Here is a 55800-nt window from a genome sequence, read left to right as displayed (position 1 = left end):
AGCTGATCTTCTATCGCGAAGAAGCGCCCGCTGACCTCGACCTCAGCCAGGAGGAGATGTCCAGCCTCACCCTGCCGGAGAACAATCCGACCCGGGCGACCCGCTGCACCAATCTCCAGCGCCTGATCCAGGACAATCACGGCGAGCGGCTGGCTACGGGCTGCCTGACCCCGGCCTATGTCGATGGCCGCTACATCGGCTCGTTCGGTTCCTCCATCGAGCTGACCGGCTTCTTCCTCAATGCGATCCGCAACACCTTGCCGGGCGCGTCCAATCTCGTGGTCACGAGCAAGGGCGAGTTGATCGCCTATCCGGGCTTCGAGACCCCCGGCCGCGCCTCCGAAGACACCATCGCCGGCTACGAGCGCCGGCTCGGGGTCAAAGCGCTGGTCAAGGCGATCCGCGCCGAGGGCAAGGACCAAGGGGTCATCCACAATCCGACGCGCGACGAGATCGTCGCCTATGGCCGCCTGGCCGGCCCAGACTGGTATCTGCTGCTGACCTATCCGAAGTCGGCGGTCACCTGGTCGGCGATGCGCTCGGCGTCCTGGGTGCTGTTGCTGGGCGTCATTGCCGCGGTGGCGCAGATGCTGCTGCTCGTGGCGCTGGCGCGCCGGACCATCGTCCAGCCGCTTCGCCGGCTGGCCGCCTCCTGCGAGCCCGAGGCCTTCGGTGAGCACGAGCGCCCGGATGTGACCGAGGTCGAGGCGCGCAATGACGAGATCGGGGTGCTGGCCAAGGCGTTGCGCAACGAGCGCGTCAAGGTCGACGAGGTCTTGGCCTCGCTCGAGGACAGGGTGCATGAGCGGACCGCCCAACTGGAGCGCGCCAACGCCGAGAAGTCACGCTTTCTGGCCAATATGAGCCATGAACTGCGCACGCCTCTGAATGGCGTCATCGCCATCTCCGAGACCCTGGCGCATGAGCAGACCACGCCGAAGAGCCGTGAACTGGCCGAGCTGATCGTCTCCTCCGGGCGTCTGCTGGAGCAGGTGCTGACCGACATCCTCGACTTCTCGAAGATCGAGGCCGGGGAGATCGTTCTGGCCCGCGAGCCGTTCTCGATGCGCAACATCGTCGGCCGGATCGCCGAACTGCACCGCGCCTCGGCCGAGGCCAAGGGCCTTACCGTCGCCTGGAGCCTTGATCCGGAGGTCGACCGTCGTTTCGTCGGCGATCAGGTTCGCCTGACGCAGGTGTTGTCGAATCTGCTCTCCAACGCTGTGAAGTTCACGGAAGCGGGCTCGGTGTCGCTGCGCGTGGAAGACCAGGGCGGCGCAGTGCGGTTCGTGGTCGCTGACACGGGCATCGGCTTCGGCGACGACGTGAAAGCCCGCCTGTTCCGCCGGTTCGAGCAGGCGGACGCCTCCATTCGCCGCCGCTTTGGCGGCACGGGCCTTGGCCTCGCCATCAGCCGCTCGCTGGTCGAGCTGATGGGCGGCGAGATCGGCGTGGAGTCGCAAGAGGGGGTCGGTTCCAGCTTCGCCTTCACCCTGCCGCTGGAGCACGCCGAGGGCGAGGCCGTGGTTGTGGCGGCCGCTTCCACCGAGAGCTTCGACCTCTGCGGCCTGCGGGTGCTGCTGGCCGAGGACCATCCGACCAACCAGAAGGTCGTGCAGCTGATCCTGGAATCGGTCGGCGTGGAGCCGCTGATCGTCGAGAACGGCGCCCTGGCGCTGGCCGCCCTGCGCGCCGAACGCTTCGATGTCGTGTTGATGGACATGCAGATGCCGGAGCTCGACGGCCTGTCGGCCACCTCGATGCTCCGGGAGTACGAGGCCGACCGCGGACTGCCGCGAACCCCGGTGATCATGCTGACCGCCAACGCCCTCGACGAGCATATGCGGGCCAGCGCAGAGGTCGGCGCCGACCTTCACCTTTCCAAACCGATCCGCGCCGTCGCCCTGATCGAGGCGATCGTGGCGGCGACCAGTGGCGAACTTCAGCCCGAGAACACCGCTTCGGCGGCCAGCGCGGTCAGCACCCGGTAGTCGCCGGGCGCCAGATCGTCTGGCAGGATCAGGCCGCCGATCCGATCGCGGTGTAGGGCGGTGACGTGATTGCCGACCGCGGCGAACATCCGCCGAACCTGGTGATAGCGGCCTTCCTCGATCAACAGGCGCGCGCGCTTCTCGCCCAGCGGCTCCAGAACGGCGGGCAACAGCGGCTTTTCCTCGCCTTCCAGCATCAGCGTCCCGGCGGCGAACACCGCGCCTTCCTCGCCATTCAGCGGGCGATCCAGCTCGGCGATGTAGCTCTTCTGGACGTGACGCCTGGGCGAGATCACGCGGTGCAGGAAGTCGCCGTCGTCAGTGATCAGCAGCAGGCCCGAGGTTTCCTTATCCAACCTGCCGACGCTTGAAAGGACCGGATCACGCACCCGCCAGCGCGGCGGCAGCAGATCGTAGATCCGCTCGCCGGTCTCCTTGTGCGAGCAGACGACGCCAAGCGGCTTATGCAGCATCACGATCATCGGCGGCGGCGGATCGACCGGCTTGCCCATCACCAGCATCCGCTGCGGCAGGTCGGGCCCGATTGCGATGCGCGCACCCGCGTCGGTGAGCGCCACGCCGTCGAGGACGATCTGGCGGGCCGCGACCAGCCCATGCATCTCCTTGCGGCTGCCATAGCCGAGATTGGCCAGCAGGCGGTCGAGCCGCATGGTCGGCGTCTTGCTCATCGGCGAGCCTCGTAGATCTTGAAACCGCCGCCTTCGGCGATCGGGCGCACCGCCTTGAAGCTCTCGCCCAGGACAGTCTCGTAGGGCAGGTGGCGATTGGCCGTCAGCCACAGGCTACCGCCGGGTCGCAGCGCCGCGGCGGCCGCGCGGATGAACGCCTGGCCGAGCGCGCGGTCCTCCTGTCCACCGTCATGGAAGGGCGGGTTCATGACGATGAAGTGGAGTCCGCTTAGGGCCTTGGCGGCGTCGCGAACATCGGCCCACTCGAAGCGGACCCGTTCGTCGATGACATTGTGCCGGGCGCAATCGACCGCACGGCGATCGAGGTCGATCAGGGCCAGGCTCGCAACGGCGGGCGAGGTGAGGACGCCGCGCGCCAGCCAGCCGACTCCGCAGCCGAAGTCCGCGCCGGAACCGGCCAGCTGCGGCATGTTCGCCATCAACAGTTCGCTGCCAGGGTCCAGGCGATCCCAGCTGAACACGCCTGGCTGCGACCACAGGCCCAGCGGTAGAATGCGCGGCGCGCCTTCAGCCAGGGCGTCGGCCAGATCCAACGCGTTGGCGGGCCGCTCGACCTCGCAGATCCGGTGATGGCGGCGCGAGGTCTCGGCGACGTCGCAGCCGAGGCCTTGCAGGGTCTTCTTCAGCCGCAGGCCGCCGCGATCCTTGGGGGCCGCCGCCGCCAGGGTCCCGCCGGGTTTCAGCACCCGCAGCGCCTGGGCGAGCAGGTAGCGCGCTTCGATGGCCCCGCCCGGGACGAGCAGGACGATCTCGTCCAAGGAACCATCGGCCATGGCGGCGAAGTCCTCAGAACCGGGGATTAGCGGCGAAACCTGGCGCGCGCCCTTCGGCGTCTCGATGACGTCGGGCGGCGGGTTTCCATAGACGGCGGTGTTCAATTGCAGGTCCGGGACGATTCTGGGGTCGCTATGTGTAGGCGATCATGCGCCCCAGCGCCGCGACGATCAGCCAAAGCGCGATCGAGCCTGCCGCCATCAGGCGTCCGATGAGCGGCAAGTCCCAGTTTCGCAACTGGCGGCCCCATAGCACGCGGAACGCCAAGGCGTTAGCGAGGGCCAGGACGATCAGCAGCAACTTCCACTGAAAGACTGGCGACCGGACCAGGCTGGCCGCATCGGCGGCGAACAGGGTCAGCCCGCTGGGAACCATCAGCGCAAGTCCGGCGATGGCGATCGGGGTGAGCGCGCGGGCCAAATGGTCGCCGGATATGCGTCGCCAGACGCCAGCCAAACGCAGGTCCAGCACGCCAATGGCTCCGACCAGCATGACCAGTCCGAGCAGATTGGCGACCGGATAGGCGTATGACGAGCCGCGCGCCCAGGCTCCGAACGGCGAGGCCTGCAGCACCTGGGCGAGGTAGACGACCCCCTCCAACGCCTAGCGCAGTTCGACAACGACGCCGTTGACCGTGACGCGCTCGATCCGCATCTCCGGCGCGCCGTCTTTGCGGGGATAACCCTCGAGCGTCACGGGTTTGCCTGTGGTGAGCATCGGTTGGGTGAGGCCGCGGGCTTCCATCCGCGCTGTTGGGGCCAGGACCACATCCCAGACCTTGCCTTGATAGCGAACCTTGGCCGCCCCGTGTGGATTGCCCCATGTCGCGTTGGTCAGCGGCGCAGTGATCTTGATGGTCTTGTCCGCGTCATACGAACTCCACCCATGATGGGCGAGGGCCGCCGACGGGAGCACCAGCGGGACCGCGACGGCGAGCGCGACGAGATATTTGAGCATGAGGGCCTCCAGGGCGAACCCTGGCAGAACGCCGCTGCGCTGAACTTCGTCGCATCGCAGTCGTTTTCGGCTGCGGCGTAAAGCCATCGCGCGTACCGTCGGCTTGCCGTTCGGCCCATAATGGGCCTAGTCGTTCGCGGTCCGGGGCGATCGCGCCTGTTTCGCACCACATTCCTGTGGAACTCGTCCGTCCCTGATTGTGGAATCGCGGGCGGTCGCGGCAGGGACGTACGAGGAGTTTTCAAAGCATGTCAGTGACACCCCCGAACGGAACGCGAGCAGGCGTTATGCAGCTGAAGCCGCGGATCGTGGTCTTTGGGGTGGGCGGCGCTGGCGTCAACGCCGTGAACAACATGATCGAGTCGGGCCTCGAGGGCGTCGACTTCGTGGTGGCCAACACCGACGCCCAGCAATTGTCGCTGTCGCTAGCCAGCCAGCGGATCCAGCTCGGGGTGCGCGTCACCCAGGGACTGGGCGCCGGCGCCAATCCCAATGCCGGCCTCAGCGCGGCTGAAGAGTCGGCCGAGGAAATCATCCACTACCTCGACGGTGCGGACATGGTGTTCATCACCGCGGGCATGGGTGGCGGCACTGGGACCGGCGCAGCGCCGTTCGTGGCCCGATGCGCGCGCGAGCGCGGCATCCTGACGGTGGGTGTTGTGTCCAAGCCGTTCCGCTTCGAGGGACGCCACCGCATGCGCCTGGCCGAGGCCGGCCTGCAGGAGCTGCAGCAGTACGTCGACACCTCGATCATCGTGCCGAACCAGAACCTGTTCCGCGTCGCCACCGAACAGACCACCTTCGCCGACGCCTTCGGCATGGCCGACCAGGTGCTGCATTCGGGCGTGCGCTCGATCACCGACCTGATGGTGCTGCCGGGTCTGATCAACCTCGACTTCGCCGACGTGCTGAGCGTCATGGGCGGCATGGGCAACGCCATGATGGGCACGGGCGAGGGCGTGGGCAGCGATCGCGCCGCGGTCGCCGCGCACAACGCCATCCAGAACCCGCTGCTGGACGAGACCTCGCTGGCCGGCGCCAAGGCGGTGCTGATCAACGTCACCGGCGGCACCGACATGACCCTGCTGGAGGTCGACGAGGCCGCCAACGTCATCGCCGATCAGGCCGATCCAGACGCCAACATCATCTTCGGCGCGGCGTTCGATCCTTCCCTGGAAGGCAAGCTGCGCGTGTCCGTGGTGGCCACCGGCATGAATGGCGTCAATGGCGTCAATGGCGTCGAAGCCCCGACCCAAGCGTCCGCCCAACAAACATCGCCGGTGCACGGCGACGCCGGCCAGCCGCAGCAACCCCGGCGCTTCTGGTAGATTTCGCTAGAAGCTGAAGGTCAACCCGAGCAGCGGTCCGGAGAACGAGGCGTCGTAGTTCAGGCGGTCGCCCTCGAACTGGGTCGAGTAGAAGCGGTAGCCGCCGAGAACCTCGAAGTTGTCGTTGAATCGGTAGGTCAGATAGGCCTGCAGTTCATAGAGGTTGTCGGACGAGACGCCAAAGCCGCCGGCCGTGGCTATTCCGTGGACGCCGAAGTGCTCGGTGAAGCGGGCCTTGCCCCGCACGCCGATCACCGGGTCCCACAGGTCCTCTTCGACGGAGCCGCTGATGCCGCGGTTCGCCGCGTTGACGTTCACCTCTGTATCGACGCCGAGGTAATGAGCCCCGCCGAGCAGATCGATGCTGCTTGTTTCGGTCTCGTAGGCCCTCCAATAGCCGACGATCATGCCCTTGGTGCCGGAGATCGTGACCGAACCGTCGATCGCCGGGAGCTGCCCGACGGTGATGTCCTTGTCGCCTTCGATCTCATAGTAGGTGAGGTCGGCGATCCCGCCGAAACGTCCATACCGGACTTCGGCCGACCCAGTGAACGCACCGTCCAGGTTGACGTCATCGAAGCTGACCGATACGTCGCGGTCGAACCGCTCGTTGATATCATTGATATTGCGGGACGCCTTGGCCGTGACATCCCCGCTCGGGAACGCCAGCCAGACATAGGGCGTAATGTGGAACTCCCAATCGTCCTGCGCCGACGCAGGCGTGACAGCCGCCCCGAGTGTCAGGGCCAGTACCGACGCCGCCAATCTGCGCATTTAGAGCTCCTTCCCGGATCAGACTGCATGATGCGGTCAATGAGGAGGAGGCGGCTCCTAGGGAAAACCCTGACGCCGACCTGAGAAAGAACCTACTCCACGGGCTTGAGGCGATAAGCCGCCTCGTCCAGTTCGCCCTCCCAGCGGGCGACCGTCACGGCGGTGGAAAGATCGCTGGTGGCGTTGGTGATGGTCCGCGTCATGTCCAGCAGCCGGTCGAACGGCAGGACGAAACCGACCACCAGCGCGGTCTGTTCCGCGCCCAGGCCGATCACCTGCAGGACCGCCGCCAGCATGAACAGCGAGGCCGACGGGACCGGGGCCGTGCCCAGGGCGACGACCGTCGTGGCCAGGCCGAGCATCACGTACTGGGCGAAGTTCAGCTCCACGCCGAACGCCTGGGCCGACAGGGTCGCCAGGAGGGCCACGTAGAGCGCCGTGCCGTCCATGCTCAGCGTCACCCCAAGCGGCAGGGCCGTAGAGCTGACGGCGTGGCTGACGCCGAGGTTCTTCTCCGCCACCCGCATCGCCACCGGCAAGGTCGCGGCGCTGGAGGAGGTGGAGAAGGCGATCGCCACCGCGTCGGTGATGTCGCGGAAGAACGGCAATACGGGCAATCGCGCGAACAGCCGGATCAGGCCGCCATGGACCAGCAGGGTCTGGATCGCGCAGCCTACGACTAGGGCCGCCGCCAGCTTGGCCACGTGCAGGAACGCCCCAGGCCCCGACGTGCCCATCACCCAGGCGACCAGGGCGAACACGCCGAAGGGCGCTACCTCCATGATGAACCGGACGATCTGCAGCATGACGTCGGCGCCGAGCTGGAACAGCTGGCCCAGCGGCTCGCCGCGCGGGGCGATGGCCAGGATGCCAAGCCCGACCAGGATGCCGAAGAAGATCACCGACTGGATGTCGCCCTCCGCCAGGGCGGCGATCGGGTTGGTCGGGATGATGCTCATCAGGTGCTCGCCGAGGCTCGGCGGGGCCTTGGCGACTTCCTGCGGCGTCGCGCCGGCCAGATCCATGCCGACGCCGGGCTGGAACAGCGTGCCCATGGTCAGCCCAACCGTGACGGCGAAGACTGTGAGGGTCAGGTAGATGGCCAGGGTCTTGACCCCGATAGACCCAAGCCGACGGGGGTCGCCCATCGCTGCGATGCCGGAGACGATGGAGAAGAAGACCAGCGGCGCGACCACCATCCGGATCAACCGGATAAAGACGTCGCCCATCCACTTCAGCTGGACTGCGTTCTCGCCGAGCGCGATCCCGACCGCCGTCCCCAGGGCAAGGGCCAGCAGGATGCGCTTCCACAATGTCACGCCGAACCAATACCGGGCGACGAACCGACCCATTCCGCCGGAGGGGGCCTTGGGCGTCTGCGCTTCCGGGTCGAAGGTCATCAACACATCCTCGTCGGCTGCAAAGGCCGACGATGGCGCGTCCGGCAATCCGCCGCCAGTCTTCCTTGGCGGCGGAGCCTGCGAAGACCGCTAGCGGCGCTTCAAGCGGCAGCCGCTTTCGGAGTCCGTAGCGCGGTCAACAAAGTCGAGCCGCCGGACACGAAGAGGGCGGCTGCGGCGATCAGGTAGGGGCAATCCGGCCGCCCGGCCGCGCCGCAGATCGCGCCGAGCTCGGCGACGCCGCGCGCCGCCAGCCAGGCCAGTTCGGCGCTCACCGCCGCGCTGATGAGCATGGCCGCGCCCGCGGCGGTGACCAGGTCTGATTTCAGTTCGCGCATGATGTCCTCTCCGAGCTGCGGGCCAGCCTGACCGTGGTCCGAGGCCGCCGCCTTGACCGAAATCAATGCCGCAGGCCGCCGGCGGGCGTCTGGTGCCCCATCGCTGTCACCACGACTCGCCTGGGGGACCATGACCACCTTGCCGGCCACAGAGAGCAGGGCGCCGCTTGATGCCGTGCTGCTCTTCGTCCTGATAGGCCTCTGCGCCTTCGGGGCGCTTCTCGCCACCGCCTTTACCGCCGATCCGCTGTTCCGGTTCCACGGCTGGATCTTCCTGGGGGCCTTCATCGCCGCGCTGTCGGTGCTGACGGTCGGGATCAATTCCGGCCGCCTCCGCTCGTCTGACGAGCGCTATGCCGACGGCGTGGTCAGGGCAGGGGTGATCGCCACCATGTTCTGGGCGGTCGTCGGCCTAGCCGCAGGCGTGCTCATCGCCGCCCAACTCTCCTGGCCGACCATCTTCTACTTCCCGGAGGCCGGCTGGCTGAACTTCGGCCGCCTGAGGCCGCTGCACACCTCGGGCGTGATCTTCGCGTTCGGCGGCAACGCCCTGATCGCCACGTCCTTCTATGTGGTCCAGCGGACCTGCCGGGCACGGCTGGCCGGCGGCGTGTGGCCCTGGTTCGTGTTCTGGGGCTACCAGCTGTTCATCGTGCTGGCCGCGACCGGCTACCTGGCCGGCATCACCCAGTCGCGCGAGTACGCCGAGCCGGAGTGGTACGTCGACCTCTGGCTGACCGTCGTCTGGGTCGCCTACCTGCTGGTCTTCCTGGGAACGATCTGGAAGCGCAAGGAACCCCACATCTACGTGGCTAACTGGTTCTACCTGGCCTTCATCGTCACCATCGCGCTGCTGCACATCGTCAACAACCTGGCCGTCCCGGTCGGGGCCTTGAGCAGCCGCAGCTATTCGCTGTTCGCCGGGGTGCAGGACGCCCTGCTGCAGTGGTGGTACGGCCACAACGCCGTCGGCTTCCTCCTCACCGCCGGCTTCCTGGCGATGATGTACTACTTCGTGCCCAAGCGCGCGGAGCGGCCGGTCTATTCGTACCGGCTGTCCATCGTCCACTTCTGGTCGCTGATCTTCATCTACATCTGGGCCGGTCCGCACCACCTGCACTACACGGCGCTGCCGCAGTGGGCCCAGACCTTGGGCATGACCTTCTCGATCATGCTGTGGATGCCGTCCTGGGGCGGGATGATCAACGGCCTGATGACCCTGTCAGGGGCCTGGGACAAGCTGCGCACCGATCCCGTCATCCGCATGATGGCCGTGTCGATCGCCTTCTACGGCATGTCGACCTTCGAAGGCCCGCTGATGTCGATCCGCGAGGTCAACGCGCTCAGCCACTACACCGACTGGACCATTGGCCACGTGCACTCCGGCGCGCTCGGCTGGGTCGGCTTCATCTCGTTCGGCGCGGTCTACTGCCTGGTGCCCTGGCTCTGGAAGAAGGAGCGTCTCTACTCGACCCGGCTGGCCGAGTGGCACTTCTGGATCGCGACCCTGGGGATCCTTCTCTACATCTGCGCGATGTGGGTCTCCGGGATCATGGAAGGCCTGATGTGGCGCGAGTACACGCCCCAAGGCTACCTCGCGAACTCCTTCGTCGAGACCGTCGCGGCCAAGCATATCGAGAACGTCATCCGCACGATCGGGGGTCTCATGTACCTCTCTGGCGCGGTGATCATGTCCTACAACCTGTGGCGCACGATCCGCATGCCCAGCTCGGCGCCCAGCGCCCAGAGCCTGGCCGGTCCCGCCCCCGCGCTCGTCGCGGCCGAGTAAGGCGAGGCCCCGTTCATGTGGAAGCATCACACCAAGCTTGAGAAGCACTCCCTGCCGCTGGTCATCGCGATCCTGATCGTGGTCTCGATCGGCGGCATCGTGGAGATCGCGCCGCTCTTCTATCTGGAGAGCACCATCGAGAAGGTCGAGGGCGTGCGCCCATACACCCCGCTCGAGCTGACCGGCCGCGACATCTATATCCGCGAGGGCTGCTACACCTGCCACTCGCAGATGATCCGACCGCTGCGCGACGAGGTCGAACGCTACGGCCATTACAGCCTGGCGGCCGAGAGCATGTACGACCACCCGTTCCAGTGGGGGTCGAAACGAACCGGTCCCGACCTGGCTCGGGTGGGCGCAAAGTACTCCGACAGCTGGCACAAGGACCACCTGGTCGACCCACGCGCGGTCGTGCCGGAGTCTGTCATGCCGCCCTACGCCTTCCTGGCGCAGAAGGAGCTCGACTACCGGGAGATCAAGGCCAAGCTGGCGGCCATGACCCGGGTGGGCGTGCCGTACACCCAGGAGATGATCGACAGCGCCAAGGACGATCTGGAAACCCAGGCCGATCCGTTCGCTGCGGCGTCCAAGTTCCAGGCCCGCTACGGCGGCAAGGTCGTCCAGCGCGACTTCGACGGCGATCCCGAACGCCTGACCGAAATGGACGCCCTGATCGCCTACCTGCAGATGCTCGGCACGCTGGTCGACTTCAGCAGCTATCAGGCCCAGGCCCCGGAGAACCGCCGATGAGCGAGCTCTCCTACGAGACGGTGGCGCGCTTCGCCCAACAGGGCGGGCTGATCTACTTCGGCGCCATCTTCGCCGCGGGCGTCCTCTACGCCCTGTGGCCACGTAACCGCGAGGCCTTCCAGCGCCTCGCTCATCTTCCCCTGCAAGATCACGAGGATCCCGATGTCGAAGCGTGAGCCCGACGAGGTCACGGGCGTCGAGACCACGGGTCATGAGTGGGACGGCATCCGCGAACTGGACAACCCGCTACCGCGCTGGTGGCTCTACATGTTCTGGGCCGGGATCGCGGTGGCCGCGGTCTATTGGGTGCTGATGCCGGCCTGGCCCGGTGTCTCCAGCTACACCCGCGGCGTGCTTGGCCAGTCCGACCGCGCCGATGTCGCCGTGGCCCTGAACGACCTGAAGTCCGTGCGCGGCGCCCAGGCCGCCCGCCTGCGCCAGGCCAGCCTTGAGCAAATCGAGGCTGATCCCGAACTCCAGGCCCACGCCCAGGCGGTCGGCCAGTCGGTGTTCGGGGACAACTGCGCCACTTGCCACGGCGTGGGCGGGGTAGGGGCCAAGGGCTACGCCAACCTGCGCGACGACGTCTGGCTTTGGGGCGGCTCGCTGACCGACATCCATCGGACCATCGAGTACGGGATCCGTTCGGACCATCCCCAGACCCGGTTCTCTCAGATGCCGGCCTTCGGTCGCGACCAGATGTTGACCGCCGCCGAGGTCTCGGACCTGACCGAATACGTGGTCGCGCTGTCCCGGCGTCCGGCCGACGCCGCCGCTGTCCGTCGAGCCGCGCCGACCTACCAGGCTCAGTGCGTCGCCTGCCACGGCCCGGCGGGCACGGGCGAGGCGTCGAAGGGCGCGCCCAACCTGACTGACCAGGAGTGGCTCTATGGCCCCTCGCGCGCCGATATCCACTCGCAGATCTGGAACGGCCGGAACGGCGTCATGCCCAGCTGGAAGGCCCGCTTCGACCCGGAAACCCTGAAGGCGCTGGCCGTCTACATCCACTCCAACGCTGGGGGTCAATAGCCCCGATGACGGTCGTCATAGACAGGACCCGGGCTCATGCCCCCAAGCCCGAACCGGGTTCCGTCTCGGCCGCTGCTCGGGCTCGCGCGAATGCGGATCCGGGCGGCGGCCTCTACAAGCCGCGCGCACCGATCTACCCGAAGCTGGTCCATGGCCGCTGGCGGGCGATCAAGTGGGCGGTGATGATAGCCACCCTCGGCATCTACTACGTCACGCCCTGGATCCGTTGGGACCGCCCGGGCCTGCTGCCCGATCAGGCGGTGCTGGTCGATTTCGCCGGCCGCCGGTTCTACTTCTTCGACATCCAGCTATGGCCGCAGGAGGTGCATTTCATCACCGGGCTGCTGGTGCTGGCGGCCCTGGCGCTGTTCTTGGTCACAGCGCTGTTCGGCCGCCTGTGGTGCGGCTACGCCTGCCCCCAGACCGTCTGGACCGACCTCTTCATCTATGTCGAGCGAATGTTCGAGGGCGACCGCAACGCTCGCATGCGGATCGACGCCTCGCCCTGGTCGCTGGACAAGGCGTGGCGGAAGATCGGCAAGCACGCGGTTTGGCTGGGCATCTCCTTCGCCACCGGCGGCGCCTGGATTTTCTATTTCCACGACGCGCCGGCCCTCCTGACCAGCTTCTGGGCCGGGCAGGGACCGATGACCGGCTACGTATTCTGCGCGCTGCTGACCTTCACCACCTACGTCTTCGCCGGGACCATGCGCGAGCAGGTCTGCGTCTACATGTGCCCATGGCCCCGCATTCAGGGCGCGATGCTGGACGTCCATTCGCTGCAGGTCACGTACCGCTACGATCGCGGTGAGCCGCGCGGCGCGCACAAGAAGGCGGCCAGCTGGACAGGGCGCGGCGACTGCGTCGACTGCCATCAGTGCGTCACCGCCTGTCCTATGGGCATCGACATCCGCAACGGGCCACAGTTGGAGTGCATCAACTGCGGCCTCTGCATCGACGCTTGCGACGAGATCATGATCAAGGTGGACCGGCCGCAGGGCTTGATCGCCTATGACACCGACGCCGCCGTCGAGGCGCGGGCCGACGGCAAGCCGGCTGTCTATCGACTGATCCGCTCCAGGACCCTGTTCTACGCCGCCGCTCTGGCCATCGTGTCGGCCTTGATGGTCTGGGGCCTGGCGACCCGGCCGAACCTCGACGTGCACGTCCTGCGTGACCGCAACCCGACCTTCGTGCGCCTGCACGATGGCGCTGTCCGTAACGGCTACACCGTTAAGATCGCCAACCGCACCTTCCAGTCTCAGCCGTTCCGCATCGCCTTCGATGGCCCTGCCGGCGCTGTGCTCAAGACCCCGGGTGGAGCGGCCGGCATCGGCGAGATCACCGTCGACGTACCGGCCAACGAGGTTCGCGCCGTCCGGGTGTTCGTCACCCTGCCGCCTGCCGTCCTGGCCCGGGAGAATCTGCCCGCCAGCTTCCGGGTCGCCAGCCCGGTCGGCGAGGCGCTGACCAAGACCACCTTCCTGTCGGGAGCCGCGAATCCAAGATGAGCACCGCTCGGCCCTTCACCATCACCGGCTGGCACGTGCTGGCCGCAGTCGTCGCCTTCTTCGGGGTGGTGGTCGCGGTCGACAGCGCCTTCCTCATCGCCGCCTACCGCAGCCATCCTGGCCAGGTCTCGGTCACGCCCTACGAGGACGGACTGGCCTTCAACCGTGAGGTTGCACGCCGCCGAGCCCAGGTGGCGCTGGGCTGGACAGCCGCCGTCGCACCGTCCGCCGGCGGACTGGTGGTCGAACTCCGCGACTCTGTCGGCGCCCCCGTGAGCGGCCAGCAGCTGAGCGGCCTGCTGCGGCGCCCGGCCACCGAGGCCGGCGAGTTCAGGCTGACGTTCTCCGAGGCCTCGCCTGGGCACTACCTGGCGCGGGTCCGGCCCGCGCCCGGCGCCTGGGACGTCACCGTGCGATCCGACAAGGGAGCGTTCGAAGCCGAACGTCGACTGACATGGCCATGATCTCCCACGACCCGCCGCGGCAGGACTACTCGGCCTTCCTTCGACCGACCAATGACGGCGGGAGGGCCGTGGAACTTCTGGTCAAGGGCGCGCGCTGCGCGGCCTGCCTTTCGAAGATCGAGCGCGAAGTAGCGGGCTTGCCCGGAGTCGCCGCGGCGCGCCTCAACCTCACCACGGGCAAGCTCTCGGTGGCCTACGCCGTCGGCGCGGGCGATACGGCCCTGGTGGTCGAGAAGCTGGAGCGTCTCGGCTATCCGGCCAGCCTCTACGATCCGGGCAAGGCCGCCCAGGCCAGGGACGAGGAGGGCCGGCGTCTGACCATGGCGCTCGGCGTCGCCGCGTTCGGGGCCGGCAACGCCATGATGTTCTCGGTGCCGATCTGGGCCGGGCTGTTTGGTCAGGAGCTCGGACCGGCCACTCGGACGCTCATGATGTGGCTGAGCGCGGTGATCGGCGCGCCGTGCGCGGTCTATGCCGGAATTCCGTTCTTCACCTCGGCCTCGCGTTCGCTTCGCTCGGGCCGAGCGAACATGGACGTGCCGATCTCGATCGGCGTCATCCTGACGTTGGCGATCAGCTTCGTCGAGACTGCGCTGCGCGGGCGGGACGCCTATTTCGACGCCGCGATTTCCCTGCTGTTCCTGTTGCTTATTGGACGCTGGCTCGATCACCGGCTCCGCGCCAGCGCGCGCAGCGCCGCCGCGGACCTGCTGGCGATGCAGGCCCCGGCCGCCGCCGTTCTGGATGAGGACGGCGTCGAGCATCGTCGGCCGATCGGCGACATCGCCCCCGGTGAGCTGCTGCTTGTGCGGCCGGGTGAGCGCATCCCGGTCGACGGCCAGATCGTCGGCGGAGCTTCGGAGCTCGATAACGCCCTGCTGACCGGCGAGACCCGGCCGGCCCCGGTGACGATCGGCGACTGCTGTCAGGCTGGCGCGCTGAACCTGGCCGGACCTCTGCGACTGATCGCTGCCGCGCGTTCGGAAGACTCCGCCGTCGCCGCCATCGCCCGCCTGGTCGAGGCGGGCAGCCAGTCGCGCTCGCGCTATGTGCAATTGGCCGACAAGGCCGCCGCGCTCTATGTCCCCGTGGTCCACACTGCTGCGGCACTGACCTTCGCCGGCGGCTGGATGCTTGGCCTTGGTCCGCGCGAAGCGCTGCTGCGGGCGGTCGCCGTGCTTATCATTACCTGCCCGTGCGCCCTTGGGCTCGCGGCGCCGGCGGTGCAGGTAACCGCCTCGGCGCGGCTGTTTCGGCGCGGGATCCTCGTGAAGTCCGGCGCGGCGCTCGAGCGGCTGGCGGAAGTCGATCACGTGGTCTTCGACAAGACCGGCGTGCTGACCGAGGGGCGCCCGCAACTCATCGACCCGGTACCGGCCGCCATCGCCATGGCCGCTCCGCTGGCCAGGGCCTCGGCGCATCCCCTGGCCAAGGCGGTGGCCAGTCACGCCGGGCCGACTCTGCTGGCCGACGATGTGGTCGAGGTTGCGGGACAGGGCGTCGAGGGGCGCATCAACGGCCGCCGCGCACGGCTCGGCCGAGCAAGCTTCGTCGGCGTCGCCGGGGCGCCGTCCAGCGAGACCGAGCTGTGGTTCGGTATCGAGGGCGACACCAAGATCCGTTTCGTCTTCGCCGATCGGCTGCGCACCGACGCAGCGGAAGTCATCAACGCGCTGCGGGCGAGGGGCGTCGGCATCGAGATCCTGTCCGGCGACATTCCGGCCGCCGTGTCCGCAGCCGCGCTGGAGCTCGGCGTCACCACTTGGCGCGCGGGCCTAACGCCGGCGGAGAAGGCCGCCATCATCGCCGAGCGGACCGCTGCGGGCCGAAAGGTGCTGATGGTCGGCGACGGCCTCAACGACACCGCCGCGCTCGCCAACGCCCACGCGGCGATGGCCCCCGGCGCCGCCCTGGACGCCAGCCAGAACGCCGCCGATCTGGTCTTCTCCGGCGAAAGCCTGAGCGCCGTCGTCACCGCCTTCGATGTCGCCCGTTCGGCGCGCGCCCGAGCCCTGGAGAACTTCTCGTTCGCGGCGCTCTACAACCTTATTGCCGCGCCCGCCGCCATGCTCGGCTTCGTGAACCCGTTCGTCGCCGCCCTGGCCATGTCGGGATCGTCGCTGGCGGTGACCCTCAACGCCCTGCGCACCGGCGTGCGCTGGAGAGCCTGATGGACATCCTGATCTTCCTGGCCCCCGCCTCGGTGGCGCTCGCCCTGGTCGGCCTGGGCGCCTTCTGGTGGACCCTGCGCAGTGGGCAATACGACGACCCGCTTGGCGACGCCTCGCGCATCCTGGTTGAGGACGATCGTCCCGCCGATTGACGGATGTCAGAGCGGGGCGCCCGCGACGCGATCAAGGTGCGTCCATGACCGCACAGACCGATCTCGCCGCCCTCATCGCCAAGTACGATGGCCGCGCGCCGCGCTACACCAGCTATCCTACCGCCGTGCAGTTCACCCCGCAGGTGGGAGAGGAAACCTACCGACATTGGCTGGCCGCGCTGCCGCCGACCGAAGCCGTCTCGGTCTATGTCCACGTGCCGTTCTGTACGCGGCTCTGCTGGTACTGCGGCTGCAACACGCGCGCGGTGAACCGCCACCAGCCGATCGCCGCCTATGTCCGCCGGCTGCTGGAGGAGGTCGAGCTGCTGTCGCCGGCCTTGCCGGGTCAACTGCCGGTCAGCGCGGTCCACTTCGGCGGCGGCACGCCCAACACGTTGTCGATCGAGGAACTCGATCTGCTGTTCGCCGCCCTTGGTCAGACCTTCGACCTGCGTCCCGACCTGGAGTTCGCCACCGAGATCGATCCGCCGCTGCTGACCAAGGAATGGGTCGACGCCGCCGCCCGCCACGGCCTGCGCCGGGCCAGCCTAGGCGTCCAGAACCTGGATCCGCAGGTCCAGGCTGCGGTCGACCGCAAGGGGACCATCGAGGAAGTCGCCCGCTGCATGGGCTGGCTGCGTGACGCGGGCGTCGCCTCGGTCAATCTCGATCTGATGTACGGCCTGCCGCACCAGTCCACGGCCAACACCCTGGCGACAATCGAGGCGATCTTGCCGCTGAGGCCCGAACGCCTGGCTCTCTTCGGCTACGCCCACGTCCCGTGGATGAAGCCGCACCAGAAGCTGATCGCCGAGGACGCGCTGCCTGGGGCCGCTGAACGCCTCGACCAGAGCGAGGCCGCCGCTGAGCGCCTGGCAGCCGAGGGCTATGTCCGCATCGGGCTGGATCACTTCGCGCTGCCCAGCGACGACATGGCGGTCGCGCTTGAGCAGGGACGGCTGCGGCGGAACTTCCAGGGCTATACGACCGACGACGCGCGCACCCTGATCGGTTTGGGGGCTTCAGCCATCGGCGCCTTCCCGCAAGGTTTCGTCCAAAATCTGCCGAAGGAACTCGACTGGCGGGCCGCCTTGGATCACGGACAGCTCCCGATCGCCCGGGGCGTCGCGCTCACCGATGAGGACCGCTTCCGCGGCGAGATCATCGAGCGGCTGATGTGCGACTTCGAGGCCGACCTGGCTGGGATCTGCGCCCGCCATCGGCGGTCGCCCGAGGTCCTCGCCGCCATGCAGGCCCGGCTTGAGCCGTTCCGCCGCGACGGGCTGGTCGAAGGAGAGGGGAGCAAGGTGCAGATCGTCGGCGCAGGCCGACTGCTGGTCCGCTCGATCTGCGCGGCCCTCGACGAGTATTTCGCACCCGAAGAAGGCCGCCATTCCAAGGCGTTGTAGGGGGAACCTAGGCGGCCGCAGCGAGCCCCTCGAGGGCTCGCTGGTCGCAGACGCGGAAGCGGCGGCAGCCCTTGAACTCGACCACGCCGGTCGATTGCAACTGGCTGATCATCCGCGAGACGGTCTCGATGGTCAGGCCCAGATAGTCGGCCATGTCCTGGCGGCCCATGGCCAGCTCGATCAGGACACCCTGATTGCGGTGGGCGACGCCGAGCAGAAAGCTCGCCACCCGTTCGCAGGCGCTCTTGCGGACCAGCAGGGTCAGGTGTTCGCGGGCGTTCTCAAGGTCTCGGACCGTGGCTTGCCAGAGCAGTTCCTTGAGCTCGGCCTCGCCGCCAGCGGCGATCAGGGCCGAACGGCTAGCGGCGAGCACGACGCAGTCGTTCATCGCCTCGGCCGTCATGGCGTGGTCGTGCCCAAGCTCCAGGCCGAACACCTCGCCGGGATAGTAGAAGTCGCCGATCGGGCGACGCCCGTCAGGCATGAACCGCGAGGTCCGCACCATGCCGCTGACCATGCGATAGACGCGGTCGGCCGGCTCGCCTTGCCCGTAAATCTCCTCGTCCTTGGCGAAGACGACGGGCGCACCCACCCGGGCGAATAGGTCGTCGTTGGCGCAGAGGGTCTCGAAGGTCATGGGCATTCTCCCGATGACCTTGACTAGGCCCGGGACCGGCACGTCGAAAACTTCGGAGCCTCCCTTATGGGCTGCGCCTTAAGGGGTCTTACGGAGGCGGACTAGTTCACCCGCCGGGCGCGCCCGACCCAGTACGGCTCACGCAATTCACGGCGCAGGATCTTGCCCGAAGCGTTACGCGGCAAGGCGTCGATGAAGTCGACGCTCTTCGGCGCCTTGAAGGCTGCGATGCGGGTGCGGGCGAAGGCGATGATGTCTTCGGGGTCGGGCGTACGACCCGGCTTCGGCGCGACGACGGCCTTGACCGCTTCGCCCCACTTGTCGTCCGGCACCCCGATCACCGCCACCTCGGCGACGTCCGGATGGCCGTAGACCGCGCTCTCGACCTCGGCCGGATAGATGTTCTCGGCCCCGGAGATGATCATGTCCTTCACCCGGTCGTGGATGAAGAGGTAGCCGTCGTCGTCGAGATAGCCCGCGTCGCCGGTCCGCAGCCAGCCGTCGACGCCCATGGTCGCCGTCGTAGCCTCGGGCAGCCGCCAGTAGCCGGCCATGTTCGAGACCGAGCGCACCGCGACCTCGCCGACCGTGTTGGCGGCCAGAGTGTTCCCGGCCTCATCCAGGACCTTGATCTCGACACCCGGCATCGGCAGGCCCGCCGCACGCATTCGGGCGTTGCCGGCCGGGTCATGGTCCTCCGGCGGCAGATAGACGATCGTGCCGCAGGTCTCGGTCATCCCGTACTGCTGGCAGAAGCCGCAGCCGAAAACCTCCATGCACTCGCGCAGCAGGTCCAGCGGGATCGGGCTGGCCCCGTAGAGGATGTATTTCAGTCGCGAGTAGTCGACCTCGCGCGCTTTCGGTTGGCGCACCACGATCTGCAGCGCGGCCGGGACCATGAACATCTTCGAGATGCGGTCCTGTTCGATGAAATCCAGCACCTTGAACGGATCGAACTCGCGCGCCACCACGCCCTTGGCCCCGTTGACCAGGCCGACGATGCCCCAGCCGGTGCCGCCGATGTGGCCCACGGGCATGGCGACCAGACTGACGTCGTCCGGACCCCAGCGGTTCCAGGCCATCTGGGCTTCGGCCGCCTTGCGGCGTCCGCCCAGGATGTTCAGGTGGCTGAGCATGGCTCCCTTCGGCCGCCCGGTCGTGCCCGAGGTGTAGAGCTGGACCGCGACCTCGCTCTCGTCGATGGGAAGCGCCGGATCATCGACGGGCTGCGCGTCGCGCCAGTCCTCGAAGGTTTGCCAGCCGTGCGGACCAGGCTCCATCCCGATCATCGGCACGCCGGGCAGCTCCGGCGCGATCTGCAGGGCGCAATCGACCACCTCGGGCCCGACGAACAGCATCCTGGCCTGGGCGTCTGCTGCGATGTAGGCGACCTCCGGCGGGGCCAGCCGCCAGCCGATCGGGGCCATGATCACCCCTGCCTTGGCGGCCCCGAACAGCAGCTCGAAATAGTGGTCGCTGTTCTTGCCGAGATAAGCGATCCGGTCGCCCTTACGCAGGCCCTGGGCGATCAAGGCGTTGGCGGCCCGATTGCTGTGAGCGTCGAACTGGGCGTAGGTCGTCTCGCGCCCCTCGAAGACCAGAGCCACAGCGTCGGGCCGCTGCCGCGCGTGATACCGCGCCGCCTCCGCTAGGGTGGGCATGGCGTCGAAGTCGATCGTGTCGTGCGCAGCCATGCGGCGCTCCTTGCTCTAGAGGCCAAGCACCAGACGGGCGATGATGTCCCGCTGGATCTCATTTGATCCGCCATAGATCGAGGCGGCCCGGTCGTTCAGATATCTGGGCATGGCGGTCAGTGCGTTGTCGGGCCCGACCGGCGGGATGTTCGAACCCGCTTCACGCGCCGCCGGCTGGTCGACCCCGGCATAGACCCCGGCGACCTCCAGCATCAGCTCGTCAGCCATTTGCAGGGCCTCGCCGCCCTGGGTCTTCAGCATGGAAGACGCCGGCCCCGGATTGTTGCCGGCCGACAGCGCGGCCAGGATCCGATGCTCGGACATCTCGATCGCCTGCACGGCGATTTCGGCGGCCATCAGCTTGGCGCGGAACGCCGCTTCCCCGAGCAAGCCGCAGTTTTGCGCCGCGGCGCGCACCCGGCCCAGCATGACCTTCAGGCCCGGCGCCGATCCGCCGCCGCGCTCGAACTCCAGCAGGTATTTGGCGACAGTCCAGCCCTGGTTCTCTTCGCCCACGCGGCCGGACATCGGGACCCGGACGTTCTCGAAGAACACCTCGTTGACCTCGTGCTCGCCGGCCAGGGTGATGATCGGGCGCACCCGGATGCCCGGCGTCGCCATGTCCAGCAGCAGGAAGGTGATGCCCGCTTGCGGCTTGCCCGCGGTCTCGGTGCGGACCAGGCAGAACATGCGGTTGGCCCAGTGGGCGTGCGTAGTCCACAGCTTCGAGCCGTTCAGGACGTAGTGGTCGTCATCGCGCACAGCGCGCAGCTGCAGCGCCGCCAGGTCGGATCCGGCTCCCGGCTCGGAATAGCCCTGACACCAGTAGTCCTCACCCGACAGTATGCGGGGGAGGTAGTGGGCCTTCTGCTCGGCCGTGCCGTAACCCATGATTACGGGGCCGACCATGCGGAGCCCCATCGGGGCTAGGCTTGGCGCGCCGGCCCGCGCGCATTCGGCGGCGAAGATGTGCCGTTGCATCTCGCTCCAGCCGGCCCCGCCGTACTGCTTGGGCCAGCTCGGCGCGACCCAGCCCTTCGCGTGCAGGATCCTTTGCCAGGCCAGGCTGAAGCGTTTGTCCATGAAGACGCTGGTCGCGCGGCGGCCGGCTTCGCGGAGTTCTGAGGTCAGGGACTCGTCGAGGAACGCCCGCACCTCATCCTGGAACGCGACCTCCTCAGGCGTGAGCTCAAGGTTCATGCCGCAGTCGCCGCCGAAGGGGCGGCGTTCCTGGCGCGTTTCATACGTCCTCCCGTGGCCGCCTTGCATTGAGGCGGCTCGTCTTTGCGCCGCGACCATGCACGACGGCCCGAGGATGCTTGCAGCCAAGGGTCAGGAGGGACAAGCTGTCAAAAGTGACAGGGCGCTTTGGGGGAGGGGCCGGTATCGTGCGCGTAGTGGACACGGCCGAGCTGGATCGAATCCAAGCGTTGGCCATCGAGGTCCGCGACCGCGGCGTCGAGATTGGCCTTCCGTTCATCGCCGTCAGCGCCGACATCGGCGATCCCGAACCGATGCGTGACGCCGAGGGCCGGCCGTTCGCCGAGACCCTATTTCGATGGGTCGATCCGGGCCTGCACTATTGGAAGGACCGCGGCTTCGCCCTGCGCTCGCCGTTTGTCTTCGCCTGCCGCTACATGGCCGAGCCGTTCTATTTCGGCGACGGACGGTTCGGGTCCTGGCGTTCCATTCCACGGCTTGAGGGGATGGAGGTCGTCCAGGCCTCCGAGCAGGTCCGGGTAGGTTCGGCGATCATCGCGCCGGCGCATCTGCCGGGCGGAGTGATCGGCGCTATCGTCTGGGCCGCGCCCGAGGTCTTCGATGTCCGTGCCGTTTTCGAGCGGAAGGCGGCGGAGCTGCACATCGTCGCGCTCAAGCTCCTGGCCGCCTACAACGACCTTCGCCTGCATTCGGAAGGCCTGGTGAAGCTGACCCGACGCGAGATCCAGTGCCTGCGTTGGGCCGCCCACGGCAAGACCGACTCCGAGATCGCCGAGATCGTGAAGATCGCCATGCCGACCGTACGTTTCCACATGCGCAACGCCGCCGACAAGATGGGCGTGGTCGGCCGGCCGCAGGCGGTCCGGCGGGCGGTCGTGCTGGGCTATGTCGGTGCCTAGTTGGCGACCGCCGAGGCGATGAAGGCGCGCATGTCGGCCCCCAGCTTCGGCGCGCTCTCGACGCCCAGATAGGGCATGTGCCCCGACTCATAGGTCTTGAACGTCAGACGCTCGGGCGGCACTGGCGCATGGTTCATGGAATACTCGGCCGCGCCGAGGGTGGTCACCAGGTCGTAGTAGCCGACGCCCACGAACAGCTTCAGCTGCGGATTGCGCCGCATGGCCGCGGCGATGTCCTGGGCATAGTCGCGGCCCTGGGACATGCCGCCGCTGTTCCAGTCCCAGCGGAAGTTCACGTCGCTCCAGGCGATCGGCACGTAGCGGCCTGGAGGTGACACCTTCAGCTCGTCCTGCAGGTACTGATTGAAGCCGCTCACGAAGCCGGGGGTGTACTGGCCCATGGCCGGGTCGTCGATGACTGGGTCGCCGGACGTGCCGGCCAGCGGCAGAGTGTAGCGGGCGTCGTAGTCGCCGAGCATCAGCCCGTCGTCCTTCAGCAGCAGCTTGCCGAACTCGCCAAGGCTGATCTTCAGGTCGCGCTCCAGCCAAGTCCTGGCCGGAATGCCGGTCAGCTGAGCCAGCCGCTCGGCCACGCGGCTCCGCTCAGCGGCGGGCAGAGAACTACCGGCGAAGATCGCGCTGACGTACTCGTCGCGGGCGAAGGCCTGGGCGGCGGCGACGGCCTGCTCGACGCTCTGGTGCTTGTTGTCGATCTTGCCGTGCTTCCAGGCCACGGCGGCCATGGTCGGCAGCACGGTCCCAGCGCTGCGCTCGGCCCCGCCGCCGCCGCCGAATGACGGCCCCAGGATCGCCACGCCGTTGAGGGGGATCGCCCGCAGGGTGCCGTTCGGCGGCATCACCCCGCCCATCAGCGTATTGGCCAGCACGCTGGCGCGCACGGTGCCGTAGCTTTCGCCGATGAGGAACTTGGGGGAGTTCCAGCGATTGCGCCGTGTCAGCCAGGCCTCGATGAACTCGGCCGTGGCTCGCGCGTCCTGCGCGACGCCGAAATAGTCCTCGCCCTTCCCACCAGGCAGCAGGCGGCTGAAGCCGGTGCCGATCGGATCGATGAACACGATGTCGGCGACGTCGAGCAACGACTGCGGATTGTCGCGCAGCTTGAACGGGGCGGCGGTCGGCGGGTGGACCGGATCGGGGAAATCGATCTGCCGTGGCCCCAGCATGCCAAAGTGCAGCCAGATCGATGCCGAGCCCGGGCCGCCGTTGAACACGAAGATCACTGGCCGGGTAGCTGCGTCCTTCGGATTTTTCTCGAGGTAGGAGAATGAGTAGAGGCTCGCGGCCGGCGCGCCCTTGGCGTCCTTCAGGATCGTCTCGCCGGCGATGGCGCTGTAGGCGACCTTGCGGCCGCCGAAGGTCCCGACGTGCGAGGTGACGACGTCAGCCGCTGGAGAGGCCGATTCCGGCGCCGCCGGAGCCGCAGAGGCTAACGGCGCGGCGCTCAGGCTGAATGCAAGCGTGCCGACAGCGGCAATGAGATGGCGACGCATCACAGTCCTCCCCAGACGATGGAGGGTGAAGATTGCCCCGCTACGCGGGCGCTTTCTTTGCGTTCTTCGCGCCGAAATGCCTGACGCTGAATGAAGTCTGCGACGATCACCATTGCCGGCGCATAGACGATGCGCCGGGAGCCAACCGTTCGGATGCGATGGCGGATGGGGTGGGATTCGAACCCACGGTAGGCTTTCACCTACGGCGGTTTTCAAGACCGCTGCCTTAAACCACTCGGCCACCCATCCGGAAGCGGTGGCCTATAGCAGGGGTGGGGCGGGGGCTCCAGCCATCCCGCGTCCTTAATGAAAACAGCTCTGCCGTTAACCCTGTCGCAAGGCGCGGCGGGCGAGCATCTGGCGATACAGCGCTGGGGGGCGTTGCCATTTTGGAGGAGTGCGGCATGGTCCGTTCCGCCCGCAGCCTGCTCGTGATCCTGATGGGGACCGCGTCCCTCGCGGCCTGCGCTACGCCGCAGCCGCGCTTCGCCGCCAAGCATCCGACGGCAGGCCCCACGCCGGGCCAACTGCCCAACGGCGCTGGCGGGAAATACAAGGTCGGCGCGCCGTACGAAGTCTCCGGTGTCTGGTACGTGCCCAAGGAGGAGCCGTCTTATGACCAGGAGGGCATCGCCACCTGGTACGGCGCCAGCCATCACCTGAAGACCACGGCCAATGGCGAGGTGTTCGACCGCTTCGCCCTCTCGGGCGCCCACACGACCCTGCCGCTGCCTTCGATCGTCGAGGTGACCAATCTCGGCAACGGCAAGACCGTCCAGGTTCGGGTCAATGACCGCGGGCCGTTCAGCGGCGGCGCGCTGATCGACGTTTCGCAGGAGGCGGCTCGCCAGCTCGGCTTCGAGCCGCAAGGGCAGGCCCGGGTGCGCGTGCGCTATGTGGGTCCGGCCCCGCTCGGCGCACCGGATGCGGGGCTTCGCTACGCCAACTACACGCCTGGCCCGACGCCGGGCGCGCAGCCGCCGACTGCTCCCGTACCTTATTCGGGCATCAACAGCGCGCCTTCGACGATCGCGTCGGCCGCGCCGGTGGCTTCCCAGCCGCTCACCCCGATCGCCGCCGCGCCCATGCCAGCTGCCGCCACGGCCACGACTTCCGGCGGACTCTACCGGGTCCAGGCCGGCGCCTTCGCCGACCCGCTCAACGCCCAGAAGGTGGTGAGCCAGTTGGGCTCGGCGGTCACCGCCACCGTCGAACCGTTCCTGCGGGCCGACGGCGTGACGCTCTATCGGGTCATGGTCCTCGGCACGGCGGATGAGGGCGAAGCCTTTGCGTTGCGCGATAGGGTGGCCGGTTACGGCTTCGCCGAAGCCCGGGTGGTTCGCCCCGGCGCCTGAGGCGAAGTGTCTGACCGCTGGACAAACCGGGCGAACCGGCCATTTTGGCCGGCGTGACGCGCGGGCGGTTCATCACTTTCGAAGGCGGCGAGGGCGCGGGCAAATCGACCCAGGTCCGGCGCCTTGTCGCGCGCCTGCGTCAAGCCGGCATCGAGGTCATCGCCACCCGCGAGCCCGGCGGATCTCCCGGCGCCGAAGCCATCCGCAATCTCGTCCTCACCGGGTCCGCCGACCGCTGGAGCCCCGCGACCGAAACGCTGCTGATGTATGGCGCGCGGCGCGACCACATCGAGCGGAGTATCCTGCCGGCCCTGGAAAGCGGCGCCTGGGTGGTCTGCGATCGCTTCGCGGACTCCACCCGCGCTTATCAGGGCGGAGCTGGGGGCGTCGACCCGGCCTTCATCTCGGCGCTGGAGCAGCACCTGCTCGCCGATGTCCGCCCGGACCTCACCTTGGTCTTTGACCTCCCCGTCGATGTCGGCCTCGCCCGGGCAGAGGCCTTTGCCAAGGCCGACGGCCATGCCGAGACGCGCTTTGAGTCTAAAGGCGTGGCGTTCCACGAGCGGCTTCGCGCGGCGTTCCGGGAGATCGCCCAGGCCGAGCCCGAACGCTGCGCGATGATCGACGCCGCCGCGACCATGGACGATGTCGAGCAACAGGTTTGGACGGCGGTCTCCGGCCGTCTGCCCGTCAATGGCTGAGGCGCCCACACACCCCCGCGAGGTCTTCGATCTCATGGGGCACGAGGCGGCCGAGGCCGCCTTCGAAGAGGCCCGCGGCCGTGGCCGTCTGCATCACGCCTGGCTGCTGACCGGGACCGAAGGCGTGGGCAAGGCGACCTTCGCCTATCGCGCCGCCCGCCGGCTGCTGGGCGCGCCGCCCAACAGCGCCTTTGGCGTGCTCGGCGCCTCGCCCGATCACCCGGTCAGCCGGCAGATCATCGCCCGCTCTCATCCCGACATCATGGTGCTCGAGCGCTTCGGTGAGGACGGCAAGCCGCGCAAGACCATCCCGGTCGACGAGGCCCGCAAACTGGGTGACTTCTTCTCCAAGTCGCCGGCCTCCGCGCCACACCGGGTGGCGATCATCGACGCCGCCGACGACCTCAACGTCAACGCCGCCAACGCGGTGCTGAAGACCCTGGAAGAACCGCCGCCGCGCGGGGTGATCCTGCTGGTTTCCCATTCGCCGGGCGGTCTGCTGCCGACCATCCGCTCGCGCTGCCGCCGCCTGGCGTTCCAGGCCTTGCCGGAAGACCAGGTGACGAACTTCGTCTCGACCCGCACCACGGCCAATGCGGAAGACGCCATCCGCCTGGCCCGCATGTCGCGCGGCGCGCCGGGCAAGGCCCTGGGCCTGGCGCTGGCGGGCGCGGTGGCGGTGGACGACGCCGCCAAAGAAATCCTGCAGTCATTGCCGCGCATCGACGAGGCCCTGGCCCTCTCCTTGGCGGACCGCTTCCGCGGCGGGGAGGGCGCGGCCCAGTTCAACCTGCTGCTCGAACGCCTGGCCGAGCGCGTCCATGCGCACACGTCCCGACTTGCGGCCGAAGGCTATGGCGGCCTTGATCGCTGGGCCTCGGCGTGGGAGACGCTCCAGCGCTTGCCGCGCGAGGTCGAAGCGGTGAACCTCGACCGCTCCGACGCCTTCTTCACCGCCCTTGCCGAACTGCGCGCCGCCGCGCGCGCCTGACATTCCGAATGCTGATCGACAGCCACGTAAACTTGCACGCCCACCAGTTCGACGAGGACCGCGACGAGGTGATCGCGCGCGCCCGCGCGGCGGGCATCGGCTTGATGGTCAACATCAGCGACAAGGTCTCGGGTTTCGACAAGGTACGGGCCCTGGCCGACCATCCGGACATCTGGTGCACGGTCGGCACTCACCCGCACGAGGCCAAGGAGAATCCCGAGCTCAGCGCCGCCGACCTGATCGCGTTGGCCGCCGACCCGCGTGTGGTCGGCATCGGCGAGACCGGCCTCGATTTCCACTACGATCTGAGCCCGCGTGACATCCAGGCTCAGGTGTTCCGCGCCCACATCGGCGCGGCCCGCGAGAGCGGCCTGCCGCTGGTGGTCCACACCCGTGAGGCGGACGAGGTGATGGGCGACATCCTCGAAGAGGAACACGCCGCCGGCCCGTTCAAGATCCTGATGCACTGCTACACGTCCGGCGCGGAGCTGGCCGCGCGCGCAGCGAAGCTGGGGGCGTGGTTCTCAGTTTCCGGCATCGCCACCTTCAAGACCGCGGAGGACGTCCGCGCCATTGTCCGCGACATGCCGGCTGACCGCATCATCGTTGAAACCGACTGCCCCTACCTCGCCCCCGTGCCGCATCGCGGCCGCCGCAATGAGCCGGCCTACCTGCCTGACGTGCTGCACAAGCTGGCCCAGGTCCGCGGCTGGTCGAACCACGACGCAGAGCGCCGCACCGAGGACGCCTTCTTCGCGCTGTTCGACAGGATACCGCGGCCGTGAGCGGGGCCCTGGAGTTCACGATCCTCGGCTGCGGGTCGTCCGGCGGCGTTCCGCGCGCGGACGGCGATTGGGGAGCCTGCGATCCCGCCAACCCGAAGAACCGTCGCCGTCGCTGCTCGCTGATGGTCCGTCGGCGAGGCGAGGCCCCCGAGAGTGAGACGACCCTGATCGTCGACACCTCGCCAGACCTGGTCTGGCAGACTTCCGAGGCGGGCGCCAAACGGCTGGACGCGGTGCTGCTGACCCACGATCACGCCGACCAGACCCACGGCATCGACGATATCCGCGCCTTCTTCATCCGCCAGCGGGCGCGCATCGCCTGCCACATGGATGGCGCCACGGCGGAGTCCATGCAGCGCCGCTTCGGCTACATCTTCCAGGGCGAGGGCGGCTATCCGGCCATCGCCGACATCGTGCCGCTGGGGCCGCATGGCGCGGCGTGGCGCGTGGCCGGGCCATCTGGCGACATTCCCGTGACGACCTTCGATCAGGACCACGGCGGTGTGAGATCTATCGGGTATCGCTTTGGAAATGTGGCTTATTCCAGCGATGTCGTGAACCTCGACGATGCCGCCATGGACGCGCTTTCCGACCTCGACGTCTGGATCGTCGACGCGCTGCGCTGGCGCCCGCATCCGACCCACGCTCACGTCGAGCGCACGCTCGAATGGATCGATCGGCTGAAGCCATGCCGCGCTATCCTGACCAACATGCACATCGATCTCGACTACGTCGACCTGGTTCAGAAGCTTCCCGAAGGTGTCGAGCCGGCGTTTGACGGCCTGCGGTTCGAACATGAGCTGAGCGGGGAATTGCGTGAGCAGTCCAATGCTTAAGCTTGGTTTTCTCGCGTCACGGAACGGAACCAGCATGCGAGCCATCGTCGAGGCCGCCAAGGCCGGCGCGCTGCTGGCCAAGGGCTGTCTGGTGGTCAGCAACAATCGCAACGCCGGGGCCTTGGTCTTCGCTGCCGAACGAGGCATCCCGCAGCTGGTGATCCCGACCCAGGCCGACCCTGACGCGGCCGATGCGCGCCTGGCTCAGGCGCTGGAAGAGGCCGAAGTCGAACTGGTAGTGCTGTCCGGCTATCTGCGCCGGCTCGGGCCCAAGACCCTGGCCCGCTATCGCAACCGCATCCTCAACATCCACCCCGGCCTGCTTCCCGAGTTTGGCGGTGACGGCATGTACGGCCGGCGGGTCCACGAGGCGGTGATCGCCGCAGGTGTGCCCGAAAGCGGCGCGACGATCCACGCGGTGGACGAGATCTATGACCACGGGCCGGTGATCGGCCGCCGCACAGTTCCGGTGCTGGCCGATGACACGCCGGAAAGCCTGGAGGCGCGGGTCACCGCCATGGAGCCCGCCTTCTTCCTTGAGACCCTCGGGCGGATCGCCGCTGGGGAGCTGCGCCTGCCGGACTAGGCCACGGCCTTGTCTGCACGGGCCGGCACCGGCAGCGGGTTGCCCGCCGCCCGCGCACGCTTGGCGCCGCGGGCCACTTCCTTGCGCAAGTCGTCCACGTAGATGTTGAAGTCGACCTGGATCGTGTGCCGCTTGGCTGCGTAGTAGTGGCCAAGATGCGTCGCCTCGTCCTTGGCGATGATCTGCTCCATCTCGGCGGGCGAGGGCGGTAGATAGAGGCCGGCCAGATAGGCCGCCGCCAGCTTCACCTGTTGCTCGGCGAAATTCACCAAGGTCGGCAGCGGCTGGGCCAGGGCCATGTAGAACAGGTTCGGCACGCCCGGCTTCATCATCCGCTTGAACAGCGGCAGGCGATGATCGGCGTCTGGCGCGAGGCTCGGATCCTCGAAGAACGGGAACCGCATGTCGTAGCCGGTGGCGAAGATGATCGCGTCGACATCCTCGACGCTGCCATCGGCGAACCGGACCTTGCGCCCTTCCAGCGCTTCGATCGCCGGCTTGAACTTGATGTCGCCGCAGCCGGCGCGGGTCAGGAACTCGCCGCTGACAGAGGGGTGCGCGTCAAGGGGCTCGTGGTCGGGCTTGGGCAGACCGTAGTCTTCCATATTGCCCAGCGAGCGCTTGATCGCCTTGCGGGCCAGCGACAGGCCCAACTTGCGGGGCATCCAAGACGGCATGGCCGATTTGTCCGACGGCTTGCCGTTCATGTACTTGGGCAGCACCCAGACCCCGCGCCGGGCCGACACCCATAGGTTCTTGGCGATCGGCCGCTGGGCGAGTTCCGAGGCGATATCCATCGCCGAATTGCCCATGCCGACGACGACGACGTTCTTGCCGCGCATGTCCACCGGATCGAACGGGTCGCTATAGGCATGGCTGTGGAAGGCCGGGCCCTCGAACTCGCCGGGGTATTCCGGGATGCGCGGGCTCCAGTGGTGGCCGTTGCAGACGAAAAGCACGTCGTAAAGCCGAGTCTCCCCGGTCGAGAGAGTTACCTCCCAGACGCCTTCGGTGTTGCGCACGGCGCGCTGCACCGATGTGTTGAAGGTGATCGTCTCACGCAGACCGAAGTGGTCTACATAGTCCTTGAAGTACTGGTGGAGCTGGGCGTGATGCGGGAAGTCCGGCCAGTCGGCAGGGACCGGAAAGTCCTCGAAAGCCAGCCGCCACTTCGAAGTGTCGATGTGCAGACTCTCGTAGCAGGCCGACATCCCGTTGGGGTTCTTGTAATACCAGTTGCCGCCGACCTCGTCGGACATCTCGAAGCAGTCGTAGGCGATGCCGAAGTCACGCAGCCGCTTGGCGGTCGTGAACCCGGAACATCCTGCTCCGATGATGCAGGCCTTCGGCAGATGCGTTCCGGCCAAGGCGGCCTCCCAAGCTTATCGTTGTTCACGAAAGCCTAGCAGGGCGCCAGGGCCGGTCAAACATGACCCCACGGCGCCCCTGGCGTCAGCCGCCGTCCTTGGCCAGGGCAGGGCGGGCGCTGACGCGGCCCTTCCGATGGTTCTGGACCGCCGGTTCCAGCACCCCAGCATAGTAGGCGAGCCACTCAGGTAGGGGCCGCGGAGGCCGGCCCTGAGGCTACCCGAACAGGGGCACCGGACCGCGGCCGTTGGTGGACCAATTTGACCAGTTCGGCAGGACGTACGACATGCGCGCTAAGGGAACGCCGAACCATTGGGCGACGGCGCCGAAGTACTCCTCGTTGGAGATTGTTGGGATCCAGGTGCCTTCGTGCTCGGAATCGTCGCCCGTCCCGAAGGCCAGCCGCGGATAGAGGCCGTGGATGGTCTGCGGCTTCAGCGCGCCGCCGACCACGAAGTAGGCGTTGCCCCAGCCGTGGTCCGTGCCGTTCGAGCCGTTGCCTTTAAAGGTGCGGCCGAAGTCCGACATCGTGACGATCGTCACCTTATCCGCGAGGCCGATGCGCTGCATCGCTGCGTAGAAGCTTGTGATGCTGAGCGCGACGTCGGTCAGCAGGTCGGCGTGGGCGCCCAGCACCCGGCCACCTGAAACCTGGTTGGCGTGGGTGTCGTAGTCGCCCTGGCCCGCATAGAAGAGCTGGCGGTTGTGAGAGAGGTCCCCGCGCTTCTCGATCATGCGCGCGATCAGGCGCATCTGCCGTGACAGCTGCGTGTCGCGGAACGCTCCGTCCGGGTCGTTGAAGTCCTGATCGACTGCCGTCCCCTCGCCGCGCAGGATCGGGTTCACCTGCACGCCGGCCTTGTACGATTCCTCGAAGCCCTTGGCGGTCAGTTCCTGCACCTTGCTGGGGTGAGGACCATCGGCGAACGCCTTGAGAGCTGCGTTGCGCGCCATGTCCTCCGGATCGGTGGTGTCGGGGTCGTAGCCGGCTCGATCGAAGGGCGAGTACAAAGGCAGGATCAGCGGCGAGGCCTGGTTGCCCATCAGCGCCAGGTTGGCGCCATTGGTGGAGATCAGCCGCGAGGCCGCAGGAGCCGGCTCGCCAGCCCGCAACAGGGTGTCGGCCATTCGTCCCAGCACACCGTCGGGGTGGATGCTGCCTGGGCGCATGCTCTGCCAGTGAGCCTGCTCGTCGGAGTGCGACGACAGGTTGCTGGGGCGCCATTCCGGATGTTCCCAGAACTGTTCGCGGGTCAGTGGACGCAGCAGCGTGCCGACATTCAGCACCCACGACATGGCGCCCTGGTTCCACAGCGGAACAAGCGGCGCGAAGGACGGGTGCATGCCGAAGTTGGTCCCCGGCAGCGGCGCCAGATCCTCCTTGAACAGCGCCACGGACGGGCCGCGGAGTTGCGCATAGGTCGCGTGCCGCTCGTCCATCGGCACCAGGGTGTTCCACCCGTCGTTGCCGCCATAGAGGAAGATGGTCACCACGGCGCGGTAGTCGGGCTGGCTCTGGGCCAGGGCCGAGGTGAGGCCGAGCGTGCCGAGGGTGGCGGCGGCGCTGGAGCCCAAGGCCAGTCGGCCGAAGTCGCGTCTCGAAAGGGTCATCGCGTTACCGATCGACTTGGAATTGAGGGGAGGTCATCACAATGTAGAGACCGGTCTGGGCGCGTTTACGCGCTTGGACGGTGGCGTTGGGATCGGTGACCGCCAGCATCGCCCTCTTGAGCGCCGCGCGCTGGTTGATGCTCATGCTGTTGTTCAGCAGCAGCAGGTCCATCCGGTTGATCATGCCGTCGACGTTCGAGCCGAAGGTTTCCCACTGCTTCCAGTTGACCTTGGTGCCGGTGTTGCTGCCCAGGAACGGTATGGGCCGATAGTCGCGACCGGTCCCGAGGATGTCGTCGATGATCGTGTAGTTGAACATGAAGTTGTGGCGTTCGTTGTCGAGCGCGCCGCCCAGCAGCTTGCTGGCCGGGCTGGCCAGGCCGTCGCCCTGCGCCAGCGGGAAGTCCCAAGCATAGAAGTTGAAGACGCTGGGCGCCTCGAACACCCGCTGGTTCAGGTCGTGGCCCTTGGAGTAGGCGAAGAAGCCGTCGGAGGTCGCGCCCATGATCCGCAGGAAGCTGGTCATGAAGAGCGCGGGTTCCTTGACCTTTCCATAGGCCTCGTCGGTCTTGACCGAGCCTCGCGCCTCAGGGTCGAGCAGGATAGCGCGGACCACGGCCTTCAGATCGCCGCGGATGCCCGTGCCGTTATCGTCGAAGACGGCGGCTATGCGCTCGACATAGCCGGGCGAGGGGTTGGCCGTGACTAGGTGCTGGATCAGCTGCTTGGAGACGTGAGGGCCGACGTTGGGGTGCGAGAACACCGCGGCGATGACGGCGTCCAGGTTCTGCTGCGGCGTGGCGCCGGCGGGGACGCTGCGGCCGAGGAACTGCTTCGATCCGCTGTCGAAATACTGACCCTTGTAGCTGGCCGGATACTGGATCATCGGCACGGCGTAGTTGGTATTGCGCTCGTGCCAGACGGGGTTCGTCCCGTAGCGTGCATAGGTCCAGCCAGTGAGGGCGCGGGCGACCTCGTTGACGTCCTGCTCGGTGTAGGTCGGGGTCGTCTGGCCGTTGGCGTCCACCAGCAGGGTGCCGTCGCGGTTGAGCGTCGACGGATAGATCGAGAAGATCTGCATCAGCTCGCGGGCATAGTTCTGGTTCGGCGCGCCGCGGACCGACGTGGCCATGTCGAGGTAGTCGCCCATGGCCGGGTTGAGCGTCACCTCGCGGAGGATCGTCTGGTAGTTGCCGAAGGCGTTGTTCAGCATGATCTGTTGGAAGGAGGCGGTGCCCGCCGTCCGCTCGACCTTGAGGCCGGATGTCACAATCATCTGGGACAGGGCGAAGGCGACCCGCTGGCGCAGCTGGTCAGGCTTGCTCAATGCGTTCGTATAGAAACGCATCACCACCGGTTGGGCGCGGTAGTACAGCTGCATGCAGAGATGCATGTCGCTCGCGGTGCTGCAGTCGGGCTGCGCATAGCGCGAACCGGTAAAGTCCTTGTAGGTGCTGCTGGCCGGGAGCGCGATCTGCTCGTCGACCCAGGCCTCGGCGCCGACCGCCACGATGCGGTCCACGACCGCCTGGGTCGGGCCGAAGGTGGCCTGCTTGGCCAGCCGTACTGCGTCCGCGGGCTCGGTCGGCGCAAACGCAGCGCTGGCGACAGCCTCAGACTTCTTCGACAAGGTGGTGATGGTAAGTCCAGCGCCTGCACCGACAGATCCGACGAGGGCGAGGACAACGCCGTAGCGTGCGAGTGAGTTCATGGACACCGTCTGAAATGGGACGCATGCGGATGCCGCTAGCGGCGATCCGGACGGTGTATTTGCGTCATCCTCAGCTAGCCTCGCCTCCGTATTCGACGAACGCGCACAAATCTGCGATCAGATTTAAGGTACCTGCGGCCATGTATATAGTTTGGTTTATAGGTATTTACTAAATATTGTGAAGAATATCGGTCACTCTTCGCTTGCCATCGCGACGACTCAGCTGAACGACAATATCAACGACCTGGCTGACATAGGCTTGAATCTCGCTCCACCCAATGTTCAAGCCGGCCTGCAGGGTCATCAGCGCAATCTGGTCCAACGCGCCGCGCGTCGTGTCCGCGTGTACAGTGGTGATCGAGCCCGGGTGGCCGGTATTGACAGCGCGCAGGAAGCTGAACGCCTCGCGCCCGCGCAATTCACCCATCAGTATGCGGTCTGGGCGTAGGCGCAGGCAGGCTTGCAGCAAGTCCTCGGCGGTCACCTGGGCCTCGCCCGCCACGCCGCGCGCTGCGATCAGGCCGATCGCGTTCGCATGGTCAAGCCGGACTTCGGCAGCATCCTCGATGGCGATCAGGCGCTCGTTCTGGGGAATTTCCTTCAGCAGGGCGTTGAGCAGGGTCGTCTTGCCGCTGGCCGTGCCGCCGGAGAGGACGATGGTCTTGCGGGCTCGGACCGCCGCGCGCAGGAAACCGCCGATGTCACCGGCGTCCAGCCTCGCTCGCAGCGGCTCGTCTTCGGACGAATTGGCGCGCTTCCCAGCGACCTCGGCGAACGCTCCCTCGGCTTCGTAGTCAGCGAGCGTCAGGTCGAAGACGACGTGGCGGCGGATCGCCAGGGCGATGTCGCCCCGCGTCGCAGGGGGGATCACCACCTGAACCCGCGCGCCATCGGGCAGGGACGCCGACAGCAGTGGGTGTTCACGATTGAGTCCCTGCCGCGCGAGGCTGGCCATCTGTTGGACAAGACGTCCAAGAATCTGGGCGGTCAGCAGCGGAGCCTCGACCCGCTCCAGCCCCGCGCCCAGCCGCTCCACCCAGATCTCTCCGGGCCGGTTGACCAGGATGTCGGTGACGTCGGGCTGTTCCAGCCAGGCGCTGAGCGGGGCCAGATAGGTGCGGAGATAGACCGCCTCCGATAGTGAGGCGCTCATCGGCGGGCCGCGCTCTCGAAGACCAGGTCCTTGGCGACGAACACCCGGATGGGGGTGCCCTGCAGCACTTTGATAGTCGGCTGAATGTCGATCTGCTTGCGCAGGGCGATCTCCGCGATCCGACCGGCGTCCTGGGCCGAGCCGATCACCACCACGTCCCGATCGTTGTCGCCGACCGCCGCCGCGGTGATCACCGAGAGCAAGATGGCGGCGCCGAAGCGCTGGAGGAAATGGCGGTCGGTCTGACCCTCAAGGCCACCCCGGCCCAGCGCGTCGGCGCCCGGCGATCCCAGGTCGATGGTCACGCCGTCGGGCCGGATCAGACGGGTCCACACGACGAAGGCGCGCGACTGTCCGGCCGCGACCGCGTTGCGATATTGACCCACTAACTTGGAGCCGCGCGGGATGACCACGCTGGACCCGTCGAACGCCCGCACGTCGCGGCTGACCACGGCGCGCGCAAAGCCCGGCAGGTCGGAGTTGATGGCGGTCTCCAGCACCGCCGGCACCATCGTCCCCTGCGGCGCGGTCAGGTCGGGCCGAGCAATGCGGGAGGATTGCGCCGTTCCCACCGCCTCGCTGGAGACGCGCCGCGCAAATGCGTTGTCGCTGTCGCCCTTGGCGTCCGTGGCGACGACCGTGGCGGGGTTCATCGGCTCGGGGACGGCGGCCGGAGCGGCGCCCGGCGCGCCGATCGGCCCGCTCAGGTCGACAATCAGCGCCGGCGCGCGGCGAGCCTGATCCGGCATTGTCGCCGCGCCCAGGCCGGGCAGGGCGCGCTCTGCCTCGGGAGGCGCCTCATTCAGCCCCATCATGTGGGGAGCCGCCGGCGGGTCGTCGGCACTGACCACTGCGTCGGGTTCGATCATGGGCTCGATCGGCGGGGGAGGCGGATCGAACACCGCCGACGCAGCAGGCGCCGCCTGCTTTTCCGCTCGGTTCGAGCTCATGGCGGCGAACACCATCACCCCAGCGGCGACGACGGCGCCGACGCCGAGCGGCAGGACCCAGGGGTTCGGGGGCTTGGCCACGGCTGTGGGCGCGGTCGGCAGTTCCGTTTCGGCAGGCTGGTTCATCGGGATTTGCCCCACGGCAGGCTCCAGCGCTTCTTCGGTCGCGGCAGCGGGCTGTCCGGCCCCGGCGCCGGCGCGCGCCAGGCGTCGTTATGCAGGGTCAGGGTTTCCTTGCCCCGGCGCAGCATGAAGGCTGGGGCGACCTGATCGACGATGACGTAGTCCCCCCGGACCGAGGAGTTGACCACCGACTCCGCGCCGCTGGCGTCCATGGCAAAGATCGCCGGCGTCTCCGGGCCTTCGGCGAAGGCGAACCAGGTGGAGCGGCCGTCATCGAACACCCGCGCCGGGGCGAGACCGGGCGATCCTGTGTAGGTGTAAGCGGCGTTGCGTTCCAACGGCGGCTCTGGCTCTGGCGACGGCGGCGCAGGCTCCGGCTCCGGCTCGGGCGGGTAGTCGAAGCGCAGACCGAAGATCAGCCGGGGGTCCTTGGGGCCGCTGGCCTCCCGCGTACGCAGCAGGAAACTGTAGCGTCGGCGATTGGTCACCACCGTCATGTTGGTGGCCGCCCCGGCCTCCAGCGGCTTCAGGAACAGCAGGTCGGCGCGGCGGTTCGGGGTCACCTGCCAGTCCTGACTGTCGCCGATGGAGACGTTCTCGATCCGCTCTCCGGGCGCGAATTCGATCATCATCTGGTAGCCGAGGTGGCCGGTCACCTCGACCACCTGGCCTGGGTCATAGGCCACCGAGCGAATTCGCGGGTCGAGCTGGCCCGGCGCCGGCTGCACGACGGCGAACGCAGCGCCCGCCCATAACAAAAGCGCCGCAGCGGGGAGGGCGGCCCACCTCACGGCGCGGTCCTTCGGACATAGGGACGCCCGCTCGCGCTCTCGGCGTCGCGCCGATAGTCGGTGACCTGGAAGCCGAGCGGATTGATGAACCGGTCCTGCATCCGCATCGGGGCGTCGTTGTAGCGGAAGGTGACGACCGCCGACCAAGCGCCAGCGGGCTGGGCGCGGTCCTGTCCGGCGTCCAGGCGCTCCGTCTCGAACCGGACCAAGGCCGTCGTCGGGTTGAGCATCGAGATGCTGCGAATCCTGGTGCTGACCACGGTCGTCGCCGGCGTCTGGTTCAGCACGCTTTGCGGATTGTTCCGGTCATAGGCCCGCAGCCAGGTGGCGCGCGCGCGGCCCGCCGACCAGGCGGCCACCTTCTGATAATCGGCGTTGAGGTCGGCGGCGTCAAAGGTCTCGCGCGCCATGACATACTGGGCCAGGAACGCCTGCGTCACCGCCTCGCGCTCGCTGAGTTCACCCAGCTTCACGCCGCGCGCCATTTCGACATAGCCCGACTGGCGGTCGACGGTCAGCGTGTAGGGCACGACGGTCTTGAGCGGCATCAGCAGAGCCAGGGCCAGTCCTTCCAGCACCGCCACCGCGCAGGCCGCGCCCGCCACGCGCCAGGCCAAGGTCACGGACGCCGCGCGACGCGCCTCGGTGTCCTGAGCCCAGGTTTCTGCCGCCTGGTAGTAGGCCTGAGGGTCGTTCCGGTTCTTAAGCATCTTCATGGGGCTAGCCCGTCACGGGGCGCGGCGGATCGGCTTCGCCGCTGAAGGTCGCCGAGGCGGGCGGGCGCGATCCCGCCATCGCCGTCGGCGATCGCTCGGTGCGAGACGGCGACATGGAGCCGGCCCTCCTGAGCGTCGAATGTGTCGCGCATGTCGATGCGGCGCACTGCGTCAGCCACCTGCGCCGCGCGCGACGGCGCGGGCGCCGCCTCGCGCCAGTCGTTGCGCGTGGGTGAGGGCGCCGCGGTTTCGGTGGCCGGCTGCGCACGCGGCAGGACGAAACTCGCGCCGACGACGCCCATCATCAGCACCAGGCAACCCTGGGCGGCGGCGAAGATGAAGATCAGGGTCGCGACCCCGGCGACGACGGCGAGATCAAACACGCCTGACGCGCGCATGGCCGCCAGGCTCGCCAGCCGCGGTTCGAGTAATGCCAGCAACAACGCCAGGCCGAGGGTCGCGGCGAACGGCGCCAGCGCGGAAATGATCAGCGCTCTCAGCCAGCCGGCGAACAGGCTGTGCGTATGGGCCAGCAGCATCAGCGCTATCGCGATAGGCCCCAGGGCGGTAAGCACACCCGCCACGATCTTGGCCACCAGGACGACCCCGAGCGTGCCGGCCAACAATGCGGTCGATGCTGACCACAGAACCTCGGCTGTCGCCGCCGGTCCCCCGGGGAGGGCGTCCGGGTCGGGCGCGGTCGCCAGCGCCGCGGCGGTCACGACGATCTGGTCGTAGGCCGACTGCAGCTCGGCCCAGATGTCGCCAGCTCCAGCCTGGCGGATCGGGCCCGTCAGGACGGCCGCGAACACGGTCAGGCCGTCGAAGACATTGTCCAACACCAGGGCCTGGAAGATCGGCCACGCGGTAGTCAGCGCCAGGATGGCCCCGATCCTGACGGCGATCTGGGGCGTGTCAGCCAGCCGCGGGCCGCGACCGCTCATCAGTCCCCAGCCCACGAAGGCCACATAGAGAGTCAGCAACGCGGTGACGATGGTGGGGAAGGGGGAAGGCGGCGCGGTCAGCGCCTCATAGCCGCTCTCGGCGAAGACGCGGACGCCGCAGTCGACGGTCTGCATCAGGCCGCGGACCATGCCGATGGATGCGGGCGGAGCTGGACAGGCTTCGATCACGTCGCCGCTCCTTGGACCAGCAGCGGCAACCAATCGGCGGGGTCGTCGCCGACGCGCGCGCGCAAGGCGTCTAACCGGCGCACGGAAGCTTCAGTACCTGAGAGCACCATCAGGTGGTGCTCCAGTCCCTTCAGGTTCAGTCGGGCGACCACGCTGTCGTCGCCCTGCTTGACCAGGAAGCAGCGGGAGGTGTCCGGCAAGGTCCTGACCAGATCGTACTCGTGCTGGGTCAGGCCGAAGCCTTCGACATACTCACGCCGCTGGGCCTTGGGGTTCGGCAGGAAGACCTGTGTCGCGGCCTGCTCTACGATGGCCGAGGCGATGCGGCTCTCGAGCGCGTCCGAGGCGCTCTGGGTGGCGAACCCGACCGCGCCGTTGCGCTTGCGGACGGTCTTCTCCCAGTCGCGAATCCGCTGGACAAACACGTCGTCGTCGAGCGCCTTCCAGCCCTCGTCCACGACGATCAGCGAGGGCCGCCCGTCCAGGCTCTGCTCCACGCGGTGGAAGAGGTACATCATCGCGGGCGTGCGGGTATGCGGGGTGTCGAGGATACGGGTCATGTCGAACCCGACGACCCCGCGGCTCAGGTCCAGGCCGTCGCTCTCGTTGTCGAACAGCCAGGCATGTTCGCCGTCGCCGAACCAGGGGGACAGGCGGCTGGCGAGGTCGCCCATGGCCGGACGGCGCAGGCCATGGAACAGTTCTTGGAAGTAGCGCAGCCGACGATAGCGCGGCGCCTGGGCGAAGTTCGCATCGACGGCGTCAGCTATGGTCGCGCGCTCGTCCGCCGTGGCCTCGCCGCCAGCGGAAGTCAGCCGCATGACCAGCTCCGACAGGAACGCGCGGTTGGCCGGGTTGTCTTCCATCGCCAGCGGATTGAACCCGGTTGGCTCGCCCGGTCTGATCAGGTCGTAGCGTCCGCCGACAGCGCGTATGAAGATCTCGGCGCCCCGATCCTTGTCGAAGTAGAAGAGGCTGGGCGAGACCTTCCGCGCTTGGGCCATCAGGAACGTGAGCAGGACGGTCTTGCCGCCGCCGGACGGGCCGATGACCGTAAAGTTGCCGAGGTCGCCCTTGTGGAAACTAAAGTAGTAGGGCGACCCCGAGGTGGTCTCCAGAACCGTGATCGCCGGTCCCCAGTGGTTCCCGTCCGCCTGGCCCAGCGGGTAGTTGTGGCAGCTGGCCAGCCCTGCAAAATTGGCGGACGAGATCAGAGCTCTCCGCGCGATGTCTTTGAAATTACCTGGGAATTGAGCCCAAAATGCGGGTTCCATGCCGACGTCTTCGCGCACCGCGATCACGCCGGATTCCGTAAAGGCGCCCCTGGCCTCGGCGACAGCGGCGTCGAGCTCGCCCAAGTCGCCGGCGCGGATCATCATGGTCAGGTGATGCTCGCCGAACACGGCGCGGCCGGAGGCGACCTCATCCTTGGCCTCGATCAACTCACGCTTGAGGCTGATGGCGTCGTCGTCGCTGGCCCGCATGCGGCGCAGCGCCAGGTTCATGCGGTCAAGGGTCGGCTGGCGTTCCACGAACGCGAAGCTCTCAGTCAGCACCAGCTCGAAGGGCAGCTTTCCCAGCCCGTCCAACAGCCCGGGCGACGAGCGGGCCGGGTAGTCCTTCATCGACAGCATCGCGGCGAAGCCGCGGGCCGCGCCGCTGGGGCCGGGCGAGCATTCGATGGCGTCCAGGCCGAAGCTGAGCCGGGATGTCGGGAGGTGGGTCCCGAGGTCGCCACGCGGCAACAGCATAGGCCGCACTTCGCCGTTCGAAATTGCCGAGATGAACTCCATCGGCTCCGAGCAGAGCCCGCTCTCGCTGTCATAGGCGGTTAGGAGTCTGGCCCCGTAGGGCGCCAGGCCGGCCAGGAACGCGTCGCGCGCGGCATTGAGTTCGCGCAGGTCCTGTCCCTGTCCCGCTGCGCGACGGTCAGGCGCTCGCGCCACCATGTCCAGCAGCCCGAGCCGGCCTTGAAGCGGCCGGCGCACGAGGGTGAGGAACAGCTCGTTCGTATAGAGCTGCCGCCCAGCCAGGCGTTCCCGCCAGTCGCGGTCGAGTGCGGCGCTGAACGGGTCGTCGAAATGGCCCCGCAGCGCGGCCTCGGCCCGCCGCCGCACCACATGGTGATAAACGGCGAACCGCGACGAGGCGATCGAGCGCAACATCGTGTCGCGCACGGACTTCCGGTAGTTCAGTTCCTCGGTGTCGGCGGTCTCGAACGGGAAGCCGCGCAGGTGCAGGACCTGCATGAGCATGCCATCGCGCGTCTCGATGGTCGCGTCGTCGACGTGTCGCGCGTAGGGCAGGCGGTCGCCCACACGCGCCTCCCTGGGCGCAAGCGCTGCGCCTAGGCCGAAGGAGGCGAAAACGGTCACGGCGCGTAGCTGTTCGCGCGCCAGAAGCCGTGGTTGCGCACCCGGGGGCAGCGGCTCGCACGGACGATCCAAAGGTCGAAGAAGCGCGGTTCCCGCGCGCAGCCGATATAGCCGGCGACATGTAACAGCACGGCGACGCCCAGCGCCCAGAATGACCGGCTCACCAGGAAGACCTCGACCGTGACGATCAAGTTGAGCACCGCATAGCTATAGGTGACGCCGCCCAGCATCTGAGGGCGCGTTAGCGCCGTGAACATGGGGTCTGAGGCAAGCGCGCCCGACACGTTTAGCCGCCACCCGCAACCTGGCGGATACCGGCGACGATGGCCGCTGCGCCGAACAGGATGAAGCAGCCCATCACAACGACAACGCCGCGGCGCCAGTCCATCCGGCCGGTCAACATCAGGAAGCCGATGACGCCGATAGCGATGACCGCGGCCGCGGTCGCGACGTTGCCCATCAGGCTGCCCTGCAACCAGTTCAGCGCCGAGAGCATCGGCGAGGAACCGGCAGGATCGAGCTCGACGCCCTGGGCGGCGGCCGGGCCGGCGGCGAGGGCAGCGGCGAACGCCAGGGCGAAGTTGCGCTTCATGTGTAGGGTCTCAGCGATCATTCTGGGCCTGATCGGCCAGGCGATTGAGCACCTGGGCGATGTAGGCCTGGGTCTCGGCGTAGGGTGGCGGACCGCCGTGACGGCGCACCGCGTTCGGTCCGGCGTTGTAGGCGGCCAGGGTCTTGACGATGTCGCCGTCGAATTGGTCGAGCAGGGTGCGCAGATAGGCTGCACCGCCGCGAATGTTCTGGGCTGGATCACGGGGATCAACGCCCAATCCGCGCGCCGTGCCCGGCATCAATTGCATCACTCCGCGGGCGCCCTTCGGCGAGACGGCGCTGACATTGAAGCGCGACTCCGTCCAGGCGACCGCTTCTATCAGACGGTCGCTGACCAAGGATTGCTCGCCGCTGGTCCGGAACATTTCCGCCAAGGCGGGGCGCGGAGCGCGAGGATGCATGGGCGTTCCGACCGCCTCATTCCCCAGCGAAGCTGAAATAAGGATCGCGTTCCCCACGTCGTCTATCTCGAACACGTCCGCGCGCGCGAACGTCCCGCCAAAAACCACGACGTGGAGAACTACAATCGAGGCGAGTAACCGGGCGCGAAACATGATGGGTGAAGAGCCGCCGGACATTCCGTGGGCGGGGCGGGATCTGGGAGGTGTCGATCAGCATCGACGGCATGGCGCCTCGTTAGCGGGATCGAGGGGCCAGGAGCCGGTGGAATGCGACGAAAGACGTGCAAAGCGCGACGGTTGCCATATTCACGCGGCTGCGGCGACGGTGCGCTTCCAAACGTCCGCACAACGCCATGCACAGCACGGTATCATTTCCGATAATATTCCTTAGGCGCATTTATGGTAGCGCGTTCAGTGTCGCTTTTCCCCAGCGATGCGAACACGCCCGAACGGCGGCTTCGCATGGGGAAACACGCTGCTTTCCATTTCCCTCGACTACGCGAGCGGCGGCCAGCAGCTGCAAGTCTGTTCCCCGGGGCAAGACAGCTTCCACTGGCCTCACGTGAGGGACATCGGTCATCCCATCTTCACGACGCCTCGACCGGATGTGACGATCGGGTCTCGTCCTTCGAGTTCCGAAACCAACCGATCTGGCTGAAACGTCCATCCCCACGAAGCGCTGTATCTAGTTGCGTCAGAAACTCCTTGAAGCTGGGCTGCATGCGCCAGATGCGCCAAGTCATGTCCATCGTCATGAGGTTGCAGACCTCCTCATCCATGCGAGTGATCTGCAGCCAGAAGCGCCGGCCATTTGCGCAGGCATCGAGCTCCCAGCCGTGCTCGGCGGCATGGATCGGAGCCGACACATCGTAGCCGAGACCTGCAAGCATCGCTGCGATCGCCTCAGTTACGCTTCGACCGGGGAACTCCACGAAGTCTATCTCGTCTTCAATGCCGTCATAGGGAAGTTCGGTTCGGAATTCCGCTTCCGGTCTGACGCTCACCAGGAGTCCTCCTCGTCTATCATTCCGTGCGCAACCGCGCCGGCGGCGCCTCCCAGACCTCCTACGCGCGCCTTCAGAGGGGCCGGACTACCGTGCCAGATCCGCCCCGCTAGGCCGTATTCCTTCAACCCGAGACCTGCGCCACTCCATCCGCCTCCGCCGACCCTTGCAGGAAATCCAGTTCCCTTGAACTCGGGGTCGACCTTGTAGTGAAGTTCGTACATGTCACCCCGGGTGATACCCTCCGGCTTCAGGCGATTGAAGACGCTCTCGCTGTAGCTGCGCGGGAGGGCCATTCGCCGCGGGCCGTAGTGGTGGCCCATCCCGTACTTCGGGTAAGGCTCAGCCAAATGAGCCGCCTTAGCAGGCGTGAACCCCTGCCCCAGATACTTCTCTGCCTTGGAAGCCGTACGAAGGCCCTTCACACTCTTGGCTAGGGGCCCGCCGACGGGAATGATGCCACATCGAACGCAAGTTCACCTTGGTTCATGCCGATGTTCAGCCGGCGCTGAACCTCCTCTCTCACCGTCGGCGCCGCACGCGTCGCGGTGGGATCCAGATCCACACGCATCTGATGCGCCTTGTCGCGCACGTCGCGGACGACGATCTGCGGGTCAGCGACGCCCTTGCGGACATAATCCACGCCCCGCGATGCGGCTCCGACCAGCTGTGCAGCCGCCGACTGACCTGCCGGGCTCAGTAACACGTCTGATGGATTTAACAGCCGCTGGAGGAATACCGCGCCTTCGGCGAGACCCTCCACTGCATGGACGCCGCCCCTCACAATGCCGGCAGCATTGCCAACCCCCTGCGCCACGTCTCCGGCGACGGCCCTCACCACAGGATTGCGATTCAGATCGACCTTGGCCCGCGGCGCCTGATCGCCGCCAGGCGGTTGGGGCGACTGCCTGACGACCGGCTTGCGATCATCGAGCAGCTTCGCCCCGAAGCGTTTGACCTCCTCCTGGGTACGAAGAACCAAATCCGTTCCCGACCTCAGAGCATCTCCATAGGCCTTATGTGCTACCGCCTCCGCCTTACGGCCGAGCTTCGCGACCTCCCGCGTGCGACGGTCATAAAAGTCCGCCATCGTTTCGAGCGCGCCGCCGCGCGCCGGCCGATAACCAGCCATCCTTGCCTCGCCTTTCCTGCTGAGAACGCCCATCTAGCGCCCGACGTGCGCCCTACCGGCATCAGATGATGAGCATCTCACAAGGCTCAGCTTGAAGCAAGAACAAAACACGAACGTGACGGTTCGGCCGCGGTCTTCGCAAAAGTTGACTGGCCGAACTGCGGGACTCACGATGCCCTGCTTCCTGGGGGGCCCCAGGAGGAACGCCATGGGCCAATCGTTGCAAGGTCACGTGCTCATCATCGAGGATGAGATCCTGATCGCTTTGGACATCGAGACCTCCTTGGAAGCCCTGGGGTATCGAAGTTTCGACATCGCAGACAGCCCAGGCGAGGCTCTCGCCAGCGCCATCAGCCACCGCCCCGATTTGATCACTGCCGACGTGCGGATCTGCGGCGGCACTGGCATCGACGCCGTACGGGCGATCAAGGCCGAGCTGGGCGAAATCCCGGTCGTCTACGTCACCGGAAATGTCGATATGTTGCGCAATGTAGACGCCCACGCGATCGTTGAAAAACCGATCGACACACGTAACTTGGCAGCCACATGCCTGCGTCTTTGCCCTCTTCCGGGCTAGCTGCTCGCCGGCAGGCAGCGCCAGACGCTGCATCTCGAGCAGGTCACAGCGGACGATGGCCCAAAGCGCGGCAGCGGCGGCGAGCTATCGAATGACCAACGACCTACCGATTATCGATATGAGCAGCCTCTTTGAGCGATCGGACGCCGCCGGATGCGCAGCGGTGTCGGAGGCCCTGGCTCACGCCTGCGAGGCTCATGGGTTTTTCTATCTGACCGGTCACGGCATACCTCCAGGGCTCCTGGAAGACCTCGAGACCCTGAGCCGTGCGTTCTTCGCCCTCCCCCTGGCCGACAAGATGCAGATCGCCATGGCGCGCGGCGGTCGCGCATGGCGCGGCTACTTCCCAGTGGGCGGTGAGCTCACCTCGGGACGGCCTGACCTGAAGGAAGGCCTCTATCTGGGAGTCGAACTGGGTCCTGACGATGCACGGGTCGCCCAGGGACGTCCGATGCACGGCGCCAATCTCTGGCCCGCCCAGGTTCCAGAGCTTCAGCGCACAGTCGCCGCCTACATGCTCGCCACGACCCGAGCGGCAAGTCTGCTCATGGAGGCCTTCTCCATTAGCCTTGGTCTCGAGCGGGACTATTTCGCCAGGACATACACGGGCGACCCGACGGTCCTGTTCCGGATCTTCCATTATCCCGCGGCGCCGGCGTCGGGTCAGGACGTTGATCCTGCCTGGGGGGTTGGCGAACATACCGACTACGGCCTTCTCACTCTGCTGGCGCAGGACGAACAGGGCGGTCTGCAGATCCGAACGCCGGGCGGTTGGATCGAAGCCCCACCGATCAAAGGGACCCTGGTCTGCAACATCGGCGACATGCTCGAACGGCTGACCGCCGGTCGCTATCGGTCCACGCCCCATCGCGTGCTGAACCGCAGCGGCCTGGACCGCCTCTCATTCCCGCTGTTCTTCGACCCGGACTTCGCGGCGGAATTGAAGCCGCTGCCAACCGTTGCGGCGACCGTCTTAGAGGCGGCCGATGGATCCGATCGATGGGACAAGGCCAGTCCGCACGCATTCGAGGGGACCTACGGGGACTACCTCCTCAGCAAGGTGGGCAAGGTATTCCCCCAACTCATCTCGGCGTTGGATTAAGCGATCGGCTAGGACTGGGCGGCGGCCGCGCGAACGGGGAGCCTCCAGTTTGGTCGGGCGAAGTGGCAGGTGTAGCCGTTGGGGATCCTTTCCAGGTAGTCCTGGTGCTCCGGTTCGGCCTCCCAGAACGGACCGACGGGCTCGACCTCGGTCACCACCTTGCCCGGCCACAAGCCCGAAGCGTTCACGTCCGCGATGGTGTCGAGCGCGACCGCCTTCTGGACCTCGTTGGTGTAGTAGATCGCTGAGCGATAGCTGACGCCGAGATCATTGCCCTGCCGGTTCAGAGTGGTTGGGTCGTGGATCTGGAAAAAGAACTCGAGCAGCAGGCGATAGGTGAGCGAGGCGGGGTCAAAGGTGATCTCGATCGCCTCGGCGTGGGTCCCGTGATTGCGATAGGTGGCGTTCGATACGTCGCCGCCCGAATAGCCGACGCGGGTGGAGATCACGCCGGGCATCTTGCGGATGAGATCCTGCATGCCCCAGAAGCACCCGCCCGCAAGGATGACGGTCTCAGTCGCAGCGCTCATTTCAATGCCCTCCGGAGGCTCGCACATTGGCCAACGCGCCAAAAATCGCACGTTGCTTGAGGGCAGAGATGTAGTCATCCGGTGGCCGAGTGAAAGGCCCAGGCGGCTCGCGATCGAGCCCGCGCCGGGGTCGCTCGATCTGCTTTGAGGAACCGCCCAAGCCGCTACAGTACCCGACAGGCGTCTCCGAAGGCCAAGCGCGGCAAGCGATCGAAGTGCCCGACCGGATCTGCGTAACCGAGGTTGCAGATGAAGTTGCTGACGACGGCAGTGCCGTCGAAGAACTCCCTGTCGACGCCGGCGTGGTCGAAGCCCGACAACGGTCCGCAATCGAGGCCGAGCGCCCGCGCGGCGAGCATCAGATAGGCCCCTTGCAAGGTCCCGTTCCGCAGCGCCGTGATCGCGGCGACCTCCCGGTCGGCGAACCAGGCCTTGGCGCCAGGATTGTGTGGGAAGAGCTCGGGGATCCGCTCGGCGAAGTCGAGGTCATAGCCGATGATGACCGTGACCGGCGCGGCCAGGGTCTTGGGCCAGTTCGCGCTGGAAACGTGAGGAGCCAGGCGGGCCTTGGACTCCGATGTGACCAGAAACAGGAAGCGCGCCGGCGACACGTTGGCCGAGGTCGGGCCGAGCCTAGCCAGACCGTAGATCTCGCGGAGCAAGGCTTCAGGCACCGCCCCTTTGCTCCAGGCATTGGCCGTGCGGGCCTTGCGGAACAGCTGATCGAGAGCGAGGTCGGCAAGACCTTCGGTTTGACGTTCGGTCATAGGTTGAGAACCGCAGTTTGCATGATGTCCGCCAGGCGGGAGATCGTCTGGTGGGGGTCTGCCCGCGTGTGGCTCGCATATCCGACCGCCGGGAGCGGCGGCAGGTCGGCGTCGTCGAGCACCCGGTCGGAGAACATCTCGGTGCGGCAGGTGACGCCCAGGCCCGCCGACACCGCGGCGCGAAGCACCGACAGGCTCGGGGTTTCCAGCACCACCCGATAGGGCCGCCCGGCAGCCTTGAGCGCGGCCAGAGCGGCGTCCCGGAAGCGGCAGGGCTCCTCGAGGATGGCCAGCGGCAGCACCTCCTGTTCAAGGAGCGATGCGTCGCCCATCCAGATGGTGCGCGCCAGACGGATCGCCGATGGATCATCGCCGGCGCCCATGCAGAGAACGACATCGAGACGATCGGACTTGAGCAGATCGAGCAATTCCTGCGAGCCGCCCACCCTCACCTGCAACTGGACGTCAGGGTTGAGGTGCGTGAACTGGGTCAGGACGCCCGAGAGAAGCGTCTCGGCGAAGTCCTGCACCAACCCCACGCGTGCCGGGCCCGCCAGCGCTCCGCCGGTCAGCGCCGCCACGGCGCGGTCGTTTGTCGCCAGCATCTCGCGCGCGAAGCCCAGCAGGCTTTGCCCGACCGGCGTCAGCACCAGACGGCGGCCGTCGCGATGGAACAGCGGAGCCTGGATCGCTTCTTCGAGCCGCTTCATCTGCAGGCTCAGCGCCGACTGGGTGACATAGACGCGCTCCGTCGCCCGCAACATCGAACCGGAGTCCACAATGGCGGCGAAACTGCGCAGCAGCTCGGTCGGCAGGTTCACGGCCACGCACTCACCTATGAGTTTCTCTGATAACCCAGTTGAATATATGTCTATTGAGTTGATAGGAATTAAGGGGCTTTCTGACGAAACGCCAAGCGGAATTTTCCCTTGCGCGCCAGACGTCCGGAGCCCGTGCAGTGTCTCTATCGGCAACCGCCAGAAAACCTATCGAGGTTCGTCTTCCGCGACTGAGCATTAGCAATGCTCGTTGGTTGTCGCCGGTCCTGCTGCTGCTGCTTTGGGAGCTTGGATCCCGCAGCGGGCTCATTCCCGCCCGCATCCTAGCTGCGCCCTCCACGGTCATCGGCGCGCTCTGGGAGCTGACAATCAGCGGTGAGCTGTTCTCCAATCTCCTGGTCTCGCTGGCGCGGGCCAGCGTCGGCCTGGCCATCGGCGTGGCGGCAGGGACTGTTCTGGCGCTGATCGCTGGACTTTCCCGGGCCGGGGAAACGGCCGTCGATCCGCTGATGCAGATCAAGCGCACGATCCCCAGCCTGGCCCTGACCCCGCTGTTCATCGTCTGGTTCGGGATCGGCGAGGCGCCGAAGATCACCCTGATCGCCGTGGCGACGGTGTTCCCGATCTATCTCAACCTGTTCTCAGGCATTCGCAGCGTCGACGTGCGTCTGGTCGAAGCGGCGCGCAGCTTCGGTCTCAGCCAGACCGAGCAGATCACCCAGGTGATCCTCCCCGGCGCCCTGCCCTCGCTCCTGGTCGGTCTTCGCTACGCCATGGGCGTGGCGCTGCTGGTGCTGGTCGTGGCCGAACAGATCAACGCCTCCGCCGGCCTCGGCCACCTCATCAACAACGCCCGTGATTTCATGCGCACCGACATCATCGTCGTCTGCCTGCTGGTCTACGCCCTGCTCGGCCTGACCGCGGACCTGATCGTCCGCTCGATCGAGCAACGCGCGCTCGCCTGGCGGCCCGCCCTCATCAAATCCTGAGCCTCGGCTCCCGACCTCCGCACGAAAGGCCGCGACCCGTGTCCATTTCCCCGCTTCGTCCTTCCCCTGCCGATACTGCCAGCGCCCCCGTGGTCCGCGTCCGCGGCTTCACGCGGCAGTTCGGCGACGTCGTCGTCCTGAAGGATCTCGACCTCGACATCGCGCCCGGCGAATTCGTCGCCCTGCTGGGGCGCAGCGGCTCGGGTAAGACCACACTGCTGCGCACTCTGGCCGGGCTGGACGCCGCGCAGGGACAGGACGTTGCAACGCCGGCGGCCCGCGCCGTGGTCTTCCAGGATGCGCGGCTTTTGCCGTGGAAACGGGTTTGGCGGAATGTCGCCCTGGGCCTGAAGGGCAAGGATGTCAGGGCCCGTGCTGAGGCCGCGCTAGGCGAGGTCGGGCTGGATCACCGCCTCGACGCCTGGCCCGCCACCCTCTCTGGCGGCGAGAGCCAGCGCGTGTCGCTCGCCCGGGCCTTGATCCGTGAGCCTGGACTGCTGCTGCTGGACGAGCCGTTCGCTGCGCTCGACGCCCTGACCCGGCTGCGGATGCACGAGCTGGTGCTGTCACTGTGGCGCAAGCACGCCCCCGCCGTCCTGCTGGTCACCCACGACGTCGATGAGGCGATCGCTCTGGCCGACCGCGTCCTGGTTCTCGACCATGGACAGATCGCGGCCGAGGAAATCATCACCCTGCCGCGCCCGCGCGAGGCGGACGCGGCCTTCCAGGCTGTGCGCCAGCGTCTGCTCGCGCACCTAGGTGTGGAGAGCGTCCGGCCCGCCGCCCCTGAGGGCGCCTTGGTGGCTTTTCCCAGCGGCGAGGTGGTGGCGTGAGCGCCCTGGCCGCCGAGATCGCGCCGGTCCAGGACCTTGAAGCGCTGCTCCCCGACCTGACGGCCGCCTTCGCCGCTGGAGCCGACCAACACGACAGGGACTCCAGCTTTCCGTTCGAGAACTTCGAGCGCCTGCACCAGGAGGGCCTGCTCGCCCTCACCGCCCCGACGCGCTTCGGCGGCCGCGCCGCGGACCTGCCGACAACGCTGAAGGTGGTTGAGGCCGTGGCGAGAGGAGAGCCCGCCACGGCCCTGGTGCTGACCATGCAGTACCTGTTCCACGCCTCGCTCGACGGCCGGGCGGGCTTCAACGACGATCTGAAGGCCAAGGTCGTGCGCGACGCGGTGGAGAACGGCGCGCTGATCAACGCCCTGCGTGTGGAGCCTGAGCTCGGGACTCCGGCGCGCGGCGGCCTGCCGGCCACGGTGGCGCGTCGAACGGCCGAGGGCTGGAGTCTGACGGGCCGAAAGATCTATTCGACCGGCTCCCCGGCGCTCACCTGGATGATCGTCTGGGCGCGGACCGACGAGGAACAGCCGCGCGTCGGCGGCTTCCTCGTTCACCGCGACGCGCCCGGCCGCCGGATCGAGGAGACCTGGGATCATACCGGCCTGCGCGCCAGCGGCAGCCATGACGTGATCTTCGAGGACACGCCGATCCCAGAGCTTCACGCGTTGTCGCCGCGCCTGGCAGGCTCGCCACAGCCGCCCGATCCGGCGATGGCGGTCTGGTCGCCGGTGCTGACGGCTGCGATCTACGATGCCGTCGCTCGCACTGCCCGCAACTGGTTCGTGCAGTTCGTCGTCGACCGCAAGCCAGCCAATCTCGGCGCTTCGCTGGCCACCCTTCCCCGCTTTCAGGAACTGGTCGGCGAGATCGACGGGCTGCTGCTGCAGAACCGCGTCTTGCTGGACAGCGCCGCCGAGGGCCGGCTGGGCGCCGCGCATGGCGGCCTGGTCAAGCATCTGGTCACCGAGAACGCCATCGCCGCCGTCGAGAAGGCTATCGCCGCGAGCGGCAACCCCGGCCTCTCGCGCCACAACCCGCTGCAACGCCACTACCGCGACGTCCTCTGTGGCCGTGTCCACACGCCTCAAGCCGACGTCGTCCTGGCCAGCGCCGGCAAGGCCGCCTTCGCCGCGCTCGCGGCCCGCTGAATTTTGCCTTCCTCCCCGGAGCCAACCCGATGACCGACACTCCCGACCTGGAGATCCTGGGCCTGATCTCGACCCAGTACGCCTCCGAAACCCACCCCGCCAAGAGCGGCCTGATCGACAAGGCCTACCTGGCTGCGCTCGCCAAGGCGCATGAGTACGCCGGCTTCGACCGCGTGCTGATCGGCTACAACGCAGCCTCGCCCGACGGTTTCCAGGTGGCTGCCTACGCCGCCCAGCAGACCGAGAAGCTGAAGTTCCTGCTCGCCCACCGCCCCGGCTTCACCGCCCCGACGTTGGCGGCGCGCCAGTTGGCGACCCTGGACCATCTGAGCGACGGACGCTTGGCAGTCCACATCATCACCGGCGGCTCTGACGAGGAGCAGCAGCGCGACGGCGACTTCCTGTTGAAGCAGGAGCGTTACGCCCGCACCGACGACTACATCACCGTCCTGAAGAAGGCCTGGAGGAGCGAGGGGCCGTTCGATCACAGCGGCCCGTACTACCGCGTGATCGGCGCGCCGGCGGCGGTGAAGACCCGCCAGCAGCCGCACCTTCCGGTCTTCTTCGGCGGCTCCTCCGACGAGGCGGTCGAGATCGCCGGGCGGCAGGCCGACGTCTATGCCTTGTTCGGCGAAACCCTGGACCAGGTGCGCGAGATCGTCGGCCGCGTGCGCGCCGCCGCCAAGCAGAACGGGCGCGAGATCAAGTTCTCGCTGTCGCTTCGCCCGATCCTCGGCCGCACCGAGGAAGAAGCCTGGGCCCGGGCCGAACGCATTCTGGAACAGGCCAAGTCGCTGCGCGCCGGAGGTGCAGGAGCGCCGACCCGCTACGCGACCGCCCGCGGCGGGCAGCGACTGCTGGAGGCCGCAGCCGGGGGAAAGGTGCGCGACAAGCGTCTGTGGACCGAGATCGCCGCGCTGACGGGCGCTCAGGGCAACTCCACCTCGCTGGTCGGGACGCCCGAGCAGGTCGTCGATTCCCTGCTCGACTACTATGACCTGGGCATCACCAAGTTCCTGTTCCGCGGCTTCGATCCGCTGGAAGACGCCATCGAGTACGGCCGCGAACTGCTGCCGCAGCTGCGTGCAGCCGTCGCCCAGCGCGGAGCGCCGAAAATCCTGGCTGCGGAGTAGATCGGGTGAGCCGGCTCGTCGTCGCCAGTCAGCTGAACGAGGCGTTCAACACCGCCTTCGCAGAGCAGCTTCCCGAAGTAGATATTGTCGGCGTCCCGGTTGGGCCGCCGGCGGCGCTGCCGCGCGAAGCGCAGGTGCTGATCGCCGCGCCGTTTCGCAAGGCGGGCGGCTCTCTGCCGGCCTCGCCCCCCCCCGGCTGGCCGTTCAACGTCAAGTGGGTGCAGTTGGTCTCGGTCGGGATCGACTTCTATCCGCAATGGCTGTTCGACGGACCCGCCGTGACCTCTGCCCGAGGCGCCTCGGCCGTCGCGCTGGCCGAGTTCGCCCTGGCGGCGATCTTCGCCGAGGCCAAGCGGCTGCCGGAAATCTGGATCGACCGCTTCGAACAATGGGCGCCCAGCCCGCTGACCCTGGTCGCCGGCAAGACCCTCGGCCTGGTCGGCTTCGGATCGATCGGAGAGGCGCTGGCGCCGCGAGCGCGTGCGCTTGGCTTGAACGTCCTTGCGGTCCGGCGCTCGGCCCGTCCGATCGACGAGCCCGGCGTTGAGCAGGTGCAGGACCTCGGCGAGCTCTTCGCGCGCTCCGACTATGTGGTGCTGGCCGCCCCGGCGACGCCCGAGACGGAGGGCTTGATCGGCCGCGAGGTCCTGGCCCAGGCGAAGCCCGGCTTGCATCTGATCAATGTCGCGCGCGGCGCGCTGATCGATGACGAGGCGCTCCTTGAGGCTCTCGACGACGGTCGCGTGGCCCGGGCCAGCCTCGACGTCACCCACCCAGAGCCGCTGCCGTTCAACCATCGCTACTACGGCCACCCGCGGGTTCGGCTTTCGCCGCACACCTCGGTTCACACGCCCGACACCCGCCGGAACCTCGCCGCCCAGTTCGCCGCCAACCTCGCCAGGTTCCGCGAAGGCGCGCCACTGGCCGATCTGGTCGACACCGCCCGCGGCTACTGAGCCAGGAGTCAAAATGAACCTGCCCCTTCAGCGCCCTCTCAGCGCTTCGCACCCGACCAAGATCGAGACGGTGCTGCCGGAGCGCGTCCTTGGCGCGCCGAGCGCCCTGCCCCAACAGCCGACGATCGAGGCCGAGCGGCTCTATCGCAAGCAGCGTCTGGCGGCAGGCTATCGGCTCTTCGCCCGCAACGGCTTCGACATGGGCGGGGCCGGCCACATCACCGCCCGCGACCCCGAGCATCCCGACCACTTCTGGGTCAATCCGGCCGGGGTCCACTTCAGCCGGATCACGGTCTCCGAGCTCATGCTGGTCAACCACGAGGGGGAGATCGTCCAGCCGCCGGCCCACGCCAAGCCGAGGCTGAACCGCGCCGCCTTCGCCATCCATTCGGAATTGCACAAGGCGCGGCCCGACGTCGTCGCCGCGGCCCACTCCCACTCGCTCTATGGCAAGGCCTGGTCGGCGCTGGGGCGGCTGCTTGATCCGCTGACCCAGGACTCCGCGGCCTTCTACGACGACCATTCGATCTTCGCGGAGTTCTCAGGGGTCGTGCTGGACACCAGCGAGGGCGAAAAGATCGCCGAGGCCCTCGGGCCGCGTAAGGCGGTGATCCTGCAGAACCACGGCATCCTCACCGTCGGCCAGACGGTGGAGGCGGCGGTCTGGCGTTACCTGGCCCTGGAGAACGCCTGCCAGGTCCAGTTGCTCGCTGAGGCCGCGGGCCAGACCCGGCCGATGCCGCCGGAAGTGGCGCGCCACACCGCCAGCCAAGTCGGCACCGAGATTGGCGGCGTCTACGCCTTCCAGCCTTATTGGGACGTGGTCAGCGAAGAAGAGCCGGACCTGTTCGACTGATGGACCTCGCCAGTATCTCGCGGCGCGGGCTGATCGCGGCCGGTGCGGCGCTCGCCGCCTGCAGTCCACGCGCCGCGGCCTCCGACGTCACCTTGCGCGTGGCGACCTACAAGGGCGGCGTCCAGCATCTGCTCCGAGCGGCGGGCTTCGAACAGACTCCCTACAAGGTCCAGTGGGCCGAATTCGCCGGCGGCAATCTGATCACCGAGGCCATCGACGCACGAGCCATCGACATCGGCTCGATGAGCGAGATCCCGCCGATCTTCGTTGCCGGCCGGCCCACGCACTTGCGACTAGTCGCGGTCCAGAAGGGCGATGTGAACGCCCAGGTGACGCTGGTGCCGAAAGGCTCGCCGATCCGTTCGCCGGCCGACCTCAAGGGCAAGCGCATCGGCTATGTGCGCGCCACCACGGCCCAGTACTTCCTGGTCCGGCTGCTGGCCGAACAGGGCCTGACCCTGGCCGACGTCTCCGCCATCGCCCTGTCGCCGCAAGACGGCCTTTCGGCCTTCAGCCAGGGCGCGTTGGATGCGTGGGTGATCTACGGAATCCAGGGCAACCTCGCCCGGGCGCAACTGGGCGCCAGGGTGCTGACGACCGGCCTTGGCCGGCTCTCCGGAAACTACCTGCACGCCGCGCTGGACGAGGCCCTGCTCGATCCGCAGCGTCGCGCGGCGATCATCGACCATCTTCAGCGGGTGCGGCGAGCCTATCAGTGGGCCGACGCCAATCCGCAGGTTTGGGCCGCAGCCCAGTCAAAGGCGACTGGCGTGCCGATCGAGATCTATCTGCAACAGCATCAGGAGCGCAGCGCGCGCACCGAATTGGCGCCGGTCGCCGACGCCGCCATCACCTCCCAGCAGACCGTGGCCGACGTCTTCGCCCAGATTGGTGCGATCCCGGCGCAGGTCGACGTCAGCAGCCTGTGGAGCCGGGAACTGAACTCAGAACTCGGCGGCAAGCCGTGACGTTTCTGACTCATCCTGTCGTGGCGGAGCTGCGCCCTGTGACCCACAATCTTCCTCGCCTCCGCACCTTCGTCTCCGACATCGCCACCCTCCTGGACGCACCGGCGGAGGAGGCAAAGGTGCTGGAGGCGGGGAAGACCCTTCTGGCCGATCTCGTGTCCCACGACGATTGGCTGCCGGACGCATTCGCGGCCTCCAATCCGGAGCGCTACACCCAACACCTCCTGCACTGCGACAGCCGCCAACGGTTCTCGATCGTCAGTTTCGTCTGGGGTCCGGGCCAATCGACGCCAGTTCACGACCACACTGTCTGGGGCCTGGTCGGCGTGCTGCGTGGGGCCGAACTCTCGCAGGCCTTCCGGCGCGAAGGCGACCAGCTTGTCGCCGACGGCCAGCCGCACCGGCTCGAGCCGGGCCAGGTCGAAGCGGTGTCCCCGACGGTCGGCGACATCCACCAGGTCTCCAACGCCTTTTCCGACCGCGTCTCGATCAGCATCCACGTCTACGGCGCCAACATCGGGGCGGTCCGCCGCTCGACCTATGACGCCGCCGGCCGGCCCAAGCCTTTCATCTCCGGATACTCCAACACCGTGCTTCCCAATCTCTGGGACGCCTCCAAGAGCCTCTGACCATGATCTCGGAAACTGCGCCTGCCGACATTCGCCTCGACTGGATCGCCCGCCGCGAGGTGGCGCTGATCGATCTGCGCGAGGAGGATCCGTTCGCCAAGGATCACCCGCTTTTCGCGGCCCAGCTCTCACTCAGCCGGCTCGAACTGGAGATCCTCGACCGCGTTCCACGCCGTTCCACCAAGATCGTCCTCTACGACAATGACGAGGGCCTGGTCCCGAAGGCCGCTGAGCGCCTGCGGGCGCTAGGCTACACGAACGTCTCCGCCCTCGCCGGTGGTCTCGCCGGCTGGAGGCGGGCCGGGCTCGAGCTCTTTCAGGACGTCAACTCCGCCAGCAAGGCCTTCGGCGAACTGGTCGAGAGCCGCCGTCATACACCCTCGGTTCCGGCTTCGGACGCCAGGGCCCTGATCGAGCAGGAGCAGAACCTGGTGGTGCTCGACGCCCGTCGGTTCGAGGAATACCAGACCATGAGCATTCCGCGCGGCGTCAGCGTGCCGGGCGCCGAGCTGGTGCTGCGGGCCAGGGAGATCGCGCCCGATCCTTCGACCACCATCATCGTCAACTGCGCCGGCCGCACTCGCAGCATCATCGGCGCGCAATCCCTGATCAATGCGGGGCTGCCCAACCGGATCTTCGCCCTGCGCAACGGTACGATCGGCTGGACCCTCGCCGGCCAGA

At 67.4% G+C, this 55800-nt stretch carries 56 protein-coding genes, 1 tRNA gene and 1 pseudogene (2 of these 58 running past the window's edge); 29 read left to right on the top strand and 29 right to left on the bottom strand.

What is annotated here, in order from left to right; genetic code table 11:
- Nucleotides 1-1991, top strand: partial view of an ATP-binding protein gene (locus AC1DQJ_RS04415; protein ID WP_477600649.1) — the 3' portion only. It extends 535 nt beyond the left edge of the window; only the last 1991 of its 2526 coding nucleotides appear in the window; the start codon falls outside the window, past its left edge; the stop codon is at nt 1989-1991.
- Here the strand turns inward: AC1DQJ_RS04415 and AC1DQJ_RS04410 are convergent.
- From AC1DQJ_RS04410 to AC1DQJ_RS04395, 4 genes are read right to left on the bottom strand one after another with little or no spacing between them, the layout of a single operon-like run.
- A complete protein-coding gene (locus AC1DQJ_RS04410; protein ID WP_477600647.1) occupies nt 1943-2680 on the bottom strand; it encodes a pseudouridine synthase in 738 nt (245 codons plus the stop codon). The genes AC1DQJ_RS04415 and AC1DQJ_RS04410 overlap by 49 nt on opposite strands.
- On the bottom strand, nt 2677-3579 hold the full coding sequence (locus AC1DQJ_RS04405) for a class I SAM-dependent methyltransferase (protein WP_477600645.1): 903 nt from the start codon (nt 3577-3579) through the stop codon (nt 2677-2679). The genes AC1DQJ_RS04410 and AC1DQJ_RS04405 overlap by 4 nt, the downstream gene beginning before the upstream one ends.
- Before the next feature lie 28 nt (nt 3580-3607).
- A complete protein-coding gene (locus tag AC1DQJ_RS04400) occupies nt 3608-4075 on the bottom strand; it encodes a hypothetical protein (protein ID WP_477600643.1) in 468 nt (155 codons plus the stop codon).
- 3 nt (nt 4076-4078) lie between these two features.
- Entirely contained in the window at nt 4079-4432 is a 354-nt protein-coding gene (locus tag AC1DQJ_RS04395; protein WP_477600641.1) for a DUF6152 family protein, read from the bottom strand.
- A gap of 287 nt (nt 4433-4719) precedes the next feature.
- Between AC1DQJ_RS04395 and ftsZ the strand changes: the two are divergent.
- Nucleotides 4720-5653, top strand: a pseudogene (ftsZ, locus tag AC1DQJ_RS04390) (cell division protein FtsZ); the annotation flags it as partial.
- A 113-nt stretch (nt 5654-5766) separates the two neighbouring features.
- Here the strand turns inward: ftsZ and AC1DQJ_RS04385 are convergent.
- The 3 genes from AC1DQJ_RS04385 to AC1DQJ_RS04375 form a co-directional block, all read right to left on the bottom strand.
- Nucleotides 5767-6534, bottom strand: coding sequence for a hypothetical protein (locus AC1DQJ_RS04385; RefSeq protein WP_477600639.1), 768 nt, complete (start codon nt 6532-6534; stop codon nt 5767-5769).
- A gap of 92 nt (nt 6535-6626) precedes the next feature.
- Entirely contained in the window at nt 6627-7934 is a 1308-nt protein-coding gene (locus AC1DQJ_RS04380; RefSeq protein ID WP_477600637.1) for a dicarboxylate/amino acid:cation symporter, read from the bottom strand.
- Nucleotides 7935-8035: 101 nt separating this feature from the next.
- Nucleotides 8036-8272 (bottom strand): hypothetical protein, encoded by a 237-nt coding sequence (locus tag AC1DQJ_RS04375; protein WP_477600635.1) that lies wholly within the window; start codon nt 8270-8272, stop codon nt 8036-8038.
- Nucleotides 8273-8402: 130 nt separating this feature from the next.
- On the opposite strand from AC1DQJ_RS04375, the gene ccoN reads away from it, so the two are divergent.
- Genes ccoN through hemN form a run of 9 tightly spaced genes read left to right on the top strand, consistent with a single transcriptional unit; the run spans nt 8403 to nt 17547 of the window.
- On the top strand, nt 8403-10061 hold the full coding sequence (ccoN, locus tag AC1DQJ_RS04370) for a cytochrome-c oxidase, cbb3-type subunit I (RefSeq protein WP_477600633.1): 1659 nt from the start codon (nt 8403-8405) through the stop codon (nt 10059-10061).
- Nucleotides 10062-10076: 15 nt separating this feature from the next.
- Nucleotides 10077-10811, top strand: coding sequence for a cytochrome-c oxidase, cbb3-type subunit II (gene ccoO, locus AC1DQJ_RS04365; protein ID WP_477600631.1), 735 nt, complete (start codon nt 10077-10079; stop codon nt 10809-10811).
- The gene (locus tag AC1DQJ_RS04360; protein ID WP_477600630.1) at nt 10808-10987 is read left to right on the top strand and encodes a cbb3-type cytochrome c oxidase subunit 3; all 180 of its coding nucleotides are present in this window, start codon (nt 10808-10810) and stop codon (nt 10985-10987) included. The genes ccoO and AC1DQJ_RS04360 overlap by 4 nt, the downstream gene beginning before the upstream one ends.
- Nucleotides 10974-11840 carry a cytochrome-c oxidase, cbb3-type subunit III gene (ccoP, locus tag AC1DQJ_RS04355; RefSeq protein ID WP_477600628.1) on the top strand — a complete coding sequence of 289 codons (867 nt, stop codon included), beginning with the start codon at nt 10974-10976 and terminating at the stop codon, nt 11838-11840. Before AC1DQJ_RS04360 ends, ccoP begins: the two co-directional genes overlap by 14 nt.
- A gap of 5 nt (nt 11841-11845) precedes the next feature.
- Nucleotides 11846-13351: a cytochrome c oxidase accessory protein CcoG gene (ccoG, locus tag AC1DQJ_RS04350; RefSeq protein WP_477600626.1), complete on the top strand. Its 1506-nt coding sequence runs from the start codon at nt 11846-11848 to the stop codon at nt 13349-13351.
- On the top strand, nt 13348-13815 hold the full coding sequence (locus AC1DQJ_RS04345; RefSeq protein ID WP_477600624.1) for a FixH family protein: 468 nt from the start codon (nt 13348-13350) through the stop codon (nt 13813-13815). Before ccoG ends, AC1DQJ_RS04345 begins: the two co-directional genes overlap by 4 nt.
- Nucleotides 13806-15986, top strand: coding sequence for a heavy metal translocating P-type ATPase (locus AC1DQJ_RS04340; RefSeq protein ID WP_477600622.1), 2181 nt, complete (start codon nt 13806-13808; stop codon nt 15984-15986). Before AC1DQJ_RS04345 ends, AC1DQJ_RS04340 begins: the two co-directional genes overlap by 10 nt.
- Entirely contained in the window at nt 15986-16138 is a 153-nt protein-coding gene (ccoS, locus tag AC1DQJ_RS04335; protein WP_477600620.1) for a cbb3-type cytochrome oxidase assembly protein CcoS, read from the top strand. Before AC1DQJ_RS04340 ends, ccoS begins: the two co-directional genes overlap by 1 nt.
- A 44-nt stretch (nt 16139-16182) precedes the next feature.
- Nucleotides 16183-17547, top strand: coding sequence for an oxygen-independent coproporphyrinogen III oxidase (hemN, locus tag AC1DQJ_RS04330; protein ID WP_477600618.1), 1365 nt, complete (start codon nt 16183-16185; stop codon nt 17545-17547).
- A 7-nt stretch (nt 17548-17554) separates the two neighbouring features.
- Here the strand turns inward: hemN and AC1DQJ_RS04325 are convergent, their stop codons facing one another.
- The 3 genes from AC1DQJ_RS04325 to AC1DQJ_RS04315 form a co-directional block, all read right to left on the bottom strand.
- Nucleotides 17555-18184 carry a helix-turn-helix domain-containing protein gene (locus tag AC1DQJ_RS04325; protein WP_477600616.1) on the bottom strand — a complete coding sequence of 210 codons (630 nt, stop codon included), beginning with the start codon at nt 18182-18184 and terminating at the stop codon, nt 17555-17557.
- Nucleotides 18185-18285: 101 nt separating this feature from the next.
- Nucleotides 18286-19878 carry a fatty acid--CoA ligase gene (locus AC1DQJ_RS04320; RefSeq protein ID WP_477600614.1) on the bottom strand — a complete coding sequence of 531 codons (1593 nt, stop codon included), beginning with the start codon at nt 19876-19878 and terminating at the stop codon, nt 18286-18288.
- Nucleotides 19879-19893: 15 nt separating this feature from the next.
- Entirely contained in the window at nt 19894-21078 is a 1185-nt protein-coding gene (locus AC1DQJ_RS04315; protein WP_477600612.1) for an acyl-CoA dehydrogenase family protein, read from the bottom strand.
- 188 nt (nt 21079-21266) lie between these two features.
- Here AC1DQJ_RS04315 and AC1DQJ_RS04310 point away from each other — a divergent pair, with 188 nt between their 5' ends.
- A complete protein-coding gene (locus AC1DQJ_RS04310) occupies nt 21267-21998 on the top strand; it encodes a helix-turn-helix transcriptional regulator (protein ID WP_477600610.1) in 732 nt (243 codons plus the stop codon).
- On the opposite strand, the gene AC1DQJ_RS04305 is transcribed toward AC1DQJ_RS04310, so the two are convergent.
- On the bottom strand, nt 21995-23509 hold the full coding sequence (locus tag AC1DQJ_RS04305; protein WP_477600608.1) for a S10 family peptidase: 1515 nt from the start codon (nt 23507-23509) through the stop codon (nt 21995-21997). The genes AC1DQJ_RS04310 and AC1DQJ_RS04305 overlap by 4 nt on opposite strands.
- Nucleotides 23510-23668: 159 nt before the next feature.
- A tRNA-Ser gene (locus tag AC1DQJ_RS04300) sits at nt 23669-23758 on the bottom strand.
- 155 nt (nt 23759-23913) lie between these two features.
- Between AC1DQJ_RS04300 and AC1DQJ_RS04295 the strand changes: the two genes are divergently transcribed.
- Genes AC1DQJ_RS04295 through purN form a run of 6 tightly spaced genes read left to right on the top strand, consistent with a single transcriptional unit; the run spans nt 23914 to nt 28763 of the window.
- Nucleotides 23914-24864, top strand: a complete 951-nt coding sequence (locus tag AC1DQJ_RS04295; protein ID WP_477600606.1) for a septal ring lytic transglycosylase RlpA family protein — start codon at nt 23914-23916, stop codon at nt 24862-24864.
- Nucleotides 24865-24917: 53 nt separating this feature from the next.
- Nucleotides 24918-25565, top strand: a complete 648-nt coding sequence (gene tmk, locus AC1DQJ_RS04290) for a dTMP kinase (RefSeq protein WP_477601102.1) — start codon at nt 24918-24920, stop codon at nt 25563-25565.
- The gene (locus AC1DQJ_RS04285; RefSeq protein WP_477600604.1) at nt 25558-26556 is read left to right on the top strand and encodes a DNA polymerase III subunit delta'; all 999 of its coding nucleotides are present in this window, start codon (nt 25558-25560) and stop codon (nt 26554-26556) included. Before tmk ends, AC1DQJ_RS04285 begins: the two co-directional genes overlap by 8 nt.
- A gap of 8 nt (nt 26557-26564) precedes the next feature.
- Nucleotides 26565-27341, top strand: a complete 777-nt coding sequence (locus AC1DQJ_RS04280; RefSeq protein WP_477600603.1) for a TatD family hydrolase — start codon at nt 26565-26567, stop codon at nt 27339-27341.
- Nucleotides 27338-28177 (top strand): MBL fold metallo-hydrolase, encoded by an 840-nt coding sequence (locus tag AC1DQJ_RS04275; protein WP_477600601.1) that lies wholly within the window; start codon nt 27338-27340, stop codon nt 28175-28177. Before AC1DQJ_RS04280 ends, AC1DQJ_RS04275 begins: the two co-directional genes overlap by 4 nt.
- On the top strand, nt 28170-28763 hold the full coding sequence (gene purN / locus AC1DQJ_RS04270) for a phosphoribosylglycinamide formyltransferase (RefSeq protein WP_477600599.1): 594 nt from the start codon (nt 28170-28172) through the stop codon (nt 28761-28763). The genes AC1DQJ_RS04275 and purN overlap by 8 nt, the downstream gene beginning before the upstream one ends.
- On the opposite strand, the gene AC1DQJ_RS04265 is transcribed toward purN, so the two are convergent.
- The 14 genes from AC1DQJ_RS04265 to AC1DQJ_RS04200 all read right to left on the bottom strand — a co-directional run bounded on the left by AC1DQJ_RS04265 (nt 28760) and on the right by AC1DQJ_RS04200 (nt 43876).
- Nucleotides 28760-30115: a flavin-containing monooxygenase gene (locus tag AC1DQJ_RS04265; protein WP_477601100.1), complete on the bottom strand. Its 1356-nt coding sequence runs from the start codon at nt 30113-30115 to the stop codon at nt 28760-28762. The two genes, purN and AC1DQJ_RS04265, sit on opposite strands and share 4 nt — an antisense overlap.
- A 232-nt stretch (nt 30116-30347) precedes the next feature.
- Nucleotides 30348-31742, bottom strand: coding sequence for a DUF1501 domain-containing protein (locus AC1DQJ_RS04260; protein WP_477600597.1), 1395 nt, complete (start codon nt 31740-31742; stop codon nt 30348-30350).
- Nucleotides 31743-31746: 4 nt separating this feature from the next.
- Nucleotides 31747-33453, bottom strand: coding sequence for a DUF1800 domain-containing protein (locus AC1DQJ_RS04255; protein WP_477600595.1), 1707 nt, complete (start codon nt 33451-33453; stop codon nt 31747-31749).
- A gap of 169 nt (nt 33454-33622) precedes the next feature.
- On the bottom strand, nt 33623-34606 hold the full coding sequence (virB11, locus tag AC1DQJ_RS04250) for a P-type DNA transfer ATPase VirB11 (RefSeq protein ID WP_477600594.1): 984 nt from the start codon (nt 34604-34606) through the stop codon (nt 33623-33625).
- Nucleotides 34603-35682, bottom strand: coding sequence for a TrbI/VirB10 family protein (locus tag AC1DQJ_RS04245; RefSeq protein WP_477600592.1), 1080 nt, complete (start codon nt 35680-35682; stop codon nt 34603-34605). Before AC1DQJ_RS04245 ends, virB11 begins: the two co-directional genes overlap by 4 nt.
- Entirely contained in the window at nt 35679-36470 is a 792-nt protein-coding gene (locus AC1DQJ_RS04240; protein ID WP_477600591.1) for a TrbG/VirB9 family P-type conjugative transfer protein, read from the bottom strand. The genes AC1DQJ_RS04245 and AC1DQJ_RS04240 overlap by 4 nt, the downstream gene beginning before the upstream one ends.
- Entirely contained in the window at nt 36467-37186 is a 720-nt protein-coding gene (locus tag AC1DQJ_RS04235) for a VirB8 family type IV secretion system protein (RefSeq protein WP_477600589.1), read from the bottom strand. The genes AC1DQJ_RS04240 and AC1DQJ_RS04235 overlap by 4 nt, the downstream gene beginning before the upstream one ends.
- A complete protein-coding gene (locus AC1DQJ_RS04230) occupies nt 37183-38319 on the bottom strand; it encodes a TrbL/VirB6 family protein (protein ID WP_477600587.1) in 1137 nt (378 codons plus the stop codon). Before AC1DQJ_RS04230 ends, AC1DQJ_RS04235 begins: the two co-directional genes overlap by 4 nt.
- Nucleotides 38316-40694: a VirB4 family type IV secretion/conjugal transfer ATPase gene (locus AC1DQJ_RS04225; protein ID WP_477600585.1), complete on the bottom strand. Its 2379-nt coding sequence runs from the start codon at nt 40692-40694 to the stop codon at nt 38316-38318. The genes AC1DQJ_RS04230 and AC1DQJ_RS04225 overlap by 4 nt, the downstream gene beginning before the upstream one ends.
- Nucleotides 40691-40978, bottom strand: coding sequence for a VirB3 family type IV secretion system protein (locus AC1DQJ_RS04220; protein WP_477600583.1), 288 nt, complete (start codon nt 40976-40978; stop codon nt 40691-40693). The genes AC1DQJ_RS04225 and AC1DQJ_RS04220 overlap by 4 nt, the downstream gene beginning before the upstream one ends.
- A 2-nt stretch (nt 40979-40980) precedes the next feature.
- The gene (locus AC1DQJ_RS04215) at nt 40981-41286 is read right to left on the bottom strand and encodes a TrbC/VirB2 family protein (protein ID WP_477600582.1); all 306 of its coding nucleotides are present in this window, start codon (nt 41284-41286) and stop codon (nt 40981-40983) included.
- 10 nt (nt 41287-41296) lie between these two features.
- On the bottom strand, nt 41297-41707 hold the full coding sequence (locus tag AC1DQJ_RS04210; protein ID WP_477600580.1) for a lytic transglycosylase domain-containing protein: 411 nt from the start codon (nt 41705-41707) through the stop codon (nt 41297-41299).
- A 587-nt stretch (nt 41708-42294) separates the two neighbouring features.
- Nucleotides 42295-42711 (bottom strand): hypothetical protein, encoded by a 417-nt coding sequence (locus AC1DQJ_RS04205; RefSeq protein ID WP_477600578.1) that lies wholly within the window; start codon nt 42709-42711, stop codon nt 42295-42297.
- A gap of 433 nt (nt 42712-43144) precedes the next feature.
- A complete protein-coding gene (locus AC1DQJ_RS04200; protein ID WP_477600576.1) occupies nt 43145-43876 on the bottom strand; it encodes a hypothetical protein in 732 nt (243 codons plus the stop codon).
- A gap of 175 nt (nt 43877-44051) precedes the next feature.
- Between AC1DQJ_RS04200 and AC1DQJ_RS04195 the strand changes: the two genes are divergently transcribed.
- Together AC1DQJ_RS04195 and AC1DQJ_RS04190 are read left to right on the top strand one after the other, a co-directional pair.
- The gene (locus AC1DQJ_RS04195) at nt 44052-44420 is read left to right on the top strand and encodes a response regulator (RefSeq protein ID WP_477600574.1); all 369 of its coding nucleotides are present in this window, start codon (nt 44052-44054) and stop codon (nt 44418-44420) included.
- 91 nt (nt 44421-44511) lie between these two features.
- Nucleotides 44512-45522, top strand: a complete 1011-nt coding sequence (locus tag AC1DQJ_RS04190; protein WP_477600573.1) for an isopenicillin N synthase family dioxygenase — start codon at nt 44512-44514, stop codon at nt 45520-45522.
- Nucleotides 45523-45530: 8 nt separating this feature from the next.
- Here the strand turns inward: AC1DQJ_RS04190 and msrA are convergent, their stop codons facing one another.
- The 3 genes from msrA to AC1DQJ_RS04175 all read right to left on the bottom strand — a co-directional run bounded on the left by msrA (nt 45531) and on the right by AC1DQJ_RS04175 (nt 47640).
- Complete coding sequence (msrA, locus tag AC1DQJ_RS04185) at nt 45531-46052, bottom strand: peptide-methionine (S)-S-oxide reductase MsrA (RefSeq protein WP_477600571.1); 522 nt, start codon at nt 46050-46052, stop codon at nt 45531-45533.
- A gap of 164 nt (nt 46053-46216) precedes the next feature.
- Nucleotides 46217-46819 (bottom strand): malonic semialdehyde reductase, encoded by a 603-nt coding sequence (locus tag AC1DQJ_RS04180; protein WP_477600569.1) that lies wholly within the window; start codon nt 46817-46819, stop codon nt 46217-46219.
- The gene (locus tag AC1DQJ_RS04175; protein WP_477600567.1) at nt 46816-47640 is read right to left on the bottom strand and encodes a LysR substrate-binding domain-containing protein; all 825 of its coding nucleotides are present in this window, start codon (nt 47638-47640) and stop codon (nt 46816-46818) included. The genes AC1DQJ_RS04180 and AC1DQJ_RS04175 overlap by 4 nt, the downstream gene beginning before the upstream one ends.
- 212 nt (nt 47641-47852) lie before the next feature.
- On the opposite strand from AC1DQJ_RS04175, the gene AC1DQJ_RS04170 reads away from it, so the two are divergent.
- The 9 genes from AC1DQJ_RS04170 to AC1DQJ_RS04130 form a co-directional block, all read left to right on the top strand.
- Nucleotides 47853-48587, top strand: coding sequence for an ABC transporter permease (locus AC1DQJ_RS04170; RefSeq protein WP_477600565.1), 735 nt, complete (start codon nt 47853-47855; stop codon nt 48585-48587).
- A gap of 89 nt (nt 48588-48676) precedes the next feature.
- Entirely contained in the window at nt 48677-49420 is a 744-nt protein-coding gene (locus AC1DQJ_RS04165) for an ABC transporter ATP-binding protein (protein ID WP_477600563.1), read from the top strand.
- On the top strand, nt 49417-50577 hold the full coding sequence (locus tag AC1DQJ_RS04160; RefSeq protein WP_477600561.1) for an acyl-CoA dehydrogenase family protein: 1161 nt from the start codon (nt 49417-49419) through the stop codon (nt 50575-50577). Before AC1DQJ_RS04165 ends, AC1DQJ_RS04160 begins: the two co-directional genes overlap by 4 nt.
- Before the next feature lie 29 nt (nt 50578-50606).
- A complete protein-coding gene (locus AC1DQJ_RS04155) occupies nt 50607-51710 on the top strand; it encodes an LLM class flavin-dependent oxidoreductase (protein WP_477600560.1) in 1104 nt (367 codons plus the stop codon).
- Nucleotides 51711-51715: 5 nt separating this feature from the next.
- Nucleotides 51716-52666, top strand: coding sequence for a D-isomer specific 2-hydroxyacid dehydrogenase family protein (locus AC1DQJ_RS04150; RefSeq protein WP_477600559.1), 951 nt, complete (start codon nt 51716-51718; stop codon nt 52664-52666).
- A gap of 13 nt (nt 52667-52679) precedes the next feature.
- On the top strand, nt 52680-53522 hold the full coding sequence (locus tag AC1DQJ_RS04145; protein ID WP_477600557.1) for a class II aldolase/adducin family protein: 843 nt from the start codon (nt 52680-52682) through the stop codon (nt 53520-53522).
- Nucleotides 53522-54490, top strand: a complete 969-nt coding sequence (locus tag AC1DQJ_RS04140) for an ABC transporter substrate-binding protein (RefSeq protein ID WP_477600555.1) — start codon at nt 53522-53524, stop codon at nt 54488-54490. Before AC1DQJ_RS04145 ends, AC1DQJ_RS04140 begins: the two co-directional genes overlap by 1 nt.
- 38 nt (nt 54491-54528) lie before the next feature.
- Nucleotides 54529-55119 (top strand): cysteine dioxygenase family protein, encoded by a 591-nt coding sequence (locus tag AC1DQJ_RS04135; protein ID WP_477600553.1) that lies wholly within the window; start codon nt 54529-54531, stop codon nt 55117-55119.
- 2 nt (nt 55120-55121) lie between these two features.
- Nucleotides 55122-55800: the start of a rhodanese-like domain-containing protein gene (locus tag AC1DQJ_RS04130; RefSeq protein ID WP_477600551.1), read on the top strand. Its footprint extends 890 nt past the window's final position; only the first 679 of its 1569 coding nucleotides appear in the window; the start codon lies at nt 55122-55124; its stop codon lies off the right edge, out of view.

The organism is Phenylobacterium sp. P4_E10 (assembly GCF_056401675.1).
The sequence above is the reverse complement of the archived record's forward strand: the minus strand, read 5'-3'. Positions and strand labels throughout refer to the sequence as shown.

Bases quoted from the DNA above. Each gene is read 5' to 3' on its own strand.
- hemN (WP_477600618.1), top strand. From the start codon at position 16,183: ATGACCGCACAGACCGATCTCGCCGCCCTCATCGCCAAGTACGATGGC.
- purN (WP_477600599.1), top strand. From the start codon at position 28,170: ATGCTTAAGCTTGGTTTTCTCGCGTCACGGAACGGAACCAGCATGCGA.
- AC1DQJ_RS04180 (WP_477600569.1), bottom strand. From the start codon at position 46,819: ATGACCGAACGTCAAACCGAAGGTCTTGCCGACCTCGCTCTCGATCAG.
- ccoS (WP_477600620.1), top strand. From the start codon at position 15,986: ATGGACATCCTGATCTTCCTGGCCCCCGCCTCGGTGGCGCTCGCCCTG.
- AC1DQJ_RS04305 (WP_477600608.1), bottom strand. From the start codon at position 23,509: ATGCGTCGCCATCTCATTGCCGCTGTCGGCACGCTTGCATTCAGCCTG.
- ccoG (WP_477600626.1), top strand. From the start codon at position 11,846: ATGACGGTCGTCATAGACAGGACCCGGGCTCATGCCCCCAAGCCCGAA.
- ccoP (WP_477600628.1), top strand. From the start codon at position 10,974: ATGTCGAAGCGTGAGCCCGACGAGGTCACGGGCGTCGAGACCACGGGT.
- virB11 (WP_477600594.1), bottom strand. From the start codon at position 34,606: ATGAGCGCCTCACTATCGGAGGCGGTCTATCTCCGCACCTATCTGGCC.
- AC1DQJ_RS04195 (WP_477600574.1), top strand. From the start codon at position 44,052: ATGGGCCAATCGTTGCAAGGTCACGTGCTCATCATCGAGGATGAGATC.
- AC1DQJ_RS04140 (WP_477600555.1), top strand. From the start codon at position 53,522: ATGGACCTCGCCAGTATCTCGCGGCGCGGGCTGATCGCGGCCGGTGCG.
- AC1DQJ_RS04380 (WP_477600637.1), bottom strand. From the start codon at position 7,934: ATGACCTTCGACCCGGAAGCGCAGACGCCCAAGGCCCCCTCCGGCGGA.
- AC1DQJ_RS04320 (WP_477600614.1), bottom strand. From the start codon at position 19,878: ATGGCTGCGCACGACACGATCGACTTCGACGCCATGCCCACCCTAGCG.
- AC1DQJ_RS04325 (WP_477600616.1), bottom strand. From the start codon at position 18,184: ATGACCTTCGAGACCCTCTGCGCCAACGACGACCTATTCGCCCGGGTG.
- ccoN (WP_477600633.1), top strand. From the start codon at position 8,403: ATGACCACCTTGCCGGCCACAGAGAGCAGGGCGCCGCTTGATGCCGTG.
- AC1DQJ_RS04295 (WP_477600606.1), top strand. From the start codon at position 23,914: ATGGTCCGTTCCGCCCGCAGCCTGCTCGTGATCCTGATGGGGACCGCG.
- AC1DQJ_RS04210 (WP_477600580.1), bottom strand. From the start codon at position 41,707: ATGCATCCTCGCGCTCCGCGCCCCGCCTTGGCGGAAATGTTCCGGACC.
- AC1DQJ_RS04245 (WP_477600592.1), bottom strand. From the start codon at position 35,682: ATGAACCAGCCTGCCGAAACGGAACTGCCGACCGCGCCCACAGCCGTG.
- ccoO (WP_477600631.1), top strand. From the start codon at position 10,077: ATGTGGAAGCATCACACCAAGCTTGAGAAGCACTCCCTGCCGCTGGTC.
- AC1DQJ_RS04375 (WP_477600635.1), bottom strand. From the start codon at position 8,272: ATGCGCGAACTGAAATCAGACCTGGTCACCGCCGCGGGCGCGGCCATG.
- AC1DQJ_RS04315 (WP_477600612.1), bottom strand. From the start codon at position 21,078: ATGAACCTTGAGCTCACGCCTGAGGAGGTCGCGTTCCAGGATGAGGTG.
- AC1DQJ_RS04235 (WP_477600589.1), bottom strand. From the start codon at position 37,186: ATGAAGATGCTTAAGAACCGGAACGACCCTCAGGCCTACTACCAGGCG.
- AC1DQJ_RS04190 (WP_477600573.1), top strand. From the start codon at position 44,512: ATGACCAACGACCTACCGATTATCGATATGAGCAGCCTCTTTGAGCGA.
- AC1DQJ_RS04155 (WP_477600560.1), top strand. From the start codon at position 50,607: ATGACCGACACTCCCGACCTGGAGATCCTGGGCCTGATCTCGACCCAG.
- AC1DQJ_RS04360 (WP_477600630.1), top strand. From the start codon at position 10,808: ATGAGCGAGCTCTCCTACGAGACGGTGGCGCGCTTCGCCCAACAGGGC.
- AC1DQJ_RS04145 (WP_477600557.1), top strand. From the start codon at position 52,680: ATGAACCTGCCCCTTCAGCGCCCTCTCAGCGCTTCGCACCCGACCAAG.
- AC1DQJ_RS04200 (WP_477600576.1), bottom strand. From the start codon at position 43,876: ATGGGCGTTCTCAGCAGGAAAGGCGAGGCAAGGATGGCTGGTTATCGG.
- AC1DQJ_RS04410 (WP_477600647.1), bottom strand. From the start codon at position 2,680: ATGAGCAAGACGCCGACCATGCGGCTCGACCGCCTGCTGGCCAATCTC.
- AC1DQJ_RS04340 (WP_477600622.1), top strand. From the start codon at position 13,806: ATGGCCATGATCTCCCACGACCCGCCGCGGCAGGACTACTCGGCCTTC.
- AC1DQJ_RS04385 (WP_477600639.1), bottom strand. From the start codon at position 6,534: ATGCGCAGATTGGCGGCGTCGGTACTGGCCCTGACACTCGGGGCGGCT.
- AC1DQJ_RS04345 (WP_477600624.1), top strand. From the start codon at position 13,348: ATGAGCACCGCTCGGCCCTTCACCATCACCGGCTGGCACGTGCTGGCC.
- AC1DQJ_RS04260 (WP_477600597.1), bottom strand. From the start codon at position 31,742: ATGACCCTTTCGAGACGCGACTTCGGCCGACTGGCCTTGGGCTCCAGC.
- AC1DQJ_RS04280 (WP_477600603.1), top strand. From the start codon at position 26,565: ATGCTGATCGACAGCCACGTAAACTTGCACGCCCACCAGTTCGACGAG.
- AC1DQJ_RS04255 (WP_477600595.1), bottom strand. From the start codon at position 33,453: ATGAACTCACTCGCACGCTACGGCGTTGTCCTCGCCCTCGTCGGATCT.
- AC1DQJ_RS04215 (WP_477600582.1), bottom strand. From the start codon at position 41,286: ATGAAGCGCAACTTCGCCCTGGCGTTCGCCGCTGCCCTCGCCGCCGGC.
- AC1DQJ_RS04285 (WP_477600604.1), top strand. From the start codon at position 25,558: ATGGCTGAGGCGCCCACACACCCCCGCGAGGTCTTCGATCTCATGGGG.
- AC1DQJ_RS04395 (WP_477600641.1), bottom strand. From the start codon at position 4,432: ATGCTCAAATATCTCGTCGCGCTCGCCGTCGCGGTCCCGCTGGTGCTC.
- msrA (WP_477600571.1), bottom strand. From the start codon at position 46,052: ATGAGCGCTGCGACTGAGACCGTCATCCTTGCGGGCGGGTGCTTCTGG.